Origin of the sequence: Shewanella maritima (assembly GCF_043643735.1) — a bacterium.
GTDB lineage: Bacteria > Pseudomonadota > Gammaproteobacteria > Enterobacterales > Shewanellaceae > Shewanella > Shewanella maritima_A.
Map to the genome: position 1 here is coordinate 1 of NZ_JBHZSM010000001.1, position 57671 is coordinate 57671.

The 57671-nt window shown below is 42.0% G+C and carries 51 protein-coding genes (1 of these 51 running past the window's edge); 15 read left to right on the forward strand and 36 right to left on the reverse strand.

The window, feature by feature from the left end:
* Nucleotides 1-159: 159 nt before the first annotated feature.
* Together ACHUGF_RS00005 and ACHUGF_RS00010 are read right to left on the reverse strand one after the other, a co-directional pair.
* Complete coding sequence (locus tag ACHUGF_RS00005; protein ID WP_105254733.1) at nt 160-591, reverse strand: WapI family immunity protein; 432 nt, start codon at nt 589-591, stop codon at nt 160-162.
* A 224-nt stretch (nt 592-815) separates the two neighbouring features.
* Nucleotides 816-2777: a monovalent cation:proton antiporter family protein gene (locus ACHUGF_RS00010; protein WP_394128715.1), complete on the reverse strand. Its 1962-nt coding sequence runs from the start codon at nt 2775-2777 to the stop codon at nt 816-818.
* Between the two features lie 158 nt (nt 2778-2935).
* On the opposite strand from ACHUGF_RS00010, the gene dgcS reads away from it, so the two are divergent.
* Nucleotides 2936-3811 (forward strand): diguanylate cyclase DgcS, encoded by an 876-nt coding sequence (gene dgcS, locus ACHUGF_RS00015; RefSeq protein ID WP_394128716.1) that lies wholly within the window; start codon nt 2936-2938, stop codon nt 3809-3811.
* A 163-nt stretch (nt 3812-3974) separates the two neighbouring features.
* Here dgcS and tilS read toward each other — a convergent pair whose 3' ends face one another.
* The 17 genes from tilS to rpsB form a co-directional block, all read right to left on the reverse strand.
* The gene (gene tilS / locus ACHUGF_RS00020; protein WP_394128717.1) at nt 3975-5471 is read right to left on the reverse strand and encodes a tRNA lysidine(34) synthetase TilS; all 1497 of its coding nucleotides are present in this window, start codon (nt 5469-5471) and stop codon (nt 3975-3977) included.
* Nucleotides 5472-5480: 9 nt separating this feature from the next.
* The gene (gene dnaE, locus ACHUGF_RS00025; RefSeq protein WP_394128718.1) at nt 5481-8957 is read right to left on the reverse strand and encodes a DNA polymerase III subunit alpha; all 3477 of its coding nucleotides are present in this window, start codon (nt 8955-8957) and stop codon (nt 5481-5483) included.
* 99 nt (nt 8958-9056) lie between these two features.
* A complete protein-coding gene (gene rnhB, locus ACHUGF_RS00030) occupies nt 9057-9680 on the reverse strand; it encodes a ribonuclease HII (protein ID WP_394128719.1) in 624 nt (207 codons plus the stop codon).
* A gap of 42 nt (nt 9681-9722) precedes the next feature.
* Complete coding sequence (lpxB, locus tag ACHUGF_RS00035; protein WP_394128720.1) at nt 9723-10874, reverse strand: lipid-A-disaccharide synthase; 1152 nt, start codon at nt 10872-10874, stop codon at nt 9723-9725.
* 13 nt (nt 10875-10887) lie between these two features.
* Nucleotides 10888-11658, reverse strand: a complete 771-nt coding sequence (gene lpxA / locus ACHUGF_RS00040; RefSeq protein WP_394128721.1) for an acyl-ACP--UDP-N-acetylglucosamine O-acyltransferase — start codon at nt 11656-11658, stop codon at nt 10888-10890.
* Complete coding sequence (fabZ, locus tag ACHUGF_RS00045; protein WP_394128722.1) at nt 11655-12116, reverse strand: 3-hydroxyacyl-ACP dehydratase FabZ; 462 nt, start codon at nt 12114-12116, stop codon at nt 11655-11657. The genes lpxA and fabZ overlap by 4 nt, the downstream gene beginning before the upstream one ends.
* Before the next feature lie 30 nt (nt 12117-12146).
* Complete coding sequence (lpxD, locus tag ACHUGF_RS00050) at nt 12147-13166, reverse strand: UDP-3-O-(3-hydroxymyristoyl)glucosamine N-acyltransferase (protein WP_394128723.1); 1020 nt, start codon at nt 13164-13166, stop codon at nt 12147-12149.
* 4 nt (nt 13167-13170) lie between these two features.
* A complete protein-coding gene (locus ACHUGF_RS00055; protein ID WP_394128724.1) occupies nt 13171-13677 on the reverse strand; it encodes an OmpH/Skp family outer membrane protein in 507 nt (168 codons plus the stop codon).
* A 61-nt stretch (nt 13678-13738) separates the two neighbouring features.
* Nucleotides 13739-16222: an outer membrane protein assembly factor BamA gene (bamA, locus tag ACHUGF_RS00060; RefSeq protein WP_394128725.1), complete on the reverse strand. Its 2484-nt coding sequence runs from the start codon at nt 16220-16222 to the stop codon at nt 13739-13741.
* Nucleotides 16223-16253: 31 nt separating this feature from the next.
* Nucleotides 16254-17615, reverse strand: a complete 1362-nt coding sequence (rseP, locus tag ACHUGF_RS00065) for a sigma E protease regulator RseP (protein ID WP_394128726.1) — start codon at nt 17613-17615, stop codon at nt 16254-16256.
* Nucleotides 17616-17628: 13 nt separating this feature from the next.
* Nucleotides 17629-18819, reverse strand: coding sequence for a 1-deoxy-D-xylulose-5-phosphate reductoisomerase (gene ispC / locus ACHUGF_RS00070; protein WP_394128727.1), 1191 nt, complete (start codon nt 18817-18819; stop codon nt 17629-17631).
* A gap of 2 nt (nt 18820-18821) precedes the next feature.
* Nucleotides 18822-19682 (reverse strand): phosphatidate cytidylyltransferase, encoded by an 861-nt coding sequence (locus tag ACHUGF_RS00075; protein ID WP_394128728.1) that lies wholly within the window; start codon nt 19680-19682, stop codon nt 18822-18824.
* 2 nt (nt 19683-19684) lie between these two features.
* Entirely contained in the window at nt 19685-20515 is an 831-nt protein-coding gene (locus tag ACHUGF_RS00080; RefSeq protein ID WP_394128729.1) for an isoprenyl transferase, read from the reverse strand.
* An 82-nt stretch (nt 20516-20597) separates the two neighbouring features.
* Entirely contained in the window at nt 20598-21155 is a 558-nt protein-coding gene (gene frr, locus ACHUGF_RS00085; RefSeq protein WP_394128730.1) for a ribosome recycling factor, read from the reverse strand.
* A 119-nt stretch (nt 21156-21274) separates the two neighbouring features.
* Entirely contained in the window at nt 21275-22012 is a 738-nt protein-coding gene (pyrH, locus tag ACHUGF_RS00090) for a UMP kinase (RefSeq protein WP_394128731.1), read from the reverse strand.
* A 67-nt stretch (nt 22013-22079) separates the two neighbouring features.
* Nucleotides 22080-22931 carry a translation elongation factor Ts gene (gene tsf, locus ACHUGF_RS00095; protein WP_394128732.1) on the reverse strand — a complete coding sequence of 284 codons (852 nt, stop codon included), beginning with the start codon at nt 22929-22931 and terminating at the stop codon, nt 22080-22082.
* Between the two features lie 123 nt (nt 22932-23054).
* Nucleotides 23055-23783: a 30S ribosomal protein S2 gene (gene rpsB / locus ACHUGF_RS00100; RefSeq protein ID WP_394128733.1), complete on the reverse strand. Its 729-nt coding sequence runs from the start codon at nt 23781-23783 to the stop codon at nt 23055-23057.
* A 386-nt stretch (nt 23784-24169) separates the two neighbouring features.
* Here rpsB and map point away from each other — a divergent pair, with 386 nt between their 5' ends.
* From map to dapD, 3 genes are all read left to right on the forward strand, one after another.
* Complete coding sequence (gene map, locus ACHUGF_RS00105; protein ID WP_394128734.1) at nt 24170-24982, forward strand: type I methionyl aminopeptidase; 813 nt, start codon at nt 24170-24172, stop codon at nt 24980-24982.
* Nucleotides 24983-25099: 117 nt separating this feature from the next.
* Nucleotides 25100-27670, forward strand: a complete 2571-nt coding sequence (glnD, locus tag ACHUGF_RS00110) for a bifunctional uridylyltransferase/uridylyl-removing protein GlnD (protein ID WP_394128735.1) — start codon at nt 25100-25102, stop codon at nt 27668-27670.
* A 20-nt stretch (nt 27671-27690) separates the two neighbouring features.
* Nucleotides 27691-28515 (forward strand): 2,3,4,5-tetrahydropyridine-2,6-dicarboxylate N-succinyltransferase, encoded by an 825-nt coding sequence (dapD, locus tag ACHUGF_RS00115; RefSeq protein WP_394128736.1) that lies wholly within the window; start codon nt 27691-27693, stop codon nt 28513-28515.
* Between the two features lie 151 nt (nt 28516-28666).
* On the opposite strand, the gene purU is transcribed toward dapD, so the two are convergent.
* The 3 genes from purU to ACHUGF_RS00130 all read right to left on the reverse strand — a co-directional run bounded on the left by purU (nt 28667) and on the right by ACHUGF_RS00130 (nt 31637).
* A complete protein-coding gene (gene purU, locus ACHUGF_RS00120) occupies nt 28667-29578 on the reverse strand; it encodes a formyltetrahydrofolate deformylase (protein ID WP_394128737.1) in 912 nt (303 codons plus the stop codon).
* A gap of 158 nt (nt 29579-29736) precedes the next feature.
* Nucleotides 29737-31221: a PTS transporter subunit EIIC gene (locus tag ACHUGF_RS00125; protein WP_394128738.1), complete on the reverse strand. Its 1485-nt coding sequence runs from the start codon at nt 31219-31221 to the stop codon at nt 29737-29739.
* The gene (locus ACHUGF_RS00130) at nt 31173-31637 is read right to left on the reverse strand and encodes a flavodoxin (protein ID WP_394128739.1); all 465 of its coding nucleotides are present in this window, start codon (nt 31635-31637) and stop codon (nt 31173-31175) included. Before ACHUGF_RS00130 ends, ACHUGF_RS00125 begins: the two co-directional genes overlap by 49 nt.
* Nucleotides 31638-31877: 240 nt before the next feature.
* Between ACHUGF_RS00130 and ACHUGF_RS00135 the strand changes: the two genes are divergently transcribed.
* On the forward strand, nt 31878-32048 hold the full coding sequence (locus ACHUGF_RS00135; RefSeq protein WP_394128740.1) for a hypothetical protein: 171 nt from the start codon (nt 31878-31880) through the stop codon (nt 32046-32048).
* Here ACHUGF_RS00135 and truC read toward each other — a convergent pair.
* Nucleotides 32039-32851 carry a tRNA pseudouridine(65) synthase TruC gene (gene truC, locus ACHUGF_RS00140; RefSeq protein ID WP_394129124.1) on the reverse strand — a complete coding sequence of 271 codons (813 nt, stop codon included), beginning with the start codon at nt 32849-32851 and terminating at the stop codon, nt 32039-32041. The two genes, ACHUGF_RS00135 and truC, sit on opposite strands and share 10 nt — an antisense overlap.
* Before the next feature lie 148 nt (nt 32852-32999).
* Nucleotides 33000-33365, reverse strand: a complete 366-nt coding sequence (locus ACHUGF_RS00145) for a YqcC family protein (protein WP_394128741.1) — start codon at nt 33363-33365, stop codon at nt 33000-33002.
* 49 nt (nt 33366-33414) lie between these two features.
* Between ACHUGF_RS00145 and ACHUGF_RS00150 the strand changes: the two genes are divergently transcribed.
* Nucleotides 33415-34428: a DUF3549 family protein gene (locus tag ACHUGF_RS00150; protein ID WP_394128742.1), complete on the forward strand. Its 1014-nt coding sequence runs from the start codon at nt 33415-33417 to the stop codon at nt 34426-34428.
* A complete protein-coding gene (locus ACHUGF_RS00155) occupies nt 34425-34811 on the forward strand; it encodes a DUF3301 domain-containing protein (protein ID WP_394128743.1) in 387 nt (128 codons plus the stop codon). The genes ACHUGF_RS00150 and ACHUGF_RS00155 overlap by 4 nt, the downstream gene beginning before the upstream one ends.
* Nucleotides 34812-34966: 155 nt before the next feature.
* On the opposite strand, the gene ACHUGF_RS00160 is transcribed toward ACHUGF_RS00155, so the two are convergent.
* Entirely contained in the window at nt 34967-36784 is a 1818-nt protein-coding gene (locus ACHUGF_RS00160; RefSeq protein WP_394128744.1) for a M61 family metallopeptidase, read from the reverse strand.
* Nucleotides 36785-36930: 146 nt separating this feature from the next.
* Between ACHUGF_RS00160 and ACHUGF_RS00165 the strand changes: the two genes are divergently transcribed.
* The 5 genes from ACHUGF_RS00165 (at nt 36931) to ACHUGF_RS00185 (ending at nt 43507) form a co-directional block, all read left to right on the forward strand.
* Nucleotides 36931-39102, forward strand: coding sequence for a tetratricopeptide repeat protein (locus ACHUGF_RS00165; RefSeq protein ID WP_394128745.1), 2172 nt, complete (start codon nt 36931-36933; stop codon nt 39100-39102).
* 186 nt (nt 39103-39288) lie between these two features.
* Nucleotides 39289-40845 (forward strand): diguanylate cyclase domain-containing protein, encoded by a 1557-nt coding sequence (locus ACHUGF_RS00170; RefSeq protein ID WP_394128746.1) that lies wholly within the window; start codon nt 39289-39291, stop codon nt 40843-40845.
* Nucleotides 40846-40895: 50 nt separating this feature from the next.
* Nucleotides 40896-42251 (forward strand): nucleotide 5'-monophosphate nucleosidase PpnN, encoded by a 1356-nt coding sequence (ppnN, locus tag ACHUGF_RS00175; RefSeq protein ID WP_394128747.1) that lies wholly within the window; start codon nt 40896-40898, stop codon nt 42249-42251.
* A complete protein-coding gene (xni, locus tag ACHUGF_RS00180) occupies nt 42251-43003 on the forward strand; it encodes a flap endonuclease Xni (protein WP_394128748.1) in 753 nt (250 codons plus the stop codon). Before ppnN ends, xni begins: the two co-directional genes overlap by 1 nt.
* Nucleotides 43004-43060: 57 nt before the next feature.
* The gene (locus ACHUGF_RS00185; protein WP_394128749.1) at nt 43061-43507 is read left to right on the forward strand and encodes a DUF3192 domain-containing protein; all 447 of its coding nucleotides are present in this window, start codon (nt 43061-43063) and stop codon (nt 43505-43507) included.
* Nucleotides 43508-43519: 12 nt separating this feature from the next.
* Here the strand turns inward: ACHUGF_RS00185 and fliJ are convergent, their stop codons facing one another.
* From fliJ to ACHUGF_RS00225, 8 genes are all read right to left on the reverse strand, one after another.
* On the reverse strand, nt 43520-43966 hold the full coding sequence (gene fliJ, locus ACHUGF_RS00190) for a flagellar export protein FliJ (protein ID WP_394128750.1): 447 nt from the start codon (nt 43964-43966) through the stop codon (nt 43520-43522).
* 68 nt (nt 43967-44034) lie between these two features.
* A complete protein-coding gene (fliI, locus tag ACHUGF_RS00195; RefSeq protein WP_394128751.1) occupies nt 44035-45369 on the reverse strand; it encodes a flagellar protein export ATPase FliI in 1335 nt (444 codons plus the stop codon).
* A complete protein-coding gene (gene fliH / locus ACHUGF_RS00200) occupies nt 45344-46516 on the reverse strand; it encodes a flagellar assembly protein FliH (protein ID WP_394128752.1) in 1173 nt (390 codons plus the stop codon). The genes fliI and fliH overlap by 26 nt, the downstream gene beginning before the upstream one ends.
* A gap of 50 nt (nt 46517-46566) precedes the next feature.
* The gene (gene fliG / locus ACHUGF_RS00205) at nt 46567-47613 is read right to left on the reverse strand and encodes a flagellar motor switch protein FliG (RefSeq protein ID WP_394128753.1); all 1047 of its coding nucleotides are present in this window, start codon (nt 47611-47613) and stop codon (nt 46567-46569) included.
* Complete coding sequence (fliF, locus tag ACHUGF_RS00210) at nt 47603-49282, reverse strand: flagellar basal-body MS-ring/collar protein FliF (RefSeq protein ID WP_394129125.1); 1680 nt, start codon at nt 49280-49282, stop codon at nt 47603-47605. The genes fliG and fliF overlap by 11 nt, the downstream gene beginning before the upstream one ends.
* Before the next feature lie 72 nt (nt 49283-49354).
* A complete protein-coding gene (fliE, locus tag ACHUGF_RS00215) occupies nt 49355-49684 on the reverse strand; it encodes a flagellar hook-basal body complex protein FliE (RefSeq protein WP_394128754.1) in 330 nt (109 codons plus the stop codon).
* A 172-nt stretch (nt 49685-49856) separates the two neighbouring features.
* Nucleotides 49857-51203 (reverse strand): sigma-54-dependent transcriptional regulator, encoded by a 1347-nt coding sequence (locus ACHUGF_RS00220; protein WP_394128755.1) that lies wholly within the window; start codon nt 51201-51203, stop codon nt 49857-49859.
* Nucleotides 51196-52290, reverse strand: coding sequence for a sensor histidine kinase (locus tag ACHUGF_RS00225; RefSeq protein ID WP_394129126.1), 1095 nt, complete (start codon nt 52288-52290; stop codon nt 51196-51198). Before ACHUGF_RS00225 ends, ACHUGF_RS00220 begins: the two co-directional genes overlap by 8 nt.
* Nucleotides 52291-52587: 297 nt before the next feature.
* Here ACHUGF_RS00225 and ACHUGF_RS00230 point away from each other — a divergent pair, with 297 nt between their 5' ends.
* Nucleotides 52588-53496, forward strand: coding sequence for an alpha/beta fold hydrolase (locus ACHUGF_RS00230; protein WP_394128756.1), 909 nt, complete (start codon nt 52588-52590; stop codon nt 53494-53496).
* 4 nt (nt 53497-53500) lie between these two features.
* Here the strand turns inward: ACHUGF_RS00230 and ACHUGF_RS00235 are convergent, their stop codons facing one another.
* Entirely contained in the window at nt 53501-54010 is a 510-nt protein-coding gene (locus tag ACHUGF_RS00235) for a TlpA disulfide reductase family protein (RefSeq protein ID WP_394128757.1), read from the reverse strand.
* 220 nt (nt 54011-54230) lie between these two features.
* Between ACHUGF_RS00235 and ACHUGF_RS00240 the strand changes: the two genes are divergently transcribed.
* Together ACHUGF_RS00240 and ACHUGF_RS00245 are read left to right on the forward strand one after the other, a co-directional pair.
* A complete protein-coding gene (locus ACHUGF_RS00240; protein ID WP_394128758.1) occupies nt 54231-54668 on the forward strand; it encodes a hypothetical protein in 438 nt (145 codons plus the stop codon).
* Between the two features lie 179 nt (nt 54669-54847).
* Nucleotides 54848-56635, forward strand: a complete 1788-nt coding sequence (locus tag ACHUGF_RS00245; protein ID WP_394128759.1) for an acyl-CoA dehydrogenase C-terminal domain-containing protein — start codon at nt 54848-54850, stop codon at nt 56633-56635.
* A 98-nt stretch (nt 56636-56733) separates the two neighbouring features.
* On the opposite strand, the gene ACHUGF_RS00250 is transcribed toward ACHUGF_RS00245, so the two are convergent.
* Together ACHUGF_RS00250 and ACHUGF_RS00255 are read right to left on the reverse strand one after the other, a co-directional pair.
* Complete coding sequence (locus tag ACHUGF_RS00250; protein WP_394128760.1) at nt 56734-57312, reverse strand: thymidine kinase; 579 nt, start codon at nt 57310-57312, stop codon at nt 56734-56736.
* Nucleotides 57313-57468: 156 nt separating this feature from the next.
* On the reverse strand, nt 57469-57671 hold the 3' portion of the coding sequence (locus ACHUGF_RS00255; RefSeq protein ID WP_394128761.1) for a Na+/H+ antiporter NhaC family protein. Its footprint extends 1375 nt past the window's final position; the window shows 203 of its 1578 coding nt (coding positions 1376-1578); the start codon falls outside the window, past its right edge — the gene reads right to left on this strand; its stop codon occupies nt 57469-57471.

Sequence of the window (57671 nt, forward strand, 5' to 3'; positions counted from 1 at the left end):
CGCCGAATGTAGAGCTTCTGTCAGATCCACTGTTGTTGTAGATTACTATTGCTTGACAAAGGGGAGTCCATGTAGCCCTAATAATGGGCAAAAAATTGTTGGCTAAAATGTTGAGGAACGAAAACAGCCAACTGTTTTTTGTCCTTATTAATTAGCTTGTTATAAAGCACGTACGGGAAAACCCTTTAAAATTTCATCTAGGTCTTCGATGATAGATTGGAGATAGGTTTGATCAAACCCACTAGAGAATTTAAGCTCATTTCCCACACCAACACTGTCCATGCAATTTCCCTCTAATTCTATTCCACCTCTTCCATTCCCAACTAATTTGATTTCAAGTTGCCCCTCAAGGCTGTCAAATGTAGCAGTACCTTTTAAGCAAGAATAGAGTTTTTGTATTTCTTTAGAGAATTTAACGAAATCATAGGTTTGGAAACTGGCAGAAAATTTACCACTAAAGCTTCCGAATGAAACACTAACAGAACAAAGAAGCCAGTTATCATCAAAAGACTCGCCACTGGGAGAGTGTTGGTACTTTTCGACAGTGATCTCTACTTGTTCATTTGGAGAACAACCGATGGATAAACTCATACGTTCCTTGTGCTTTATAACATTTGTATAGTGCGCATGCGCACATAATAGGATTAACGCGCATGCGCATTTATTTTGAAGACTTTGAAATATGCGCACGGTTAACTATTTGTATTTCATTAAGTTAACAAAGATTGAGCCAATACACCATCTGGTAAAATGCGCAAAGTGTGAAAACTTGGTGTATTCAAGTTTTTTATCAATGCACTTCGTGGGAGCGGCTGTTAATGACCTTGCAGTAAAAACTCTTCTGCTTTTTCAATATTGGGGGGCTTACCCACAATCATCAAAATATCATCACTTTTTAACACCCAATCATCTGGCGGCGAGTCTATTTCCGCTTCGTCTCGCCTGATTGAACGCAGCTCAACATCAAATTGCTTCCATGGTACGGACTCCAGAGAACGGCCAACAACATTGGCACCTGAAGTCAGCGGTACGGCATGCAGCAAGTCGAGCGTAAAATCGGTTTCTGCACCGGAAAAAAAACCATGCAAATACTGGTAATGATTACGCCTTTCTGACTCTAATCGTTTAATGATCTTTGCCAGTGGCACCCCACATCTAAATAACACCTGCGACACCAGCATCAAACTGCCTTCTAGTGATTCAGGGATAACTTGAGTCGCACCCGCTTCTTTTAACTCATCGAGGTTCTCATCATCTTTAGTACGCACTAATATTTTAGTGTTAGGAGCCAACTTACGACACACTGATAACGCTTCTTCCGACTGCCTCAATTCACAAAAGGTGACGACAACTAAACTGGCTCGGCGCACCCCCGCCTGCTTCAAAATACTGATACGACATGCATCACCAAAATAAACAGGTTCTCCTGCCGCTTTAGCTTCACTAACACGGGTCGGGTCAAGATCTAATACGATGTAAGGTACAGCTTCATTTTTCAAAAAGCGGCTAATAGTTTGCCCAACTCGGCCATAACCTAGAATAATAACAAAGTCGCGTTCATCAACACTTTGCGGTGGTAATTCAAGTTTGTCTGCTTCATAGGTTGCTAAACCGCCAGAACCAAGCAGACGTTTTGAAATCGTCAAACAATGACGCACCAACCAAGGCGCTAATGACATTGATAAAACTGCCACGGCAACTAAAATAGTGCTCACTTCGTCTGCTAAAAGCTGATAATTCACCGCCAATGCCAGCACAACAAAACTAAATTCGCCCACCTGCGCTAGGCTTAAACCCGTACTTAACGCAATCTTACTGTTTTCACCGGCCAAACGTAATAAACCAAACACCACGCCAATTTTAATAACCAATACCACCACTAAAACCAGTAGAATTTGCCACCAATATTGAAATACCAAATTAAAGTCGAGCATCATGCCAATCGAAATAAAGAACAAACCCATTAATAAATCACGAAACGGGCGAATGTCAGCTTCTAACTGACGGCGATATTGACTCTCTCCCAACAACATACCGGCAATAAATGCCCCCAGCGCCATGGATAAACCCAGCCACTGAGTGAATGCACCTGTGACTAACGCCACAACCAAAGTCGACAATACAAATAATTCATTAGTGCGAGAACGTGCGACTTCATCGAAAATCCGCGGCAAAACCCATTTACCGAATGACATCAAGCCAATGAAGGCCAAGATACCGGTTAATAAGCCCCAGGCTAAATCTAAGAAACTGGATTGCGTGCCATCACTGGCCAGCATAGGTAACAAGATAAGTAGCGGAATAACCGCTAAATCTTGAAATAACAGCACACTGATTGACAGTTCACCGTGTCGGCGACGTAACCAGCCTTGCTCATTTAATAGCTTTAAAACAATTGCAGTGGAAGAAAGCGCAACAGCAGAACCAATGACAATGGCTGCTACCATATCTTGCCCAAGTAATAGAGCAATGGCACCTGCAATCACTGCAGTGGCTGTCATCTGGCCTACACCTAAGCCAAATACGGTTCGCCTCATTGCCCACAATTTGGGGACGGAAAACTCTAAACCTAAGGTAAACATCAGTAATACAACCCCGAGTTCTGCGACGGAGTGCATTTGCTGTTGGGTAAACCAGTGAAAACCGCTCGGGCCACTGACAACACCGGTGAGTAGATATGCGAGGATGGGAGGTAAACCCACACGACGTAATAACGCAATAGCCACAATCGCTATGACTAACATCGCAAGGATATGAATAAGCATACTATGTTCCATCGTGCATATTTCTCCCTGTCAAAAATCTGTCTCATTACTCATTAGATATTTATCAGAATCACAACAAAATAACAAACTATTAAAAAACATAAGGATTTCTTTAATGGCATGTTAATTGCAAAACTGTGAGTGTATATAGAACCATTTGGAGCAATACTATGGATTTTGCCTTAGCATCAGAGCCGAAAACCGAAGCAATTTGGGCTCAGCCTCAAGCTTTTGCGCAAACTGAATTTGATGTAGACATATTAAATGTTGTGCAACGGCTACATGAAAGTTTAGATCCTCGGACAGTTTTTGCCTGCTTTGGTCAAATTATTGCTCAGCATATGCCGCTTAATGGCATTCAATTAACCACGACTGAGTACCATTTTAAATGGGGGGCTCAAGACGGTATTGAGTTACCACGCTATATGAATAACGCTGATGGTGAGTTTCATTTAGTGTATAACCTTAGAAAACCATTGAGCCCAAGAAAAGCGCTGTTACTCTCTAAGCTTGAGGATTTGATGATCAAGCCAATGAGTAATGCCCTGAGGTTTCACAACGTGTCTCGCCAAGCCATGTTTGATGAATTGACTCAGTTAGGCAATCGCCATTACTACCAACAAGTGCTGGACAAAGCGTTAGCTCGCAGCCAACGTAATCAAGGTCAATTATCGCTCATTGTGATTGATTTAGATAACTTTAAGCAAATAAATGACACTCATGGCCATCTTGTTGGAGATGAGGTACTAACTAGCTTTGCTAAGCTGCTTGCTAAAACCATTCGAAATACCGATCAGGCATTTAGAGTCGGTGGAGATGAGTTTATCGTTATCGCCCAAGGCAATGGCATAGCTGCTAGCCTAGTGTGCGAGCGCATTTTAACCAACCTTAATGAATCGGCACAGTTACAAGAACTGACAGTCAGATGCAGTTTGGGTATCACAACAGCTAAATTGGAAGATAGTAGCGACTCGCTTTATGCTCGCGCTGATAAAGCCATGTATCAAGCTAAAGCTTATGGCAAAAATCAATATCAACTGATTTAATTTCACGCTGAAATGATGTTTATTTAATGGGTTGTACTTAGCAGCCCATTTGTATTATATAAATGCCCTCAGCCCTCTCTTGAAGGTTACATCTAAATAAATAGGCAAGATTAATTATGGCTACGGCAAGTTAGAACAACAAAATCAATTCCGCAATTCAAATCTAATTGTAAATACTGCCCATTAAGGGAATAGCAAAGCCTACAGCATCGTCTTTTGCTAGATATCGCTTATCTACCCACAAGCCAATTGCCCCGACAAGTTGATCATTGTAAAAAATATAATTGATATCATTTCTCCGCCACGGTGGCACTTGGCACTCTTGTAGCAACTTTTTGAGCTCTCTGGGCATTGAACGAGCATGTTTAGCAAAAACGGGCTGGCATTTAATTCTGCCAGAGACACTTTGCTTAATTGTGACTATCTCATCGCTTGTGGCGCACCTTAAACGCACACCGTGATTAGCTTGGTGTATCGGCAAAATATGCTCACCAAAATATGCCATTGCAACGATTGAGGAGGATCCATCAAGCATATCATCTGATGACATGCTTGATGGCGTTTCAGATAATCGTGTTTCAGAAAGAGATTGCAGCAAGCTAGCAGTCACAATAGGTTTATGTGATTGTTGCTGTCTCGCTGGCTCTGCTTTAAGCAGATACGCCCCCTCTTGATAGCGTTTAATCACGTATTCACCGCAGTTAATTTCAACCTTGGCATCTTGTTTTGCATGACGAAGTTGCTCAAGGGTTTGATCTAGTTGCGCCATGCTTGGACTAGCAACTTGGTGTTTTTCGATAAAGCCGCGTAATAAATGAGATTGCCAAACCACAGGCTGTGACAATAGCTTAGTGATATTCAACCCCAGTCGCTCGGTCTGTGCTAAGCCTTGTTGATGGGTTAGCAGGATCTCAGGTAACTGCTTGACCACTTCAAAGTCAATCGCCGCTACAGTTTGGTGGCATATCTGAGCACTTCGGCTTGCCGTTTGTGCAATGCTTGGCCAACGTTGTTTTAATAAGGGGATAATTGTTTGTCTAATGAAATTTCTATCAAATCGTTGATCTTGATTACTCTCATCTTCTATATGGTTGAGAGAGCACTCACAAGCAATGGCTTCAATGCATTTTCGGCTTAAGCCTAACATTGGCCTGGCATGCCAAACACCAGAATAAACAGGATGTCTTAAGGGTTGTAAACTGCCCATAGACGCTAGGCCTTTAGGTCCCTGACCACGCTTAAGTGCAAGTAAGATTGTTTCGAGTTGGTCATCTTGATGGTGACCTGTCAGTAATACATCACCTTGGTTTAGGTGGCTGCATAAAGCCTGATACCTTGCATCACGGGCAACGGCTTCTAAACTCTGGCGAGGCAGCTGTAATAATTGCACTTTTTCAGTGACGATGGGTAAATTTAGCGCCTGAGCTGTGCGCTGACAATGTTGATCCCACACATCGGCATTGGCGCTTAAGCCATGATGGACATGGCACAATAACACTTCAACTTGATGCGATTGCTGAAACAAACTCAAGGCATAAGCTAAGACTTGTGAGTCGATACCACCACTGTAAGCCAGCACTAACTTATTGCTAGTGATGGATAATTGCTGGCACAGCTCAGTGAGCTGCCGCAATATCGCGTCCAATGCTGAGTTAGCCATACCTGCGCCTTAATTGAAGGTGATTTTTACGTTTTGAGAGCCCACTAACGACTCGAGCGCGAGCATCAAATCATCACTTGGATTAACACGCCATTCGTCACCTAAGCGCAGCTGACCTTGTGCATCATCCTGACTGTAAGTAATCACTACTGGTACTGCGCCCTGTTTCCAAGGCTGCAAGGCTTGTTCAAATGACTGTAGCCACTCCTGAGTGATATCACTCGCTTGTATTGAAATTTCAACGGCTTTGGCAAAATGGCTGCGCGCTTCACCAATCTCAATGATGTTACGACCATTCATCCGATTACCGCCAGAAAAATCATCAAAACTCACATCACCTTCGCAGATAAGAATTTTGTCTTTTTCAAGTAAGTGGCCAAATTTTTCAAAAGGTTCTGTAAATAGCATCACCTCTAATCGGGCGCTTTTATCATCGAGGGTAACTAACCCCATTTTAGCACCACGTTTAGTCATCATGACACGTGTAGCGACAACCAAACCTGCTGCTTTAACTGTTTTACCGCGCTCGGTTGGATGGATATCCTTTAATCGCCCAGAAGTATATTGCTTTAACTCTTTCAAATATTGGTTAATTGGATGGCCGGTTAGGTAAAGTCCTAGGGCTTCACGCTCACCTTCCAACCAAATTTTGTCTGGCCAAGGCGTACACTGCACAAACTGCTGTTTTGAATCTTCAGGCGTATCGTTCAACAAACCAAACATATCATGCTGACCAATCGCCTCTGCTTTAGCGTGCTGTGCGGCTGCACTAATCGCTTCAGGTAATGTCGCCACCATCGATGCTCGGTGAGGTCCAAGACTATCTAATGCACCGGCAGCGATGAGTTTTTCAATGACTCGTTTGTTCAGTTTTTTAAGGTCAATACGAGCACAGAAATCAAATAAATCTTTAAATGGACCATCTTTACGGGCTTCTAGAATTGACTCGACAGGGCCTTCACCTACCCCTTTAATGGCACCAATTCCGTAGACGATGTTCTGTTCATCATCCACAGTAAATTTAAATAATCCTTTGTTTACATCAGGCGGAATTAACGGCAAGCCCATCCGTTCACATTCGTCTACCAAGGTGACAATTTTATCAGTGTTATCCATATCGGCAGACATTACCGCTGCCATAAACTCTGATGGAAAGTGAGTTTTCAGCCATAAGGTTTGGTAAGAAACAAGTGCGTAAGCGGCTGAATGCGATTTGTTGAAACCGTATCCAGCAAATTTCTCTACCAAATCGAAGATCTTCATGGAAAGATCGCCATCAACGCCATTTTGAACCGCACCTTCTTTGAAGGTACCGCGCTGTTTTGCCATCTCTTCAGGCTTTTTCTTACCCATTGCACGGCGAAGCATATCTGCACCACCTAAGGTATATCCAGCCAAAACCTGCGCAATCTGCATCACCTGCTCTTGATACAAGATAATTCCGTACGTCGGTGATAACAGCTCTTTGAGCGATTCATGTTGGTATTGCGAATCTGGGTAAGATACTTCTTCACGGCCATGCTTACGCTCAATGAAGTTATCTACCATGCCCGACTGCAATGGACCTGGTCGAAACAGCGCCACCAATGCAATCATGTCTTCAAAGCAATCGGGTTGAAGGCGTTTAATCAAGTCTTTCATACCACGGGATTCCAGCTGGAACACTGCAGTGGTTTCATAACGCTGCAGTAACCTAAATGACGCTGGATCATCTAAGTCAATTGCCTCAATACGAATAGGCTCTTTACCGTCACGCTCTAGGCGCGGATTAATCATCTGTAGCGCCCAGTCGATAATGGTTAATGTACGCAGACCGAGGAAGTCAAACTTAACTAGTCCTGCAGTTTCAACGTCATTTTTATCAAACTGAGTAACAGGGTTTAAGCCTTCCGAGTCACAATACAATGGCGAGAAATCGGTAATTTTCGTGGGAGCGATCACCACACCACCGGCGTGTTTGCCCGCGTTACGGGTCACACCTTCAAGGCGGCGACACATATCAATCAGCTCGCGAACATCTTCATCGCCGTCATAGGCCTCTGGTAATGCAGGTTCGACTTCAAAGGCTTTTGCCAATGTCATGCCGGGTTCTGCAGGAATCAACTTGGTTAAACGGTCTACAAAGCCATACGGATGGCCTAATACTCTGCCGACATCTCGTACCACCGCTTTTGCAGCCATGGTACCAAAAGTAATAATCTGTGATACTGCTTCACGGCCATAAAGCTCAGCCACATGGTCAATAACCTCATCACGTCTATCCATACAAAAGTCGACGTCAAAGTCGGGCATGGATACACGTTCTGGGTTCAAGAAACGTTCGAAAAGTAAATCAAATTCTAGTGGGTCCAGATCGGTAATTTTTAACGCGTATGCCACCAATGAACCCGCACCAGAACCACGACCAGGCCCGATAGGGATATCATTGTCTTTACCCCACTGAATGAACTCCATTACGATAAGGAAGTAACCTGGGAACCCCATGTTATTAATAACTTTAAGCTCAATATCTAAGCGTTCATCATATTCAGGACGCTTAGCTGCACGTTCTTGCGCATCGGGAAATAGGAATTCTAATCGCTCTTCTAACCCTTTTTGTGACACATCAACAAGAAAGTCTTCAATTGACAAGTCACCCGTTGGAAAGTTTGGCAAGAAATATTCATGCAAACGTACAGTCACATTACAGCGCTTTGCAATCTCTACCGTATTAGTTATGGCTGATGGAATATCTGCAAATAACTCGCACATCTCATCTTCGGTGCGCAAATATTGTTGATTGCTATATTTTTTAGGTCGGCGAGGATCGGCCAGTGTAAAACCATCATGAATAGCAACGCGTATTTCATGTGATTCAAAATCATCGGGCTTCAAAAACACCACCTGATTAGTGGCAACAACTGGTAAGCTAACCTCAGATGCCAACTCAACAGCCATTTGAATATAGCGCTCTTCGTCAGGTCTGCCTGTCCGTAACAATTCTAGATAAAAACGATCAGCAAAATGTTGCTGATAAAAACCAACTAGTTCATGTACCTGAGCATGGTTACCTTTAATTAACGCTTTTCCTATGTCACCCTGTCGACCACCAGAGAGCAAAAGAATGCCTTTGTTGTGTTTGATTAACCATTCTTGGTCGATCACTACCTTGTTTTCAATATGACCACGCAGATAAGCATCGCTAATTAACTCAGTTAAACTTGCGTAACCATCATTATCCATGGCGATAATGGTCATGGCGCAAAAGTCATTATCAAAGCCTGGCACTTTGACCCAAAAATCGGCGCCAATGATGGGTTTAATCCCCGAGTTATGACAGCCACCATAGAACTTAACAAGACCACAAAGGTTATTCTGATCTGTTAATGCTATAGCAGCCATGCCCTGCTCTTCAGCAGCGCCTAAAATGGGTTTTACTTTTGCCACCCCATCAGACATGGAGAAGTCACTGTGGACACGCAGATGGACAAAACGAGGATCGGTCATAGATTTTTCTTAGAATGTGTGACTCATGGTCAACATGTTGTTTCAATACGAGTAGTTAGACTATATAAAGCCGTGCCAATATGCCACTATCAGCTGGCACTATTTGTTTAATCGCTCTGCGACAGGTTTAAAGCTTTTGCGGTGTTCAGCTAATACGCCATATTGCTCTAGTGCTTCAAAGTGTGCCTTGGTTGGATAACCTTTATGTTTAGCAAAACCATACTGAGGGAACTGCGCATCTAGAGTGAGCATTTCTTCATCGCGGGTCACTTTTGCAATAATTGATGCAGCACTAATGGCCGCAACCAAACCGTCACCTTTAACGATAGCATGGCTTTCGATACCAAAATCGGGGCTGCGATTACCATCTACCAATACACGTTCAGGTTTGATAGCAAGTCCGCTAACTGCGCGCTGCATAGCGAGCATAGTGGCATGTAAGATATTAAATTCATCGATTTCTGCTGGAGAACAACGACCCACACTGATGCTCAGTGCTTTTTCTGTAATTTCTTGAAACAATGCCTGGCGTTTTTTATCTGACAGTTTCTTGGAGTCATTCAACCCCAATATGGGCTTGGTAGGATCAAGTATCACAGCCGCAGTAACAACATCGCCAACTAAAGGGCCGCGCCCAACTTCATCAACGCCGGCAACGCATCCTAAACTTATTAACTCTGCTTGCTCGGGTGTTATCGCTTTAATCACGTGATCGAATGTCATTAAGGTCCCTGTGATACTGTCTAGTTTGTTTAGTCTATGCAATTAACTACGAGCTTCAATTACACCTATCACTGCCTCAGCTGCTTTCTCACTGGCATTTTGACGTAGCTGTTTATGTAGCCGCTCAAATTCACTGTGTAGTGGCGCAAAATCACTGTTCATTTGCTTAATCACCGCTTGGGCAATCAACTCTGGCTGACAATTATCTTGAATAAGCTCAGGAATAATGGTTTTACCAGCTAACAAGTTTGGCAATGAATAATTGGAAATCTGCATCATGCTTTTTGCTATTCGATAAGTCATAGCATTAACGCGATAAGCCACAACCATTGGGCGCTTAACCAACATGGCTTCTAACGTCGCCGTACCGGATGCTAATAAAATATAATCCGCAGCAGCCATTACCTCTCGAGATTGTCCATCAATCAAGGTAATTTCGAGATCGGGTGCAAATTGTGCCAACGCCTGTAAATATTGTTCTCGCCTTGCTTCATTGACAACCGGCGTAACAATTTTTAAGTCAGGGTATTGTGCTTTAACTAAAACAGCTGCTTTAACGAATGGTTCAGCCAATTGTTTTAACTCACCACCGCGAGAACCAGGCAATACAGCTAAATATTCAACGTCAGGATTTAACCCTAATGCTTCTCTGGCTGCAGCTTTGTCACTGTGTAAATCAATGTCATCTGCCAGTGTGTGGCCTACGAAAGTACACGGCACTTGATGCTTATCATAAAACGCTTTCTCAAAGGGAAGCAGAGATAACACCATATTTGTGGCTTTCGCTATTTTGAATATACGCTTTGGTCGCCAAGCCCAAACAGAAGGACTCACGTAATGCACTGTTTTGATACCCTGATTTTTAAGCTTAAGCTCTAAACCAATATTAAAATCTGGCGCGTCTATACCAATAAAACAATCAGGTTTGAGTTGGGTAATTCGGTCAATTAACACTGAACGGACTTTGAGCAATCTTGGTAAACGTGATAGCACTTCGACGATACCCATTACTGACAACTCATCCATCGCAAAAATAGACTCAAAGCCAAGGGCATTCATTCTTGGGCCGCCGATACCAACAAAACGCGCACCAGGGTAGCGTGACTGTAATGACTTAATTAAACCGGCACCTAAAATATCGCCGGAGACTTCTCCGGCGACCATGGCGAATATTTTTTGAGTGTCAGAAGACATAAACACCTATAAACTAACGAATAATCCCACGAGATGAACCTGTCACAAAATCAATCATACCTTGAATGTGTTCATCATTTTCCGCATCTTGCTTCATTTCAGCAATGGCTTCGTCAATCGTAAGATTCTTGCGATATAAGGCTTTATAAGCTCGGCGGATTGCATGTTGGGTTGCTTTACTAAAACCACGACGTTTCAGACCTTCAGCATTCAGTCCGCGTGGTACCGCTGGTGAACCTGCTGCCATCACAAAAGGTGGGACATCTTGGAAAATAGTTGAAGAACCGGCGGTGAATGCATGGGCACCGATGTGAACAAACTGGTGTACGCCTGTCATACCACCTAAAATAACCGAATCACCAACATGCACATGGCCTGCAATTGAAGCATTATTGGCCATGATTACGTTATTACCTACAACACAATCATGGGCTATGTGAACATATGCCATGAATAAGTTGTTGGAGCCGATACGTGTTTCACTGTTGTCTTGAATCGTGCCACGGTGAATAGTCACAGACTCACGGACAACGTTATTGTCACCCATAATTAAACGTGTTGGTTCACCATCGTATTTCAGGTCTTGGCATTCTTCACCTACTGAGGCGAACTGAAAAATCCGATTACCTTTACCAATAATACTTGGCCCTTTCACTACAACGTGTGAGCTAATCCAAGTATCATCTCCGATTTCTACGCCAGCGCCAATATAGCTCCAAGGGCCAATGGTGACATTGTTACCAATTTTGGCATCAGGGTGAACAAATGCGAGTTTATCTATCACTTTGTAATCTCTCTGCGGGCGCACATGATCTCGGCAGAACAAACTAGTTCACCATCAACCAATGCTTGACCTTCAAATACGCCAATCCCACGACGTTCCTTAATCATTTTAACTTTAAAATGAATCTGATCACCTGGCTCTACTACTCGCTTGAAACGCGCTTTGTCTATTCCAGCAAAGTAGTACAGCACATTTGGTGACGGCTCTGTACTCATAGTTTTGAAAGCAAGTAAACCTGTCGCTTGAGCCATAGCCTCAAGAATTAGTACGCCAGGCATAACCGGCTGGACAGGGAAATGACCTTGGAAAAAAGGCTCATTTATAGTGACATTTTTAATCGCATGTAAATCTTCACCTATAGTGAAATCTAAAACACGGTCGATTAATAAAAACGGGTATCGATGCGGTAGATATTTTAATATCTCATGGATATCCATTGTATTGAGTTCGTTAGACACGTTACTTCCTATTGAGCAGAGACGTTATATTTAATCTTTAAGTTGTTTCTCGATGTGTTTCACTCGAGTAAATAAATCATCTAGTTGACGCAGGCGGACTGTATTTCTGCGCCACAATTTGTTCGACGTTGCGACAGTGGCTGAGGAGTACACTCCTTTCTCACGGATATTATGGGTAATATTGGTGCTGCCAGTAATATGTACACCATCGGCGACAGATAAATGACCAGAGACACCGCTATTTCCACCGATAATGCAATATTTCCCGATAGTTGAACTGCCCGCAACGACTGATGCACCGGCAATAGCAGTATTTTGGCCAATTACCACATTATGGGCAATCTGCACCTGATTATCCAAAATCACGCCATCGTGGATTTCAGTATGGGATAAAGCACCACGATCGATACTTGTACAGGCACCAATCTCTACCCTATCGCCAATACGTACCCCACCTAACTGTGGAATTTTAATCCAGTTACCTTGCTCATTTGCATAACCAAAGCCATCAGAACCAATCACTGTACCCGACTGTACCAAACAGGATTGTCCCATGTGCACATCGTGATAAATGGTCACGTTGGCCCATAAACGACTATTTGAACCAACAATGCTATCCTGTCCGATAACACAACTAGCACCAATTTGGACATTTTCGCCAATAATGACATTGGCACCAATAACCGCATTAGCAGCAACCGATGCACCCTCACCTATTTTAGCACTTGGATGAATAACTGCACTTGGGTGTATACCTTGGTCTTCATTTGGTGTGGTATCAAAAAGCTGAGTTGCTTTAGCAAAGGCGACATAAGGGTCTTTAGCGATTAAGGCTACGCCCTGATAATTTTCGGCATCTTTCGACGACAAAAATACCGCACTCGCTCGAGAATCAAGCAACTGAGAACGGTATTTACTATTGGCTAGAAAAGAAACCTGCCCTGCACTGGCATCACTTAAAGTCGCGACAGCATTAACTACAATGCTGTCATCCCCTTTAACTGTCGCGCCTACTGCTGCAGCAAGTTCTTTTAAAGTCATTGAATGCATACAATTACAGGCCTTTACTTAGCGCTTCTACTACTTGGTGGCTAATGTCAGACTCAGGCTTAACAAAAACAACCGCACCACGTTGTAGAACGATATCAAAACCTTGCTTAGCGGCAATGTCATTGATCGCATTTTGAACGGTAGATAGCAACTTGTTTTGCTCTTCACCTTGGCGACGACGCATATCTTCATCTAGCGCTTTACCTTTAAGCTGCAGATCTGATTGAAGACCTTCGAGTTTACGTTGTAGCTCAGTTTTCTGTGCTTCACTCATGAGTGCACCATCACGTTGGCCTTTTTCAGCCAAACCACGCATCTCTTCCTGCATTTTCTGCACTTCGGCAACGCGGTCGCCAAATTCAGCTTGTAATGACTTAGAGATTTGCTCGCGCTGAGGCAGTTGCTCAAATACTTCTGCCATATCAACTACTGCAATTTTTTCTGCATGAGCCATCATAGGTGCGGCTAAAATTGCTAGGGTTACCATTGCGCGATTGACAAACTTTTTCAAAATAAACTCCTTCATTTTTCTTTTAGATCAACTAGCTAAGCTAGTTTGTAGTTTTTAGTTTCTAGAACGTTTTACCAATGTTGAATGAGAAGATCTCTGTTTCATCATCTTCGTATTCTTTAATAGGCCAAGCTAGGCTAAATACCATTGGGCCCATAGGTGATAACCACTGAATACTCATACCCCAAGAAGCACGAATTCTTTCTGGATCACTATAATCGCTTAATTGCTCAAATTCATCTGCTGGTAGGAAGCGGTAGCTATCATAATCAAATTCGGTATCCCACACGTTACCAGCATCCACGAAGAAACTGGTACGAACAGAGTTAGTGTACGCTTCATCTAGGAATGGTGTCGGTACAATTAACTCAGCACTTAACGTAGCAATAGCGTTACCACCAATTGAACGACCACTGTTTACCGTCACACGGTTTGGATCGCCTGGTAAGCTACAACCTGTTCCTGTCGGATCTGGCGAACAAGGTTCACTACCGCGGAATAAATAGAATGAGCGCGGACCAACCGAGTTAGACTTAAAGCCACGCAATGAGCTACTACCACCTGAGTAATAATTTTCCCAAAATGGCAGGATTTGGTCATTATCATTAAATTGACCGTAACCATTGCCGTAACCCAAACGCGCACGTGTGAGTAACACAAAGTTGTGGCTGCGAGTCAGTGGTAAATAGAAATCGGTATTAAAATCTGTTTTGAAGTACTGTAAATCTGAACCCGGTACGGTCATCTTACCGCTTAGACGTTGAGACGAACCAGCCGTTGGGAAAGTACCACGGTTAAGCGAGCTTCTTGACCAGCCAAGGTTCATTTCAAAATTGTCAAAACTCAAATCTTGGTTAGGGTCATCACTGCCACGATAAATATTATAAAAGCGTAAAGCTTGCTCGTAAGCTGAAATTTCAGAAATCGTGTTATGGCGATAACCGATACCACCATTGATTCGGTTATATTCATTAATTGGGAAACCAGAACTTAACGCTACACCATAAGACTTGTTTTTATAGCGTTCTAGGTTAGCTTCATTCGCGTCAAACTCGTTCCAATAAATACTGCCACCTAAACTTACACCGTCTTTGGTAAAATACGGGTCTGTGTATGAAATATTCATACTCTTAGAGTATTTATTGGTGTTGATGCTTACACCAGCTTGGTTACCTGTACCTAAGAAGTTACTTTGCTGTACACCAAACTGTAAGCTGATCCCTGATTCGGTACCATAACCAATACCCGCATTGAATGAGCCTGAAGGCTGCTCCTTAACGGTTACGGCAACATCAACTAAGTCATCACTACCTGGAACTTGAATTGTTTCTGTATCAACAGTTTCAAAATACCCTAAACGGTTTAATCGTGCTTTTGATTGCTCGATTTGTGCTGAGTTGAGCCAAGCCCCTTCCATTTGACGTAATTCACGACGCATCACTTCATCTTTCGTCACTGTGTTACCAGTGAAGTTGATGGTACGCACATATACACGTTTACCTGGGTTGACATTAATGTTCAACGCGACTTCTTTTGTTTCATCATTAATTTCAGGGAAGGTTTTTACCTCTGGGTATGCATAACCAAAGCGACCTAAGTACTTGCTGTACATTTCCTCGGTAAATGTTACATCACCGCCATCATATGTACTGCCAGGTTTAATTGGCAAAATTGCTTTAAGTAGCTCTTCACGTCCCATTAATTGGCCAGTGAGATTAACTTCTGACACAGTGTACTTTTCACCTTCATCAACATTGATGGTGATATAGAGACCTTTTCTATCAGGGGTCATCGCCACTTGTGTTGAAGTAACTTGGAAACGTATATAACCTTCATTTTGATAATGAGAAGTGATGGTTTCTAAATCTGCTTGTAGCATCTGTTTTTGGTAGCGACGTTCACCAAAAATATCCCACCATGCCACGTAATCTTTAAGCTCTAACATACTGATTAATTCAGAATCACTGAACACAGTATTGCCAACCACGTTTATTTGGCGAATTTCAGCTGCTAAACCTTCAGTAAAACTGAATCTTAACTCTACGCGGTTACGTGGTAAGTTAATCACTTGTGCTTCAACTTTAGCACCGTATTTACCTACACCGTAGTAAAAATCTTGTAAGCCTTTCTCAATGCCTGACAGCATTGTTCTGTCTAATGACTCTCCGACACGAACGCCAGAACCATCAAGACTTTCTTGTAGCTGTTCATCTTTAATATCTTTGTTGCCTTCAAAGGTAATCGAGCTAATTGTTGCTCGCTCTTTTACTGCAACATACAAGACACCATCTTCATGACTGACACTAATAGTATCGAAGTTAGTTGAACCGTACAGACTCTTAATTGCTTGCTGTAGCTTTGTCTGATCTAAAGTATCGCCAACCTTAATAGGGAAGTTTAACAATGCGGCACCGAGTGCAACGCGCTGTAATCCTTCAACTTGGATGTCAATGACTTCGAATGGCTGAAAGGTATCAGCCAACGCATTCCCTGTATAAGTGGCGCCGACGAGTAACATCGAGGCAAAAATCTTATTAAATCTCATAGAGCTCTTCTAATTATTTGTCTGTCCTTGCTCAGAGTCGGGTAAAGTCATTGAAGAGTGAAACACTCATCAACATTAGCAGTAACACTGCCCCAATCCTGAATCCTAATTCCTGAACCTTTTCAGGCACCGGCTTACCTGTGATTACCTCGAAAAAGTAATAAAGTAAGTGTCCACCGTCTAGCACGGGTAATGGCAATAAGTTAATAATGCCCAAGTTAACACTAATTAAGGCGATAAACCCTAAAAAATATACGATGCCATAGTCAGCGCTGGCACCAGCCCCTTGAGCAATCGAGATCGGACCGCTCAAGTTCTTAACAGATACATCACCGGTAAATAATTTGGCAATCATTTTCAATGTTACTACAGTCAGTTGCCAAGTTTTGTCTACTGCAGCTGAAACTGAATCAACTATGCCATACTCTAAATCAAACCGCATTGACTCAGGCCATTGAGCTGATTTTGGACTAATACCAATAACACCAATGGATTTACCAGATGCATCTTGTTGTGTTTGAGGGTAAACATCAAGTGTCAATTGCTGTTGATCACGTTTTACTGTCAATTCAACTTTGTCATTGACGCTATTTTGAACAATTTTAACGAACTCATCCCACTGTCCAAAAGCTTGACCATTAATTGCGATGATCTCATCCCCTAAAACTAAGCCAGCAGTTTCAGCAGCACTACCTTTGGCAATGTGGTCAAGGATTGGTTCAACTTGTGGGCGAAAAATATTTAAGCCAATAGCGGTTATCGGTGATTGTTTATCAGGATCGAACTGCCATTTTGAGATGTCTAACTGATAACTTTTTGTGATACCAGAGTCTTGTGTCAAGGGGGCTAACGTCAACTCGACGCTATCGTGTCCGATGTGGCTCACTAACGCAAGATTCACTTCTTCCCAATTACGCACTTTCTGGCCAGAAACAGCGATAATTTGAGTTGGTTGTTGAACTGAGATAACAGCTGCTGGTGTATTAATTTGAGTACTATCAATCACTGGTTTGACTGAAGGTACGCCCACTAAGTACATGACATATAAAGCCACAATAGCGAAAAGGAAGTTTGCAATAGGCCCTGCTGCGACAATGGCTATTCTCTGCCAAACGGTTTTTCGGTTAAACGCTTGTTCTTTTAGCGCTTCAGGCACATCGTCAACTCGTTCATCGAGCATTTTGACATAACCGCCTAATGGAATGGCAGCAACAACGTACTCGGTACCATCTGCACCCACTTTTCGCCACAACGCTTTACCAAAGCCAATAGAAAAACGCTCAACTTTGACACCGCAGCGTCTCGCCACCCAAAAATGACCGTATTCATGGGCTGTAATTAACACGCCTAATGCAATAATAAAGGAACCTAAATTCCAAAAAAAATCAAACATCATATTCCTTTATTTATAACGCTGTTGCGATAAAATCTTGGGCTAATTGTCGCGCTTGCTCATCTAGTGCCAAAATCGCATCAATGGTCGATAATGGGTTTGGTTTTACTTGCTCAAGACATGCACTGTTGACCTTAGCGATATCTGTAAAAGCAATTTGCTCATTCAAAAATGCCTCAACAGCAATCTCATTAGCAGCATTTAATACCGTCGTCGCCTCTTGGCCTTGTTCACAAGCTTGAATCGCGAGTTTTAGGCATGGAAATCGCTCAAAGTCTGGTTCACAGAAGGTTAATTGTCCGACTTTGAAAAAATCTAAAGGTTCAACACCAGAGGGGATTCTTTTAGGGTAACTCATGCAATGCGCAATCGGTGTACGCATGTCTGGGTTGCCTAATTCGGCAATCACCGAGCCATCATTGTATTGCACCATTGAATGGATAACACTTTGAGGGTGGATCACAACCTTTAGCTGCGAAGGACTGGTGTTAAACAACCACTTAGCTTCAATGTACTCTAACCCTTTATTCATCATGGTTGCAGAATCTACAGATATTTTACGTCCCATTGACCAATTAGGGTGTTTACACGCTTGTTGCGGGGTCATTTGCGAAAGAGAGGATAATGGTGCGGTTAAGAAAGGACCACCAGACCCCGTCAGCAGGACATGGTTAATCCCTTCTTGTTCAAGGTCACAAAAGCCCAACGCCGATTGTACATTTTCCGGCATAGACTGAAAAATTGCATTGTGTTCACTATCAACAGGTAAGATTGTCGCCCCGGACTGTTTTGCCGTATCCATGAATAGTTGACCAGACATAACTAAGGCTTCTTTATTAGCCAACAATATTTTCTTGCCTGCTTTAACAGCATCAAATGTGGGTACTAGACCTGCAGCCCCCACAATAGCAGCCATCACAGTATCGACGTGAGTGTCAGTCATAATTGCAGAAAGTGCAGCCTCCCCAGTTGTTACTTGGGTCACACAGTCTTTTGGCAATGAATCTTGTAGAGCTTTCGCAGCTTGGGAGTCAACCATATGTGCAAATTGTGGTTGGTGTTGCGCACATAGTTGCAACATTTTCTCATGACTACTGTTAGCCACCAACGCATAAACACTGTACAGATCAGGGTTGCGCGAGATTACATCTAAGGTACTAGTGCCTATTGAACCAGTTGCCCCTAAAACCACGTAATTTTCCATGCTTATGACATCCAGAAAGCAACGTAAATAAAGGTAAATACGGGCAGTGCTGCAGTTAAGCTATCAATACGGTCAAGCACGCCGCCATGTCCCGGCAAAATAGTGCCAGAATCTTTTATTTGAGCGATACGTTTAAACATACTTTCAGATAAATCACCAAAAGCAGATGCGATAGCGGTAATTAGCGTTACAGTAATCACTAACCCTAATTCTTGTTCAGGAGAAAAATGCATTACACCAGCCACAACCAGCATTGTGACGAGTAAGCCACCTAATAACCCTTCTATCGTTTTCTTTGGGCTAACATTTGGCATTAATTTATGCTTACCAAAGCTTTTACCAGCAAAATAAGCACCTGTGTCTGTCGCCCAAACCACTAACATGACAAGAAAAACCAAACTTGCACCAAAATAAGGGTCAACATTACTGTTCACTGATTTCAAAGCAATAAGTGATGTAAAACAAGGGATTAATGTTAACTGACCAAACATGGATTTAAACATTGGGCTGTCTTGCCAAAAGCTAGCACTTTTTGGAAAGCTGAACACTAAAGCACTACTTACCAACCACCAAAGTACGCCCATAGTGATAATGGCATAGATCATAGGGTGAAGTTGGCCTTTGAACCAATATGCATCGGACGGAACAACTAGATTCAAGGCAATAAGTAGCAGCGCAATTGTGGCAGTAAAAGTCCACTGGGTGATATTGCAGTCTTTATTAATTAGTTTGCCCCACTCTTTGGCGGCGATCATGAAAACACCTACCAGTGCCCATGAAAAGTACTGTACAGGGACTAAAAATATCCCACCTAAGACAATAGGCAATAACCACAGTACTGTTATAATTCTTTGTTTTAGCAAAACTAATCCTCTTTATTCACTGCGCGAATTTGTTCGATTTGACACCCTGTCAAACCAAACCTGCGCTGTCGACTTGCAAAAGTTGCAAGTGCATCTCTGAAAATGTGCTCATCGAAGTCAGGCCATAACGTCTCAGTAAAAACAAATTCTGCATAAGCCGCTTGCCACAAAATAAAATTACTAATGCGAAAATCACCACCAGTGCGAATTAACAAGTCCACTTCCGGTTGTTCATGCATACTTAAATGCTGATTAATGGCATTTTCATCGATGCTGTCTACGGCAATTTCACCATTAACAACTTGTTGAGCCAGAACACGTGCTGCATTTGCAATATCCCAACGACCGCCATAATTAGCCGCCACATTTAACACTAAGCCAGAGTTATCTTTGGTTTTGTCTTGCGCACGCTGTATTTGTTTTTGTAATCGTTCTGAAAAGCGACTGATGTCGCCAATAATATTCAAACGTACATCGTTTTTATCAAGCAGTTTTAACTCACGCTGAAGCACTGTAAAAAATAACTCCATCAGCAAGTTAACTTCTTTGTCTGGTCTACGCCAGTTTTCACTTGAAAAGGCAAACAAAGTTAATGATTCAACGCCTAATTTGCTGGCCGTACTGACTGTACGTCGCACAGCTTTAACACCTGCTTTATGCCCTGAAACTCTCGCTTTACCTTGAAGTTGCGCCCAACGGCCATTACCATCCATGATAATTGCCACATGCTTTGGCAGCGATTGTTGAACCACTGCTGATAACTCATTTGATAAAATTTCAGACTTGGCCTTTGCCATTATCGAATCTTTATCAAGCTGGGAAGATGATGACATCCAATTACAACCTTAAAATAAACAAACGCCGTGTAGTATACACTTACACGGCGTGCTAACTCTAGCTTTAGAATCTAACCGATTAGACTTCCATCAACTCTTTTTCTTTAGCGGCTAAAACTTGGTCAATATTCTTGATATTTGCATCGGTATACTTTTGGACTTCGTCTTCAGTGTAACGAACATCATCTTCAGTACACTCTTTTGCTTTTTCAAGTTTTTTCACTTCACTGATAGCATCACGACGAACGTTACGTACTGCAACACGACCATTCTCAGCTTCAGCACGTACCACTTTGATGAAGTCTTTACGACGCTCTTCAGTCAAAGCAGGCAAAGGAATACGCATAATGTTACCCGCTGTCATTGGGTTTAATCCCAAATCTGAGCTCATGATCGCTTTCTCAACAGCTTGCACCATAGATGGGTCAAATACTGATACCGTTAATGTGCGCGCATCTTCAATATTAATATTAGCAACTTGCTTTAATGGTGACATTGAGCCGTAGCAAGATACCTGAATTGAATCAAGCAAGCTTGGGTGTGCACGACCTGTACGAACCTTAGCCATTTGATTCTTAGTTGAATCAACACATTTTCCCATGCGCTCTTGCGCATCTAACATAATTTCATCAATCACAATAAATTCCTTGTTTCATAATATTAAGTGCTCGAGCATTCTGGTAAGAATGACATAAGGCGTAAATTAGCTCAAACACTTCATAAGATTCAGTGCGGGTAAAGCTTGAAAATCAGCGCTTAGTCCGCTTTCTTGTTACTAATAATAGTGCCTTCTTCTTCACCCATGATGACTTTACGTAATGCACCAGGCTTATTCATGTTAAATACTAATAAAGGCATTTCATGATCTCGTGCAAGTGTAAATGCAGCTAGATCCATTACTTTTAGTTCTGAATCAAGCACATCTGAATAGTTCAAGTGATCATACTTAACGGCATCCGGATCTTTCATTGGGTCAGCTGAGTATACACCGTCAACCTTGGTACCTTTAAGGACGACTTCAGCTTCAATCTCAATACCACGAAGACAAGCCGCGGAATCCGTTGTACAAAATGGGTTACCCGTACCCGCAGCAAAAATGACTACTCGGCCAGATTTTAGCAGGCTAATTGCTTCAGCCCAGTTATAATCATCACAAACACCCTTAAGTGGAATGGCGGACATCAGTCTAGCATTCACATAAGCACGGTGAAGAGCGTCACGCATGGCAAGGCCATTCATTACAGTTGCTAACATCCCCATGTGGTCACCCACAACGCGGTTCATACCAGCCTCTGCCAAGCCTTGTCCTCGGAATAAATTACCACCACCAATGACCACACCTACTTGAATGCCTAACTCAACGAGTTCTTTCACTTCTTGGGCCATGCGATCAAGCACTTTAGGGTCGATGCCAAAGCCTTCTTCACCCATTAATGCTTCACCACTTAATTTAAGCAGAATACGTCTAAATGCTGGTTTTGGATTGGTGCTCATAATTTTTTCCTGATTATAATAAAACCGCAGCGATGGCTGCGGTTTTAGGGTACTTAGAAACTAGTGATTAAGCGTTCTTAGTTGCTTCGATTTGAGCGGCAACTTCAGCTGCGAAATCTTCTTCTTTCTTCTCGATACCTTCACCAACTTCTAAACGAATGAAGTTAGCTACTGTTGCGCTTTTCTCTTTCAAGATGTCACCAACAGTTTTCTTTGGTTCCATGATGAACGCTTGACCAGTAAGAGAGATCTCACCAGTAAACTTCTTCATACGACCAGTAACCATTTTCTCAGCGATTTCAGCAGGCTTGCCTTCGTTCATCGCGATTTCGATTTGAAGTGCTTTTTCTCTTTCAACGACATCAGCTGGTACGTCAGATGGATTAACATACTCAGGCTTAGAAGCTGCAACGTGCATAGCAACGTGCTTAAGCGTTTCTGCATCACCTTCACCAGAAACAACAACACCGATACGGTCGCCATGACGGTAAGAAGATTGAGTAGCACCATCAATGTACTCAACGCGACGAACGTTGATGTTTTCACCGATTTTAGCAACTAGTGCAACACGCGTTTCTTCAAACTGTGCTTTAAGCTCTTCAATAGAAGCTTTACCTGCAACAGCAGCGTCAAGTACTTCATTAGCAAAACCTAGGAAGTTGCCATCTTTAGCAACGAAGTCAGTCTGACAGTTAACTTCTAATAGTGCAGAGAAACCTTCGCCAGCTTTAATAAGGATAGTACCTTCAGCAGCAATGTTACCTGCTTTTTTAGCAGCCTTAGCAGCACCACTTTTACGCATGTTATCGATTGCTAGCTCGATATCACCGTTAGTTTCAGTCAATGCTTTTTTACAATCCATCATGCCAGCGCCAGTGCGGTCACGAAGTTCTTTAACTTGGGCAGCAGTAATTGCCATTGTTAAATCCTCTATATTAAATTCTATTCATTTTGCATTTATAAAACAGGGGCCATAGTCGGCCCCTGTTTACCAATTTATATATTGGTAAATAAGGGCGATGGAAACCATCACACCTTATTATTAAACAGCTTCTACGAAACCGTCTTGCTCAGCTTGTACAGCTAAATCTTGACCGCGGCCTGAGTTGGCAGCAGCAGCAACAGAAGAAGTGTATAAACGGATAGCACGCATCGCGTCGTCGTTACCAGGAACGATGTAGTTAACACCGTCTGGAGCAGAGTTAGTATCAACAACTGCAACAACTGGGATACCTAGGTTGTTAGCTTCTTTAATAGCGATATGCTCATGGTCAGCACCGATTACGAATAACGCATCTGGTAAACCGCCCATGTTTTTGATACCACCTAGAGATTTCTCTAGCTTATCAAGCTCACGAGAGCGCATTAACGCTTCTTTCTTAGTTAGCTTGTCGAAAGTACCGTCTACAGACTGGCTTTCTAGCTCTTTAAGACGCTTGATAGATTGACGAACAGTTTTCCAGTTAGTCAACATACCGCCTAACCAGCGGTGATCAACGTAGTACTGGTCACAAGAAATAGCAGATTCTTTGATTGCTTCGCCAGCGGCACGCTTAGTACCAACGAATAAGATTTTGCCTTTCTTAGAAGCAACGTTGCTGATGAAAGCAAGCGCTTCATTGAACATTGGCACAGTATGCTCAAGGTTGATGATGTGAACACCGTTACGAGCACCAAAGATGAAAGGCTTCATTTTTGGATTCCAGTAACGAGTTTGGTGACCGAAGTGAACACCAGCTTGTAGCATATCGCGCATTGAAACAGTAGTCATTTTTATTACCTTATTAAGGGGTTAGACCTCCACGCATCCCATTTATTCGACCCTCTAAATTAGAAAGCACCCCGAAAAATGTGACGATACGTGTGTGATTTAGTATTTAAGTTAATTGCCATGTATAATGGCCGCCATATTTTACGCTTTAGCGTGACTATTGGGAAGCATTAAACGAACGCTATTGCCGTTTACTTCACATAATCGACCAGAACTCAATCGACGAACTTATACATAACGGCGCGCTTTATACCATAAAGAGCCTTTTATTACAAATTTGCTCGTGTAAAATTGCGCTCAATACTGCAAAATTGATGTGTGGTTGAAGTTTGCTAATCAACAATCAGAATTAATAACCTAATTTAAGTGAAAACAAAGAGATATTCATGAGTATTGTCATTAAGACCGCTGAAGAAATTGAAAAAATGCGCGCTGCTGGTAAATTAGCGGCACAAGTATTAGAAATGATTGCGCCTCACGTAAAAGAGGGCGTTACCACAGATGAACTTAATGACATTTGTGCAAAATATACCGAAGAACACGGCGCAATCTCAGCCCCTTTAAATTACCACGGTTTCCCTAAATCAATTTGCACCTCTATCAATGAAGTAATTTGTCATGGTATCCCTAGCCCACGCAAATTAGTCAGCGGCGATATCATCAATATTGACGTAACAGTCATTTTGGATGGCTACCACGGTGATACTTCAAAAATGTTTTACATAGGCGATGTTAGTGCAGCCGATAAGCATTTGTGTAGCATTACACAAGAAGCATTGTATGTTGCAATTAAGTCGGTAAAACCCGGCGTTAAAGTCTGTGACATTGGTGAAACTATTGAAAAGTTCATCAAAGTTAAAAATAAAAACCGTCCAAACAAATACAGTATTGTGACTGACTTTTGTGGCCATGGTATTGGCGCAGGCTTTCATGAAGAACCACAGGTAATGCACTATAAAGATAAATTTGGTCGACCTGATAAGCGTGTTTTACGTGCAGGCATGTGCTTTACCATTGAGCCAATGATTAATGCAGGAAAGAAACATTGTTATATCGATGCAGATGATAATTGGACGGCGTACACTAAAGATGGTAAAAATTCTGCTCAATGGGAACATACTTTACTGGTAACTGAAACTGGCGTTGAAGTATTAACATTGCGCAGTGAAGAAGATTTACCGCGTGTAATCAATGGTTAATAACCCCAATGTTATAGTATGCTCACATCATCATAATTTAAACCTGCTCACTGTTTGCGGTAATTCGCTTTCGTTTTACAGCTAACAGTGAGGTTTGCAACATAATAAAGGGCATCGATGAACAAAGCGCTGGCAGTGAAATCAAAACTTCAACAACTTAACCAACGCTTTATTGAGCAATACCAACAGATCGCCATTGCTGACATTGTGAAGCAACGTGCGAGTGAAATTGACGACATTCTCAGGCAAGCTTGGCAAGCTCACCAACTTGATCAACATAATCTTTGTCTCGTCGCTGTCGGTGGCTACGGCCGGGAAGAATTGCTGCCCTACTCTGATATTGATTTGCTGATCCTCAGTCAAGGTGATGTTATCAGCAAGCAAACACAGGAAGCCATTAGCCATTTTATTACTTTCCTTTGGGATGCCGGCCTTGAAATTGGTCATAGCGTTCGCTCTATCGCTCAAACGCTCGAGTTAAGTCTTAATGACATCACCATTGTGACTAATCTGATTGAAGCTCGCTACTTATCGGGTCAACCGCCGTTGTTTGACGCGCTATACCAAGCAATACGAGCAGATAATTTTTGGCCCACAAGTGACTTTTACCAAGCCAAAAAGTTAGAACAAGTCACTCGCCATGAAAAAGCTAATGCCTTTGACTTAGAGCCTAATTTAAAAAACTGCCCTGGTGGATTAAGAGATATCCAAACCATTGCTTGGGTGGCAATGCGCCATTTTGATGCCGCTAATCTTCAAGAGCTCGTTGAACATGAGTTTTTACAACCACAAGAATTGGCTGAATTAATAGAGTGTCGTAATTTTTTATGGGAAATTCGCTTCGCATTGCACATCAATGCACAACGTGATGAAAACCGTCTACTGTTTGACTTACAAAGACAAGTTGCAGACTTTTTAGGTTATCAAGACAAGACTCAACTTGCTGTAGAACAGCTGATGAAAAAGTACTATCGCACCGTTCGTCGGGTGATGGAACTCAATCAAATGTTACTGCAGTTATTTAAACGCGCAACATTGGGTCAAACTCAAGCTTTAGCAATACAAGACATCAATAAAGATTTTCAGCGCCGTGGTCGTTATATCGAATTATTAGACGACACTCTATTCCAGCAAGATAGTTCAGCCATTCTGACCTTATTTTTGCATGTTGCTAAAAATTCCAATATCCAACAAATCTATGCCCCAACGTTGCGACAACTCAGAATGGCTAGACGCCAGTTAAAAGGCCCTTTGCAACAAGACGAGAAGTGTCGCAAGGTGTTTATGGAAATATTAAAACACCCGAGAGGCATCATTGCGTTTTCATTAATGCATCAGCACGGTATTTTGTCATCCTATTTACCGGCATGGAGACAAATTGAAGGGCAAATGCAGTTCGATTTATTCCACGCTTATACGGTAGACGAACACACCCATAGGTTGTTACTTAACATCGAGCGTTTTGCTCAAGCAGATCATAAAGATGAGTTTCCCCTCGGCGCGGTCCTAATCAACCAACTACCCAAAAAGGGCTTACTTGTACTTGCTGCCATTTTCCATGATATAGCGAAAGGGCGTGGTGGCGATCATAGTAAACTAGGTGCGATAGATGCCATTGAGTTTTGCAAGCTACATGGATTAAATGATCATGATGGAAGGCTGGTAGCATGGCTGGTAGAACACCATTTAGTCATGTCAGTCACCGCACAGCGCCGTGACATTTCAGATCCTGAAGTGGTTGAAAAATTCGCGCATACCGTAAGAGACGCAGTTCACTTAAGTTACTTATACTGCTTAACTGTCGCCGACATTTGTGCCACTAATAATAAAGCGTGGAATAATTGGAAAGGCTCTTTACTTAGAGAATTGTATTTCTCGACTCAGCGAATGTTAGCTCGCGGCAAAGAAAAGCCCATTGATGAAGCTGCACGTGTTGATGAAACCAAAGCTAAAGCCAAAAAAGAGCTACTGAGACGAGCCATAAAAGAAAAAGATATTCTGCAATTATGGCAGCGGTTCAAAAATAGCTATTTTTTACATCATCAAGCTAACCAAGTTGCGTGGCATACCGAAGCCATCATCAAACATGGTGTTGATGATCCCTTAGTATTGATTTCCAAACACACCACACGTGGTGGCACTGAACTATTTGTATACAGCAAAGATAAACCACGCTTATTTGCGACTGTCATGACGGTACTAGACAATAAGAATATCAATGTTCATGATGCTAACATCATGACCTCAAAAGATGATTTTGCATTAGACACTTTTGTGATTTTAGAACAAGATGGCGAGCCAGTCAGTCAGCTTTCGCGAATTCAAAGTATTAAAAAGTCGTTAAACAAAGCGATAGTTTCAGAAAATGCAAAGTTACCAAAATTTAGAAAGTTATCGCGGATCATGAAACCTTTTAATGTTGCAACCCATGTGAGTTTCTTAAGCAGTGGTAAGCATGATACAAGTATGATGGAGTTGCAGGCATTAGACTCTCCAGGCTTACTAGCAAAAGTAGGAGATATATTCTTCCGCTGCGAGGTCAAACTGCTTTCCGCAAAAATTACCACCATAGGCGAACGAGCAGAAGACTTCTTTATCTTGCAAACATTGGATGGTGAAGCGTTAAATGAACAAAAAAAGCAGCAACTCGCAGAGGCGCTGCACTCTACCCTTAAACAAAAACAGTAATGAAGATCGGGAGTACCACAATGGAGGCATTACGCCAACGAATTGAAGCCGCTTTTGAAGCACGCCAAGACATCACACCAGCTAGCGTAGACCCAAGCATCCGTGCCGACGTTGAAAAAGCAATTGATATGCTAGACAAAGGTGAAGCGCGCGTTGCAGAAAAAATCGACGGCGAATGGCATGTTCACCAATGGTTGAAAAAAGCAGTGTTATTATCATTCCGCATTTTTGACAACGGCGTAATTGATGGTGGTGACACTAAGTACTTTGATAAAGTAGCGCAAAAATTTGCAGACTATGACGAAGCTAGATTTAAACAGGAAGCTATCCGCGTAGTACCACCAGCAACGGTACGTAAAGGTTCATTTATCGGTAAGAACACCGTATTGATGCCTTCATACGTTAACTTAGGTGCTTTTGTTGATGAAGGCACAATGGTTGATACATGGGCAACCGTTGGCTCATGTGCACAAATTGGTAAGAATGTTCACTTATCAGGTGGTGTTGGTATTGGTGGCGTTTTAGAGCCATTACAAGCAGGACCAACCATTATTGAAGATAACTGTTTCATTGGTGCGCGTAGTGAAATTGTAGAGGGCGTTGTTGTTGAAGAAGGCAGCGTAATTTCTATGGGCGTTTATATTGGCCAAAGTACACGTATTTTTGATCGTGAAACGGGTCAAGTTCACTATGGCCGTGTACCAGCAGGTTCAGTGGTTGTATCAGGTAACTTACCATCAGCATGTGGTACATACAGCCTATATGCAGCCATTATTGTTAAAAAAGTTGATGCGAAAACCCGTGGTAAAGTCGGTATCAACGAATTACTGCGAATCGTAGATTAATATATTCACTTAGTTAAAGGCTCTTCGGAGCCTTTTTTATCACTCATATTATCCCATATCACTTCCTCAAACTGCTATAGAAGCATGTTCAAACAGATTCAGCGACAATAAATACAGACTTTTGCTGTGAGTGACAGAGCGAAAAAGTAAGCTAAAAAACTACTGTTTTGTTACCATAAACCAACACCTTATCATTAGATACCAGTTGTAGTGCCTTACTTAAAACTCGTTTTTCAACGTCTCGTCCATTTAAAGCGAGATCTTGTGCGCTATAACTGTGATCTACGGCTATAACGCCTTGTTCAATAATCGGTCCCTCATCAAGACAATCATTAACAAAGTGGGCGGTAGCCCCGATAATTTTTACGCCCCTATCCCAAGCTTGCTGATAAGGTGATGCCCCAATAAATGCGGGTAAAAATGAGTGATGAATATTAAGGATCCGATTTTCATATTGGGATACAAACTTAGGCGTTAAGATCCGCATAAACTTGGCTAACACGAGATAATCAGCTTGGTGAGGGTTTATCACTTCTAACATAGCCTGTTCATGTTCTTCACGAGACAGCCCTTGGTGATCGACCCAATGAAATGGAATATCAAATTTTTCCACTAACTGAGCTAAATCTGGGTAATTACCCACGACTGCGGCAATATCAACATCGAGACCACCGTATGAAGCTTTCATCAAGATATCACCAAGACAATGGGCTTCTTTAGTCACCAATATAACAACCCGCTTTCTACCTGCAGTCACAAGCTTTATGTGATTATCATCTGGCAGTACTCGCTCTAGCGCTTCAAGTAATCTAGGTTGGTCAAGCTGCCCTTCTAACTCAGTACGCATGTAAAATCGGTTGTTTTGTCTATCAACAAATTCTTTGTTTTTGATGATATTGAGTTGGTGTTCAAAACAAACGCCAGTGATTTTTGCAATCAAACCTTTGGCATCTTCACAGTCGGTGATGAGTACTTTTCTCGGAAGTTCACTGTTTGCGTCATTTATAGACGCTGAAGTTAATGGTGTTGAATTGGAAGAAGTTGATTGTGCTTTTGAGGTCATGTATGCCACTCATATACTTAATATTCACATAAATTCAGTGTGTCAGTAAACCAGAAAATAAGCAGCTAATAAGCTCACTCGCTTACAATATGGCGCTTATTGTTGAACAATATTCAATATTGAGTCGTTAATTTTATTAATACTAGAATTTATAAACACTAGAATTGCGGACTGCGAGACTCTAGGTAACGCTGTAATAATTTTCTCAATGTTTCAGCTTTTGTACCATAAACCACTTGTACACCCTGCCCAACAATAACCACGCCTTTCGCACCTAATCTCATCAATCTCGCTTTATCTATAATATCTGATTGCTTAACACCAATCCGCAATCGAGTCAGACAAGCATTTAACTCGATGATATTTTCTTTGCCCCCTAAAGCCGCAATCATTGCCCGCAAACTTTCTTTTTGCTGAACATCGCTATTGACCGCTACACGTCCTGGGGTTTTTAAATCAAATATCATGATGGAATAACGGAAAATAGTGTAATACACCATGGCGGTGAGCGGACCTAACAGCCAAAACAGGTAAGTGTTACTTGACTGTGGAAAAAGCAAAGTAAAATCGAGCAGGCCATGGGAAAAGACAATACTGTGGTGGATCCCCAATATAATACATACGCTATAAGCTAAACCAGTGAGTATGGCATGCACTACAAATAACACTGGCGCGACAAACATAAAGGCGAATTCAATGGGTTCCGTCACACCTGTAAACCAACATGCAAAAGCCGCCGATAACATAATCCCAGCGACACGATTTCGCTCAAGATGGTCGGCACATCTCCAGATGGCAAAGCCCGCGGCAGGTAAGCCCCACATTTTTATCAAATAACCGCCGGCTAAATTACCTGCAGAACCATCGCCAGCTAAATACCGCCCTACTTCACCACGCACCAAGGTGCCATCACTCATATACTGACCAAATTCAAAGAAAATAGGTGCATTCCAGATATGATGTAAACCGAGTGGAATAAGTAAACGCTCTACCGCCCCGTAAAAACCAAAAGCTAAAGCGGGTACTTGATATACTGACCAATTAGATAATGCTTGGATGGCATCGAACATTGGCGGCCAGATTTTGGCTAATACTATCCCCAAAATCATACAAAGGGGAATGGTGACAATAGGCGCAAATCTTCGCCCTTCAAAAAATGAGAAAATGACTGGGAAACGAACTTTCTGGCTAATGGATACTGCTAAACAGGTCATCGCACCTACCAGCATACCACCAGCAATGCCTGTATCTATGGTATCTATCCCCCAAATCGAGCGAGAAGGTAGATCATATAATTGCGTGAGTGCGCCCATCGTGGCGGTAAACACGCCAAAGCCAAATACCGCAGAAAATGCCGCGATGCCTTTATCCTTACAAAAGCCTTTTGCTATGGAAACACTGAAAAGCAGCGGCATCATGGTAAATATTAAATGGCCAACTGCAGAGAAAATCGCATTGATTGACTCAGGTATAAATGGCAGTGGATTTTTACTTAAGCCAAGCATTACTCCCGCAGCTGGTAAAACAGCAACAGGCAGTAATAACGCTTGAGATAAACGCTGGGCAAATTTAAACCAACGTTGTGATATAAAATCTACGCTGCGTTTAGTGATTGAACTGCTTCGTGCCAGACTGATATCCATTTCGTCGCTTCTTGTTCAGGCTCCATGGTTTCGCATGCATCAATTTTTAATACTGGGGTGACAATTTTAGACCCTAGCTCGCTAAATAATTGTTCTAACTTCTGAGCTGCTCCGCAAAAAGTTGGGTAACTTGAATCGCCTAAGCCAATAATGGCAAAGCGTAAATGTGGTAAATAAGGCGCAGAAGATTGGATACGACTAAACCAAGGGATGATATCGTCAGGTAAATCACCTTGGCCTGTTGTAGAACAAACCATAATCAATAACTCATCTTCAGCAGGCGTAAACTCACCCAGTTGTGCACTTTGCAGCAAGTTAACTTCATAGCCTTTTGCCACTAATTCATCTGATATTGTCTCAGCGGTGAATTGTGCACCGCCATAGACAGTACCAAAAACAATATTGACCTTTTCCATGGGCTATCCTCCTTGCACCATTGTTATTATTTTTACAATCAGCATTTAAAGTCAGTGTCACACGTACATACCTTGTTAGAACTGGCCAAGGCAGCTATATTGAATAAATGCACTGATGCTGATTTAGTCTATTGATTAACCCGCTTGTTAATTAAGCATACTGTAGCGTACAAATTACTAGCATGCGATAGTGATAAACTAAATTATTGTCATAATCTGTGAAAATGATTGGGTTTCGTTATGCGCCAGCAAAACAGACAAAAGCACTTTAAAACTCAACAACGTAACGCCTTCATCAGGCGCAACTATTACTTCATTGTTGAGCAACAAAACCAGCAAAACCCATTACCTAAAATTGACGAGTTTGAAAATCTCAAGCAACTCCTTGAAGACAAGAAGTGTCAGTTTTGATCGCTGCTCACTAAAATAGGCTGCATTTCTTCAAGTTCATGCTGCCAACCTAATTTATCAAATACACTTAACCATTCACTTTCTAATTCACATTCAATATGAAGCCGTTCATTGGTTATCGGATGGGTAAAGTCGAGGCTTTTTGCAATTAACCATAAACGGTTCACTTGCATGTGGTCTCTAAAAAAGCGATTTTGCTTGCCATCACCATGAGTTGTATCACCAACGATAGGATGCCGCAGATGCGCCATATGTCGACGTAATTGATGCTTACGTCCTGTTTTGGGGGCTAATCGAACTAAAGCATATCGAGACGTTGGGTAACGCCCCGAGGCATAAGGAATTTCACAGTTTAATAATGGTTGATAATCGGTGACAGCATCTTGAGCGGCTTTATTTTTGTCTGAATACTTATCACCAATATCATCAAGCTCTAACTTTAAAGGGTAATCAAGCTCACCTGCTTGATGCATATTACCTCTGACTAAGGCTAGGTACTGCTTCACAATGGTGTGTTGCTCAAATTGCTCACAAAGGTTTCTCGCCACTTCCGCGCTTTTGGCAAACAACAATACACCAGAAGTCGGCCTATCTAATCGATGCACAGGAAACACATGGCAACCGACTAAGTCTCGGGTTAATTGCATTGCAAAAAAGCGCTCTTTACGGGCAAGGTAGCTTCGGTGAACGAGCAAACCTGCAGGTTTATGAATGGCAACTAAGTGTTCATCTTGATAAAGGAGCTCAATCTCTGGCGCCAGCTCTAGTTCTTCTTCGTCGGTGGTATTTTTGCTATTAGCCATCTCAAGCTCAATGTCACTCTCACAGCCGAGCTCACCAATCGCAGCAGCCGATAATTCTTCAGAGTTGATAACATCTTGTGCAGCCGTTTCAGGTGCAAACTCGTTCTTTTCACTGCCATTAGACTGACTGGATTTAGGTTGACAGGATTTAGATTGATTCATTAATTAACTCATCAAATTCTTTAAGTAGATTAATAATGGATTGATGTGGACCGTTATGCTGCCAAACGTGTTCTGCCATTGGCGCAATCGCCATCGCTGTAGGCATAGGTTGTCTTGCAGCCAATAGCTGATACATTTTTGGAATAAAAATAAATTGTAGCCATTGCTCAAAAGGTAATGTATCACAAGCAAAAGGGGCTGTGCTGGCTAATGCTTGTTCGCTCGGGGGCTCAGAAGACCAAATATGTTGATTCTTCATGAGCTCTTCAAGCTTCAATAACAACTTATTAAATAAGACATAGCGCATAAATTTATTGTCAAAGTCTAATACAGGTGTTGAATATGATATCATCTAGCCCCATTAATACCCACAGATGCCCACTGCAATTCAAGCGGATTTTATGACTGAATTAAATACACTAAGCCAGTTCCTAACCACAGCAAATACTCAATTCCAGGTGTACGATCTCGGTAGACGGGTGCAAAGCATTGATATGATGGCTTTTCACCAAATAGAAGAATTAGCCGCGCCTTATCCATACCCCATTCAAGGTCATGCGCAATTTGCTTTGGTATTTTGGCAAAATGAACAAGCCCCTTATATTTGGTTCTTAAAACTCCCCCTTGATGAACAGGGATTACTGTCCCCTGCACAACGTTCTCAATTCATAAAAATGGTATTAGAGGCTTTGGGCCGCGATCCGACTCAGCCATTGTCAGAGCAACAACAAGAATCACTTGCTAACCACCCTTTTAGCTTTAAACCAAGCCAAGAGAAACTGGCAGTATTTAATGCACTAGTTCGCCAGCAACTTGGTCAACAAGCTTCTGCCCAATATGAATTTGCAATGCAGTATTTATCTAAACAGGCAGACTTAGCCCAATGGCAACAAATTGGATTACAAGGTATTGCAGATATTTGTGTTCGTGCTGACAAGTTAGATCATACCGAGCAGTTAGTCCAAAGCTTTGACTTTGCTCCAACAGAAGTTCAGGCTGCAATTTGTCAATGCCTTGAGCATGTTTATATTGCCCCTGAGCTGGCTCAGCGTGTTCTACGTAGCTTTCACCTTGTACCAACCGATCACAAAAGTAGCTACCTTAGAGCCCTTGCCTCTCAACCTAGCGCCAGCCAAAGTGCGATTCATTATTTACATGAACACCAAAAGTTTGACCAGGGGTTACTCATTACCATTGCAGCCCGAAATTGGTCAGCATTAAAAGATGATGCGACTCGCAAAATTTATCTAGAAGCTTTGGCACAACAACCGCAACACTTTTTTAATCAAGTGTTTGCTGATATCGTGGCGATTCCAAGCCTACGCAATGCATTACTCGCTGATTTACGTAATCCAGATCGTAGCGCCCAACTTTCAGCCGCTATTGGCGGTTTATTTAAGGCCTTAAGCCAATGATGAGTGACTTTTTAATAATTGTTGCCTTAGTCGTAATCGGTGCATTTTTTTGGCAATTACGCCAAATGGCTGAGACTAGCCGTGTTTTTGCAGAACAAGCCTGTAATAAACAAAAAGTACAGTTACTATCCATCGCCATGATTAATGCGCGCCCTAGTATTGGTGGTCACACTGGCTTATGCTGGAAAGCTCAGTTCATGTTTGAGTTTAGTACTGATGGCTTAAACCAATATCAAGCCCATATAGGTATGCACGGTAAAAAAATCCAAAAAATTAATTGGCCTATTTTCCCAGAGCCTGAATGGCATGATGCGCCTATGGCAAAAGGCAAATTTGGTGGTTGTGGCTCTGGCGGCGGGTGCAATTCTGGCAAATGTCGATAACATTGACTGATTGATTAAATATACCCAAGCTTAATGACTGCTCAAAATAACCCATAAAAAACGCGATATAATATCGCGTTTTTTATTGGACTGAGATTATTAGACCTAGTTTATTAGACCTGGTTTATTTGATTAAACTTAATCGTTACATCAACTTATGGCTTAAGGTATTTTCCTTGTGTATCAAAAGGCCAATCAATGCCTAACCAAGCTTTCAAGAATTGCTTTTGCTGTTTGCTTGGTTTCTTAACCGCTTGGATTTTTAGTTTTCCTTTAGGCTTAGCAGTCAATTTGACCGTTTTTTGCATTAAACGATCATCTTTAAAAATCATTAGCGAAACTTCATCTCCTGCTTTAAAGTCTTCCAAGCGTTTAGTAAATCCACTGGCCGTCACTTTTAACCCATTAACCGCTACAACTTCATCACCCGCAGCGATTCCAGCTTGCCATGCTGGGCTATCACGTCGAACATGGGCAATAGTAAGGTCGCCATGTTTAGTGGATAAACTAATACCAGAGTCAACAGTTTGCTTGTCATCTTTATATCCCGCCTTTAATCCTGCGAAGTTAAGCAACTCATTAAAATCTAATGCCAAAGGCGAGTCTACATTGTGTTGCCACCAATCATCATAAGACTGACCAGCAAGGTCATGTAAGATCTGTTTAACATCTGCAACTGTATAGCCTTTCGGAATTTTAAAGTCTTGATAAAGCTTGCGATGAACATCTCGGTAGGAGTGAGCTAATTCCGTTTTATCAAGTAAGCTAAAGTCCAACGACATTGAAGCAAAATAGCCTTCAGAATAGATATTCACACTATGGTTAATAGCATAATCGCCACCCGTGCTAACCCACTGGTTCAAGCTTGCCTCTGCAACTGATTGGTTATAACGACCGGGTTTAGCAAGGTTTCTATCTACACGTTTAGCAAGGTCTTCAAAAAACTCTTCTGGTGTCATCACACCAGCACGTAACAATAACTGATTTTGGAAATAACTAGTTGACCCTTCAGCAATCCAAAACAGAGACGTCATATTTTCAGATTGATATTCATAAGGTACAAGCCCTTGCGGACGATATGCCTTAACATTCCAAGTATGAATAAATTCGTGAGAAGCTGTACTGATAAAGCGTAAATAATCTTTACGTTCTCTGAACATAAAGCGAGGCAATTGGATAACTGTTGAATTTAGATGTTCAGTTGCACCGCGTGCGCCACTGGTAGCATGAATCATGTATACGTAACGTTCAAAGGGGTAGTCGTCCCATATTGCGTTAGCTTGACCACTGATTTTAGTTAAGTCGGTGACCACTTGTTCAGCATCGTAATTTCCCTCGCCCCAGAATACGACCTCGTAATCCCGACCATCAGCAGTAAATTGATAATGGCTATTAATGCCCGTTTCAATCGGAGAGTCGACTAATATATCGTAATTACTGGCTATAAAAGAATGCGGCTTCGAGCCAGGGGTCATGCCAGAATGACTTGTCCAATCATCAGGTACAGCCATACTCACTTTAATACTTTCATCTCTAAAGCTTGGGCTATACATGAAAACGCCGCTGGCATCCAAATAAGCATGACTGTGATCAATATGGCGAAGCCTATCCCCAAGTTCATTGGCATGCAGCGTATAATTGACAGTTACTGATGTTGGTGTGTCGAGATCAATTAACCACTCTCCACTTGCACTACGCTGCCAAGATAATGGTTTGCCCTGGTTATCTGTGGCTGTAAATTGCCTTATTCCGTCAGCTGTTGGCAGCACTTCATATCTGCCAGTGCGCCATACTGGCAAATTAACAACCAACTGCTTAGCTTGAGTTTTAGGGAAGCTTGCTTCGACTTTTGCAAGGTGATGCTGACCTTGAGTTAAATCAATATGATAATTCACCTCAGCTTGAGCGTGGAGAGTATATAGTGACGTAAAAAGTGTGCTACTTACTAGAAATGCTAACGATGTGGGTTTCACTCAATTTTCCTTCTGGTATGATATTTTTATTCTTTTCCCGCAAAGCAGTATAACAACCATTAAAAACTGCTACAGCTATTATACAAAGTTGATTACAATTTTTTACTTTAGCGGGAGACAAACCAAACTAAGGAAGGTTGAACTCAATGTTGAGCTTCGTTTTACGTGCCCTTTTATTATTCATTTTCATTATTCCTCAGGCATTCACCCAGGAGTGGCAAGAGCAAGAAATTCAATTTCGAGAACAGCCTAATGCACTGTTTAAATCCTTATTAAAGCAAACTAACTATCCTTTGGATTTCAAATCTCAAGATGAGTTTGAAAAAGTAGCGAGTTCACTTTCTTATCAACCACAACGTTTACATAGGGATTTAGAGTTGCTGGCACGCTTAACACTTGAAGCGAATGTCAAAAGCAAAGATAAATACCAAATTGCCAACAACGTCATTAATCAACTTGAATTGATAGCCGTTACACCTTTTGACCATTCCATGGTCATCATGTTACAAGCTCGCTATATGGCCCGAAAAAACAAGACTTTTAACGATTCAATTGATGTATTTAATCAAGCCTTAGCCAGAGTGTCAGCAGATAACAGCCCTCAAGCTACCATGGTCAAATACATCATTCACGAGCAATTAAGCAGTATTTATCAAATGTTACTGAGGCCTATTCCAGCACTATCGCACCTCAACCAATACCGTGAAATAGCTTACCAACTACGTAATGACTATTTTATTTCATCAGTAGAGTCGGCACTTGGAAGCTATTACAATAAGAACAATGATTTAACACGTTCACTGCAACACTACAGTGAAGCTTTTAGAATCGCGAATAGATTAAAATATCCAGGTCTAAAAGCACGATCACAACATAACTTAGCTAAAACTTACCGAGATTTAGAACAATGGGATGATGCACTAAAGCATGCCCATAATGCCGTATCTAATTATCAAAAACTGGATCAACAGCCTCACATAGCTGAATCTCTTAACACCATCGCCATCATTTATAAAGGTCAATTACAGTGGCATAAAGCCATTGATTACTACTTAAATGCAGTGCAAGTCAATACGCAGATAGGCAATGAAATATCGCTTGCAATTAATTACCACAATCTCGCCGAATCATTTGCAGAGCTAAATGACACGCAAGCAGCCATCGACTATTTACAAAAAGCGAACGAGATATTTGCTGGAAAAAAGCTGAGGCACTATTTGGTTTATAACGAATTACTGTTTGCGAAAGTTACACTGAAAGAAAGAATGTGGAAAGTTACTATTGTGCACGCAGAAAAAGCACTCGAAATAGCTAAAGAGAAGTCGTTAGTCGAAGAGCAAATTGAAGCACTCAATTATTTAGCAAGTGCCTATCAGCAATCTGAGATGATGTCTGAAACCGTTGATGTATTAAAGCAAATGTTAGCGTTAAGAAAACAAAAACAACAACCAATTATTCACAATGACGGTCCTAATAAACTCACTGAACAAAAATTAAAATTTGAATTAGGCTTATTAAAAAATCGCTTAGATAACGAAGTTGAGATCAGCAACACTAATTATATGCGTTTCATAATGACGATGATTATTGCAGTCGTCTTGTTTCTCGTTTTACTTGCCATTAGTAAACAATATAAAATGGTGAAATATCGTTACAGCAAATCTCAAAAACGTAACCAGCTTGAACCAACAACATCCATGTTAGGTTTTCATGCCTTGATGGAAACGTTATCAAAACCTCAATTGATGTCTCCTGAACGCAGTCTTTCGCTTCTGTGTGTTGAAAACATCAAAGATGACGATATCAACCTCGGTTTGACCCAGTCAATTAAACGTACTCAGGTACTCATCGAAGGGTTAGAAAAGCATTTAGATTGTACCGCTTATCTAATTCGTCCTGGACTAGTAGCTTGCTATTTCAGCAAGCGAGTGCACCCTGAGCAGATTTTACAGTCAATCAAAACTGTATTCACGCTTATCCCGAAACAACAAGCAATTCCGCGTTTTCATGCCGAATCAGAAGTACGCTATTGCGCTAAGATTGGTCATATCAATCTTCCACTATTAGATAATCCAGACATACTTATCCCGCCTCAACTTCAATTTGAGACGGTTCAGTTTGCTTTAGCAGCCGCAAAATCTCTGCCACATAATAATACTTATGTTGCCTTGAAAACACTAAACTTTGCTCCAGCAGCATTATTTTCACATCCACTGTATTTAAATTTAAATCAAGCATTGAACCGAGGGATTTTGAGAGCAGAATCAAATTACTCAACAGAAGAAATACAATGGCCGACAATAAATATGGAGGATTAACGACCTTTTATGATCTACATTGCATTATTTTAAGCTGTTTAAACTTTAACTTTTACATTATAAGCAAATGGTCACTATAATAGTGATTACATGCCAATTTTGGCCAAGTTTAATCGCTGTTTTTTTAAGCATAAATTGTTTAATTTTTGATGACCAGACACTTAATGAGCGTGGTAACTTTAACGAATGAAAGATTCTAATATTGCTGTATCTCAAATTACATTGTTAAAGCAAAAACTGCATGCAGCAAAACACGCTTTAGAAGAAATGAGCAATGACAAGGATGACAAGCTCAAATCACTGGTTAATTTTATTGGCCATCTCAGCTTGGCATGTAAAGGTCAAAACTTAGAGCTCGATAACAAATTAGCCAAGTTACGTCATAATCTACAAAACTTTGATCTCATTGATGAAGCACTTCCAGAATTAGTTGAAGTTGAACGCGTATTAAAAAAACAGTACGGCCAAACCATGACACAACTGGAAGACAGTCGTATAGGGTTAAGCCGTGTCATCAGGCAAATTCAACGCATCAATTCAGCTCCTGAAAAAGTCAAAAAAGAAGTAAAATATTTCAAACAAGACTTAAATAAACCATTTCATACTGTATGGGATTATATTCCTAAAGTTGAAACGCTTATCGGCTTTTATGAGCAAATATTACAAGATGAGTTGGTAAAGTCTGATGACTATGAAATTTTACCGCAGCATGTACAACTTGCCCGTGAATTAGCAGTAAAGATTTCTGAAATTGAATTCAGAAAAGATCAACGCGACCAAGTTCTTGTTATGAAAGAAGTACTTCAAGGTGACATTACCTTAGACGTACTGCTGGACTCATATCAAACTATATTAGGCTTGTTACTTGATAATATCGCGAGAGAAAAGTCGGCTTCGCAAGACTTTCTTTATGCTTTAAACGATGCGCTGACTGTTGTACGTGATGTCGTCAATAGTTCGCACAATAACACTCAACGTAGTTATCAGTTAAAGCAACAACTAAATAAAGAAATTAATCTCAGAGTCGACAATGCTGATGGCATTATTGTTGATGTCGAGGACATGACCGATCTCAAAACGCAATTAACAGAGCAATTATCTTCACTTAGAGATGTGTTATCACGTAAAGAAGCACTCGAGCAGCGAGAGCAAGCCATTCTAAGAAAGTCGATAGAGTCAATGCGTAAAGAACTAAGCACTATCACCCAAGAAGCTAACAGCTACAAAGAGAAACTGTTTGAACACCAGAAACTCAACTTACTTGATCCTTTAACACAACTCGCTAACCGAACGGCTCTTGAAGACAGACTCGATCAGGAATATCGCAACCATGTGCGCTTTAAGACACCGCTATGGATTGCCATAACAGACATTGATCACTTCAAAGCTGTCAATGATAACTTTGGCCACACAACGGGTGATAAAACACTTCAAGTGATTGCTATGGCACTTAAGAATTCGCTGCGTGAAAGTGAATTTGTCGCCAGATACGGCGGTGAAGAGTTCGTATTGCTATTGCCTGAAGTCGATGAAGCACATATTTCATTGCTGTTGAACCGTGTTCGTGAAAAAATACGCAACATCCCATTTAAATTTAAAAATCAGCGCATTACTGTCACATTATCCATTGGTGCAGCACAAATCATGGAAAATGAAACAGTTGAAGAAGCGTTCGAACGTGCCGATGCCGCATTATATAAGGCTAAGAACCAAGGTCGCGATCGCGTTGTGATTGATATTTGATTTGGCTGCCTTGTCGCTTAAGGTCAGCCTTGAGCGACAAGGAGTTGCCCATGATAGTAAAAATTAGCCCTCGAGGCAGTTTAGACCAACTTTCCCAATTAGAAGTTGACCGTTTACAGCAAGGCGTCAAAAGTGATTTATACAAGCTGTATCGCAACTGTTCATTAGCCGTACTTGCCTCAGGCCTTGTCAGTGATGATGAAGAAGATCTCTTCAGTCAATACCATTCATTTGATATTAATATCCTGCAGCGTGAACGTGGCGTCCAAATTGAACTCATCAACCCACCAGAGCAAGCCTTTGTTGATGGCGAAATCATTGCTGGTATTCAAGAGCACTTATTTGCAGTGCTAAGAGATATCATATACACCAGCAGTAAGTACGATGTACTTAAACACATCAACCTAACCAACTCGACCCATATCACCAATGTGGTTTTTGACATCCTACGCCATGCTCAAGCGATCTCGCCCATGAAAGATCCAAATGTCGTAGTTTGTTGGGGCGGACACAGTATTTCTGATACAGAGTACAAGTACACTAAAGAAGTGGGATATCAACTGGGCTTACGTGAATTAGATATTTGTACTGGCTGTGGCCCTGGGGCGATGAAAGGCCCAATGAAAGGTGCAACCATTGGCCACGCTAAGCAACGAGTCAATAATGCACGATACATTGGTTTAACGGAGCCGAGCATTATTGCAGCTGAACCGCCAAATCAAATTGTCAATGAGCTTGTCATCTTACCTGACATTGAAAAACGTTTAGAAGCCTTTGTTCGTATAGGACATGGAATTGTGATATTCCCTGGAGGTGCAGGCACTGCAGAAGAGTTACTGTATCTTTTAGGCATTCTACTTCACGAACCTAATCACGCAATACCAATGCCGCTTGTGCTAACTGGCCCCAAGGAAAGTGCTGAGTATTTTCATCAAATAGACACCTTTATTGGTGCCACACTAGGTCCAATTGCGCAAAACAAATATCAAATCGTGATTGATGATCCAATTCAAGTCGCGCAAATTATGAAACAAGGCATGAGTGAGGTAAAACAGTACCGTAAGAATACCGGTGATGCTTATCAATATCAGTGGTTAATGAAAATTGAACCTGAATTTCAATTACCTTTTGATCCCACCCATGAAGTTATGGCAAATTTAAACCTGTATCTTGATAATACGCCAGGTGAACTAGCCGCTCATCTGCGTAAAGCGTTTTCAGGTATTGTTGCTGGAAATGTCAAAAGCAGTACGATTGATCTCATTAAGCACAAAGGCCCGTTTGAGATTAGTGGTGATCCAAAGTTAATGACGTTATTAGACCAGCTACTACAAAGCTTTGTAAAACAACAAAGAATGAAATTGCCTGGTAGTGAATATATCCCCTGCTATACATTAAAAAAATAATGAATAAACTACTGATTATTGATGGACTAAACCTTGTGCGCCGCTTCCATGCAGCATTACCCAGTGATGATGACATGGACACATTAGCAAACCAATGCTTAGGTGCACTCAGCAAAATGCGAAAACACCACCAGCCAACACATATCATTCTTGTTTGGGATGGCGATAAAGAGTCATGGCGGAAAAAGTTATATCCTGACTATAAAAAAGGACGCAAACCAATGCCAGAACCTCTGGCGAAGGGCTTAACCCAATTGAAAGCGCGTTTCAATGAGCAAGGGTTACAATCATTCGATGCGGAATCTGAAGCCGACGATGTCATTGCCACATTAGCCGTCAAAGTCGCTGAAAAGGGCCAAGTCATCATCGCATCTACCGATAAAGGTTTTAGCCAACTGCCACAACATAACCTCATTTTATGGGACCATTTTAAGCAAGCACCTTTTGATATCACTGCCTATGAGCAAAAGCTTGGAGTTCAGCAGAATCAGTTTTTAGATTTTTTAGCACTAGCTGGCGATAGTGGCAATAAAATCCCAGGCATAGCCGGTATCGGCCCCAAGTCAGCAGCAGATTTATTGAATAAGTTTCGTAATTTGGCCAACTTATATCGGTTACTCGACAAGCTAGGCGCCAAACAAGCACAAAAGCTTGCCGATGGTAAAGAAATGGCTAGACTCAGCTATAAACTGGCCCAATTACAATCGAATATGCCGCTGAATATTAATTTGAAACAATTTAGGGTTAAGTAATTTAGCCAGTATTTGTTAAATTAGCTACGCAATAACTAATGGAAGACAGGCCCAACAGTGAATAATAAAGTTTCCTACATAATTGGTGGCATATTTATCGCCTATTTGATTTTTGTAGCGGTTGTGATGGTGGTTTATGAGCCAAAACCTGAAGACAGATCATGGGAAGATAGACAAGCCTATAACCAGCAAAAAGTCACTGAGCTAAGTTTCGGCACCCCCGAAACGGACATCATTCAGATGCTTGGTCGTGCTGATTTTGTTGAGGCCAAAACGGCTCAAGATGGGCTGTATAAAGTACTTTTTTATCGTACACACCATGTTAAATCTGACGGTAAAACGACGAAAGATGAATGTACACCTTTACTCTTTAGGGATGGGTTACTTGTCGCTTGGGGGGAAAATACCTTTGAGCAATATTTATCATTACCTATAGCTGATAACGCTGTAGAGTTAGACATTGACGATTCAGAAAAAAGGCCAAGTACTAGCTCTGATCTTTAACGGGTAATCTTGTTAGCGATTTTTATTACGAAAGTATTGTTGCGTGGCAAATTCATCTGATGCTTTTTGCTCACGCTTATCTTCTGCGACTTGTGCTATATGACGTTTCTTATCTAATAGCATTTCTACTGCTTTTCGCTTTTGCTGCTTTTCTTGCCAATGTTTTTGGCGATATCCAACTTGCGTTTCAGCCTCTCGTACAGCACCGACTTGTTGACCAATCGCTTCATCAACCTGTTTAATAAATCGATGAAACTGATGATAGTGGTTTGCACTTAACGCTTGTCCAGTATGGCCATCCATTTGTTTCATGTAATCGAGCCGATATTCATTAAGCGCATTGAGCTGGGTTTGACGTTTTTGCGCTTCTAATTGAGCCGAGCGTAATTGCAAAGCCGCTTGTTCTTCAGCGTCTTTTTCAAGTTTCAGCACAGTCAGTAGCGGGTCTTTACGTTGCAATGGCTTTTCCTTGTCACCATCTCAGCAGTTTGAGATGCTTTGTCAGATTAAACTCTGTAAGTAAGGGGTTATTGGCATTGAGCAGCGATTTGACTCATCATCAACTCACTATTTTCAAAGCTTATGGCTTCTTTAAAACTCTGTTGTAAAAAAGCATTCATAGCAGGCTGCAGTCGAATGGCATTATCAATTTTAGGATCACTGCCCTGTGAATATGCACCGATAGAAATCAAGTCACGGTTTTGCTGATAAAGAGAGTACATCTGTTTCACTTTACGCATACCTAATAAGTGTTCATCAGTGATCACCATGGGAGCTACGCGGCTAATTGAGGCTTCTATATCAATCGCAGGGTAATGACCAGAGTCAGCGAGCTGGCGAGACAATACAATGTGCCCATCTAAAATAGCCCGCGATGCATCCGCAATGGGATCTTGTTGATCATCACCTTCAGTCAGTACGGTATAAAAAGCTGTAATCGAACCTTGCCCCGGTCCACCATTACCAGCTCTTTCAACTAGCCTTGGCAATTTGGCAAACACCGAAGGCGGATAACCTTTTGTTGCAGGAGGCTCACCGACTGCCAGCGCGACTTCACGCTGAGCTTGAGCGTAACGGGTTAAACTATCCATTAATAACAATACGTTATAACCTAAGTCACGAAAGTACTCAGCTATACGAGTTGATGTTTCACAGGCTCTTAATCGCATTAGAGGCGATGTATCAGCAGGGGCTGCTACCACCACCGAGCGTGCACGGCCTTCTTCGCCCAAAATTTCTTCAATAAACTCTTTTACTTCTCGCCCACGCTCACCGACTAAACCAACAACAATAATATCGGCGGTGGTCCCCCGCGTCATCATGCCTAACAGTACACTTTTACCCACACCTGAGCCGGCAAAGAGTCCCATGCGCTGTCCCTTACCCACAGTAAGCATCGAGTTGATCACTCGCACACCAACATCTAAGGGTTCAGTAATTGCCCGCCTTGCCAAAGGATTAATATAAGGGCCGTGACGAGAAGCTTTTTGATCTGTGTGTAATGGCCCTAGCCCGTCTAGTGGTTGTCCACTGCCATCCAATACTCTGCCTAATAAGGATAAGCCAACATCTAGACCCGATTGCTCACCTAGTGGTTTTACTTTTGCCCCAGGCAATACACCACGCAGTTCTTCAACTGGCATAAGGTAAAGTAGCTTATCGTCAAAACCAATAACCTCTGCCACCAATTCACCTGCAGTGGTTTCAATAGAGCAAAGACTGCCTACAGGTGCTCGACAACCAGTAGCTTCAAGGGTTAGTCCAACAACTCGCACTAATTGCCCACTGGCGACGGGGCGCAATGGCACGACTTTTTGCTGGTGCGCAATCAATTTATTAAGGAGTTGGTGTTGACGGCTCATCGATATCACCTTGTAGGTTATCGGATTCTGGTTGTAAACCTCGCTCACCAGCTGTTTGCCCAACCTGCTCATTATCTTGTGTTGTGTTTACTGGCTCTGCTGGCGTTTGTTCTCTGGTAGTTTGGGCATTGGTAGTTTGAGCATCAACAACTTGATCAGCCGAAGTATGCTCTGACGCAGTTTGAAGAGAAGAGTTTGATTCATTGCAGCTTGAATCGTCGGAAACTTGAGAGCGGTTTGATGATTGGGTGTCTTGTTCATCTTCAAGCGATATACTTGAGATAGCTTGCCACTGAGTTTTATTCGATGCTAAATCTTCAACCTCAGCACTTTGATAGTGAGAGCCTGATTTAGCTTCGTGTATTTGCTGCTTCATGTGCTGAGCATTGCTATCAAATTCACTCAACACTTGTTCCATACGTTGTGCTAAGGTCAAATCAATTGATGAGCGTAAACTCTCAATCATCAAGTCACCTTGGTTTAACCCAGGATCTACATCTAATTGCCACTGATGTTGTTGCAATTGTTCTGGCGTGTACATTTGCTTAATCAATTTTGCATCATCAGCAGTTACACGTATTTTAACCAGTTGGTCCTTGATGGGTAGTGCATCAATACCCAGACGAAGAGCGGTAAGAATTTGCTCAGGTTGGGTTTTCAGCTCATGACTGATGACAGATTTTGCTAAACTGCTAGCAAGTGTCAATATTTCGGCTTCCACTTCAGCATCAAGAATGGCGAGCGGCTGTTCAAATTGAGCCACTAATTGGTTCAGTTTGTCTAATACGACTAATGCCTGTTGCTTGCCTTCTTCAAATCCTTGGGCCACACCTTGTTCAAATCCTTCTTTATGGCCTTGTTCGAGCCCTTCTAATCTACCTTTTTCAAGCCCTTGTTGATGACCTTTCGCTTCGCCTTGCTCAAAGCCTTCTTGCTCGGCAGCAAGTTGCATTTGCTCAAGATCAGCCATCGTTAACGGGGCAACTGCTTCTTCCTCTTCAACTTGCGCTCGCTCATAGGGTTTAGCAACATGACCAAAAACATTAGAGGTTGTCGAATCTGGAGTTTCAGTTACATCAGGAAGCTGCCAATGACTAAATTCCTCATCGGCATTGCTTGTTGATTTACCTGTTTTATTTTCAGCCATGTTGATTACTTCTTATTTGCAAAGCCAGAGAAATGCTTCAAGTTTGACGGTTATAAGAACTCGTCTCCACCACCGCCACCTAGCATAATTTCACCACTGTCACTTAAGCGACGAGCAATTGCAAGGATCTCTTTTTGTGCCACTTCCACTTCACTGATCCGAATAGGCCCCATTGCTTCAAGGTCATCACTGAGCAGCTCTGCTGCACGCTTAGACATGTTGGATAGGATTTTCTCTTTCAATGCGTCATCAGCACCTTTAAGCGACTTCATCAGCACATCTTGCTGCACTTCACGCAGTAATGCCTGAATACCACGATCGTCCACATCCATTAAGTTATCAAACACGAACATAAGATCTTGAATTTGCTGTGCCATCTCTTCATCAGATTCACGCATGGTTTCCATAATCTGGCTTTCAACGCCTGTATCTAAGAAGTTCATGATATTCGCAGCAGCTTTCAAGCCACCCATTTTCGCGGCTTGTGCGCCCCCACGACCTGCGAATTGTTTCTCCATAATGTCGTTTAGCTCTTGCAACGCTGCAGGCTGAACTTCCTCTAGGTTGGCAATACGCATCATTAAATCAAGACGTGTATTTTCAGGGAATTGACTGAAAATTTCAGCCGCTTGATCGGGTTCAAGATATGATAAAACAATCGTCTGGATCTGAGGGTGCTCATTTTGAATAATGGTGGCCACCTGACGGGCGTCCATCCACTTCAACGAATCAAGGCCTTTCGCGCCGCTACCCATGATGATTTGTTCAATCAAGTTGCCCGCTTTGTCTTCACCGAGCGCCGCCGTTAATGCTTTTCGCACAAACTCTTCACTGTTGAAGCCAATTGATGAGAACTTTTGAATATCATCTAAAAACAGTTTATGAACACCTATGACTTTTTCTTGGCCGAATTCATCCATCGCCGCCATCGACATACCCACCTTTTGAACCTGCTTGGGTTCAAGGTGCTTTAAAATTGACGCAGCATCTGCTTCACTAAGACTCAATAATAAAATTGCTGTTTTTTCGATCCCAGTCAGCGAATCTGGGTCAAAGCCTTCTGCTTTGTTTACGTCGCCGTTTTCATCATTGCTCATCGTCTTGTAACCAGTTCTTCACTACTTGGGTGGATAATTCAGGTTCATTCGCCACCAATGCTCGGATGGCTTTAATCATATCATCATCTTTATGCAGATTTGGTATTTGAATCGAACCATCATCAGCATAACTGTATTCAGCTTCTTTGGTATTTAACATACCCAGTGTATCTGCCGCATATTGGTCTTCAATTTCAGCCAACTCTTGACCTAAGCGTGTTTCTTCAGGCATTTCGATGCCATCTGGATTCATCAATTTTCTCATCATTGGTCGAACCACAAAGATAATCAGCACCAAAATCACAATTAGGCCTGAAGCAAATTTCACTGCTCGCCAGAACCAAGGTTGTTCCCACATTTTCGGTGCTGGCATTTCTTCAATCAATTGATTCATAAATGGCACAGTGACGACTTCTAACATGTCACCACGTTGACTGCTAAAGCCAACTGCGCCTTCTAGTAAACGACGAATATTGCTTAATTCCTCTGGTGTTCTCGGTACGCGAGTCACTTGCCCATCTTCACCAACTGGACCTGTTTTAAAATCGACTGCGACTGAAACACTTACACGTCGCACATTGCCAATTTGCTGACGGGTGTGACTGATAGTGGTATCTAATTCAAAATTACGCGTGGCTTCACGGTGGCTGCTGCCATTTGAGTTATTGCTGACAGCTTCTTCAGCCGTTTGAGGAATATCAGACTCCATTGGTGGTTGATTGGTTAGCGCGCCTGGAATACCACCAATGCCTGAACCTGTAGTATTGCGCTCTACCGTCATCTCACTACGTACGGCAGGCAAGTCTGGAGAGAAACGTTTAGCCGTTTGCTCGACAGCGGTAAAGTCCATATTGACATCAACTTGAGAGGTGAAGTTTTCAGGACCTAAAATAGGCATCAAAATTGATTCAACTTTAGTGCGATATTCAGCCTCTTTCTGCTGCACGATTTCTAATTCACGGCGAGCACGAGCTGACGTCCCTTCTTGTGAACCAGAGTTAAGTAAACGGCCATTAGAGTCTGTTACGGTTACACGTGCAGGTTCTAGCCCTTGTACTGCAGAAGCAACAATATCAACCACAGAATCGACTTCTTCTTGACCTAAAGCGCCACGTCTAACACTTATCACCACTGTGGCACTGGGTTTAGAAGCGTTGCGGGCAAACACATTTTCTTTTGGCAGCGCTAAAATAACTTTAGCTCGGGTCACGCTACGCAGTTCTTCAATTGCTCTAGCAAGGTTTAACTCTTGGCTATGTTTAAGTCTTGCTTGCTCCATACGTTGACTGACACCAAAACCACTATCTTTCGTTAAAAAGTCATCAGCGCGAGTGCTGCTTTCAATACCTTCACGACTCAATAGCAGTTTTACATCTTGATATTTATCTTCTGGCACACTGACAACATCAACGCTGATATTGTAAGCAATTTTATTTTTATCAAGAACGTCCAGCACTTGGATCATTTCTGTGGTGTCCATCTTACCTAATGGACGATAATCTGGCTCCTGCGCCCACATCATAATAATGACAGCCACCGCCAAACATATTGCAAGACCAAGGACCATGATCACCTGACGCATGATGTCTGCACCGCCAAAGTTGCCTAGCAGTCCTGGTTTGTTTTCTTGTTGGACGCCAGTGCCTACTGCGGCGTCCGTTCCAACCATTACGTCTGTGCTCACAATCAATACCTACTTAAATTATTATTCTTACTAACACTCAGATTCACCAGACAGAAGTTACACTGGCATGCTCATGATTTCTTTGTACGCCTCAACCAACTTGTTTCTTACCTGTACCGTCGCTTCAAATGCAACACCCGCCTTTTCACGGGCAATGACAGTGTCAGATAAAGTAACCGTGGTATCACCCATATCTAAGCGTGTCGCAAGACTGGAAGAATGCTGTTGTAAACCAGACACACCACCAACAGCTTGTGACAACAACTGGCCGAAATCTGTTCCTTGAGTATTGTTAACTTGCTGGCTAATACCTGCCTCAGCAGAAGGACTAATACTACCGCTTAACGCTTGCATTTCTTGTAGTAATGGGTTGTTTGTAATCTGCATGATTGAGCTCCTTCGTCGAATAATTGACGGCGATATTTAGCGTATATACAGATAAAGCAAATTGGATGCCAAAAGTGGAGTGGAAGTGAGAAAAAATAAAAACTAGCCTCCCTTCTAATTGGTATGGCTAGTTATAACATTGATTAAATTAAAAAAATTATATAGGTTAGTTTTAAGCAGGGATTTGAATTCCCATGTCACGCATCTTAGCCATTTTATACCGTAAAGTTCTGGCACTTATACCAAGCTTTTCAGCAACTTTCTTACGACTGCCATTGCACTGAGTGAGCGTTTCAAGAATGATCACATGCTCTTGTGCTTTCAGTTCAGAACCGAGCGCTTCTACTTCTTGAACAGGCGTAGAAATCTGGCTTTCTGTAGCTAACTGAACATCTTCAGAATCAATAATGATGTCATTCACGTTTATCTCATTACCATTATGTAAAATAAGCGCCCGCTGAATGACATTGTCCAATTCACGCACATTACCAGGCCATCGGTGAGTTAACAGCCGACGCACCGCCGTTTCACCTAACTCAGGAACGGGGTTAATGTTAAGCTTTTGGGCATGTTTTGACAGTAAATGTTTTGACAAAGGCACAATATCAGCTGGGCGTTGGTATAGCGCTGGCCAAGTAAGTGGAAAAACATTGATTCGGTAGTACAAGTCCTCACGAAACTCGCCGCTAGTCGCCATGGCTTTTAAATCGCGATTGGAGGTGGCTAACACACGCACATCCAGTTTAATGGTTTTACGCCCACCTAAACGCTCGACTTCTCGCTCTTGCAGAACTCGCAGCAATTTAGCCTGTAAACCCAGCTCCATTTCTGATATTTCATCAAGTAGCAATGTGCCGCCCTGAGCTTGCTCAAACTTACCAGGACAGGCTTGATAAGCCCCTGTAAATGCGCCTTTTTCATAACCAAAAAGTGTGGCTTCAAGCATATTTTCAGGGATTGCTGCACAATTGATAGCAATAAAAGGCTGATCACTTCTCAGACTATTATCGTGAATATATCGTGCAAGCACTTCTTTACCTGAACCACTTGGTCCCATGATCATCACAGAGGCTTCAGACTGAGCAACACGTTGCGCTAATGCCAGTAATGCATGACTCTTGTCATCAGCCACCACTGGTTGCCCCTTGTTAGACTCTTGGGGTAAATAACGCGAAACTTGATTAAGTAATACTTCTGGCGCAAAAGGTTTTGATAAATAATCCACAGCACCTTGCTTGATGGCTTCAACAGCACTATCAATCGTGGCAAATGCAGTCATCAGCAGCATGGGTAATTTTGGATGATGTTGTTGTAAAAAATTCAGTAAACCAATACCACCGGTCCCTTCCATTTGCACATCACTAATAACCATATCAAAGCTATCTTGTTTTAGTGCTAAAATTGCGTCTTCTGCACTAGCAACATCAACACACTCATATTGTGCAAGCATAAGGGTATCGAGTAACGCCTCTCTTAAAGCCGCGTCATCTTCTACTAATAGTAATTTAGCTTCAGGCATCCTTTCCTCCTTGGGCAAACGACTCCATATGTTGCTCTGCTTCACTTAGTTTAGTAAATGATAGGCGAACGTGACACCCCTCACCCGGCGCACAACTTAGCTGTATTTTGCCACCATGGTTCAATACAACCGATTGCACAACCGCTAATCCAAGCCCCGTGCCTTGCTGCTTAGTGGTAAAAAAGGGTTCCAATACTTGTTGTTGTTGTGCTTTTGACAAGCCTTTACCGTTATCAACCACATCCAAAATGAGTTGTTCTTGGGTTTCATGCGCTTCAATTTTAATTGTAGATGCGCCAGCTTCTACCGAATTGATCACTAAGTTATTGATAGCAGAACTCAGTGCATTCAGATTAGCTTTTAATGGGTATTGTGATTTTAAATTCACTGACAATTGGCAATCATGCTTATCTGCAATGGGCTCACAGTTGGCCACAACCACATCAATGATATCGTCAAACTTAACCCACTCAGATAAATCATCTTGGCGACCCTTAGCCATCAACAGCATATCGTTAACTTGGCGCTCAAGTTCATTTAACCTATCGAGCAGTTTTGATTGAAAACGCTTTTTGGCTGGCTCATTCAATTTGGGACTTGAAAGGTTTGATGCATATAAAAGTGCAGCCGATAATGGCGTTCTGACTTGATGTGCAAGCGTTGCCACCATCTTACCTAGAGCAGACAATCGCTGCAGATGGGACAAGTTCTTTTGTAATAAACGGGTTTCGGTCAAATCGGTCAGCACGATAATTTGACCCGGTTCAGGTGTTAATGGGGTAATTGCCAGCTTCACTCTTCGACCATTTTTGAGTGACACTTCATGACCGTCATCTTTTTGAGGAGCAAAAGCACGATTAATAATGTCGAACCACCGTAAACCTTGTAGAGGCCTGCCAAGTAATTCTGTCGCTACTGGATTTGCCAATGTCACGACACCATCACCATCGATGATCACCACGCCAGAAGGCATGGCTTGAAGTATATGCGCCATTTGGTTAGACATATTGGCAGCCTCTTTGATTTCCGGTACAACTGCCGACTCAGTGCAAGCTTGATTAACAAGCAGGCCACAAGTCTCGCTCATGGTATTCGAGTCTTTCAGTTGGGCGATTGAACCGTCAACAGTTTCATCATCAGATAATGCGTATGCCGAATACATGGGAACTCCGTCAAAAGATTTACGTTTGCCATGTAGCTGCACTTTTCGTGCCAAATCCATTTATCAACCAAGCAATAGCCATTACTCTATTCATTTTTGCCAATGATTAAGATTATGGTCGAGTTGATATCTAGTACTCAACTTAATGATATTTTGATTAACTTATTGCACTCAACAAGTTAGCAATGCACATTAGTATTAACTTAAATAACTTTGGCGAGTATGATGAATACACTTTTACCCTGGCATCAAACAGGCGAACATATTTCATTTAACGCTGTGGCTATGGACGGTAGCAGTATTTCTAGCCAGAAAATATTTGTTAAACACCTTCTACAAGCTCACAAACCAGTCTTACTATTAATCCATGGTTTTCCAACGTCTAGTTATGACTGGCAGCCTTTATGGTCACAGTTGAGTGAACACTTTTCACTGATCACACTTGATATGTTGGGGTATGGTCTGTCAGATAAACCAACGAATGCGAGATATAGCTTGAGAGATCAAGCCGATTTAGTGGAGTTTGTACTAGCCAAATACAAAATTCAGCAATGCCATATACTGGCCCATGACTACGGTGACACTGTGGCTCAGGAGTTATTAGCAAGACACAACCAGCTGCAAATGACACTGAACATTAACAGCTGCATACTTCTCAACGGTGGTATTTTCCCAGAGGCAACACGACCAATACTTATCCAGAAGTTGCTTGCAACGCCTATTGGCGCAATCATTGCCAAATTCATGACGTTTAAGGATTTCAATCGAAGCTTTGACCGCATTTGTGGTATTCCATTGACGGAAATAGAATTAAAGCAACACTGGCAATTAATGCAATACAATCAAGGCAAGAAGGTATTTCATGTACTCATACGGTACATGAATGAACGAAAACAAAACCGACAACGATGGACTGAGGCATTACAACACTTTAGTCCGCCACTTAGGTTAATTAATGGTATTGAAGATCCCATTTCAGGCCAATCAATTGTTGATCGATTTGATCAGCTAATCAAAGATGCCGATACAGTCGAGTTACAGCAAATTGGTCATTATCCTCAAATTGAAGCGCCTGAGAAAGTATTACAACATGCTGTCAGTTTCTGGAAAAAGCATCACATTATCACCTAATGCATTACTGCAATATAAACTCTGCAGCTTTGGAAATATCAGGGTCAAAAGGATCTGATACTGATGTTTTCCACACAATCTCACCGTTACGATTAATAAATACAGTTGTGGGAGTGCCCTGCACTTCATACAACTGGGCAACCTTATCACCCTCAAGTAATGTCATGAAATTGATGTCATTTTGCTTTAGCACTGCAGCGGGTTCCGCACCTTCTTCCTCTAAAATGCTAATACCCAATATCACTAAATCTGAGTCTTGATGACGTAAGCGAAGTTGTTCCAAACCAGGTTGAAGCCTTTTGCAGTAAGGGCACCAAGTCGCCCAAAAATGCAAAATCACCGGCTTACCATGAAAATCTGCTAATGAAATGGCTTCATTTAAGTTATTTTCTAAAGTGAATTGCGGTGCTTTAATAGAATCTGACATTGCCGACGGTGCCTGATTAGCCATCAATACCAGCATCATAATCGCTGCGGTTGTTAGTGACAGCAATAATTTAGACATAGTTGTCATGGTAGTGTCCTTTTCAATTAATTTTCCATACCCAAAACGTTTATTTTGTTCTCTAATCAGACCGTGTAACTTGGGTTTATCATTCAAACACGGTGAAAAATTCAATAACAAACTGCTCACCACCGTGTGACTCCTCTAGCGAATCAGCCATATATTCTAACCCGCGCAACAATAAAGCTAATTGCTACAATGATAGTTCAACTATTAGCGGAGAGTATCTGTGAAAATCATCAGCACCATTTCTAAACACCAATTTTGGTTTCAACTCACAGCCATTTTTAGCATGGTATTTGCGTTAGTTGGATTTAGTTATAACGTTTGGCGAATGGAAGTGACTGAACACAATGCCAATATTCGCCAATCTAGCTTTGAAATGCTATTGCAGCTTTCTGAACTTGAGCACATTGTTTACGCAAATTATTATGATAATAATGATGTGTTAGGAAATCCTAGAAATGGCTGGGTAAAAGTCGGCCTTATACATGACTTAAGCCTCATTACCTCTAATGATCTTAATCAAGCGGCAGAATCATTAAAACAAGTCTGGCAACTGCACTGGGAAGATTACGCCACCAATCCTGACTCAGTTGATAAGATAGTCACGTCAATCGACCAAACTCGTGCAGCGGTGAGGAATAGATTGTCACATTTAAAATGAGCGTTTTAATATAACCGTAAGGTACTGAACTTTAACAGTTAAAATAGGCAACTATGTTCATCAAAAAGTTGCTGAGTTTTTGCTCCAAATTAGCTACAGTGGGTAAATAATAACAAGCTAGAAGCTCATTTACTGTCATTAAGACAGTAACACACATTCAGCAAGACTAAGGAAAGACTATGCCTGTATATCAAGCGCCATTGCGTGACTATCAATTTCTCCTGTCGGAATTACTTAATGTTTACCAACAGCCTTTAAGGGGCTTTGATGAGTTTGATGAGGATCTTGTCAGCGCCATTCTTGAAGGTGTTGCTGAATTTACAACAGAAGTGATGTTGCCTATCAATGCCAGTGGCGACCTAGAAGGCTGCCAATTAGAACAAGGTAAAGTAATTACCCCTAACGGTTTCAAGCAGGCATATGAGCAGTATGTTGACAATGGCTGGGCAACGTTAACTTGTGATCCTGACTTTGGTGGCCAAGGCTTACCTGAAGTTGTAGGGCTATTTGCCACTGAAATGAAAACCGCAACCAACATGGCCTTTGCTATGTATCCTGGGCTAACACATGGCGCTTACGCAGCCATTCATGCTCATGGGGATGACGCATTAAAGCAAAAATATCTGCCAAAACTGGTTAGCGGTGAATGGACTGGCACCATGAACCTAACAGAATCTCACGCAGGAACCGATTTGGCGTTGTTAAGAACCAAAGCAGTACCTCACACAGAGAATACTTTCGCCATCAGCGGCGAAAAAATCTTTATTTCGTCTGGCGATCATGATTTAGCTGAAAACATTGTCCATCTAGTGCTCGCTAGATTACCTGATGCTCCAGAAGGTGTGAAAGGCATCTCTTTGTTCGCGGTACCGAAAGTATTAATCAATGAAGATGGGAGTTTAGGTCAAGCAAATACGCTTTGTGCATCAGCGCTGGAGCATAAAATGGGGATCCATGGCAACTCAACCTGTGTAATGGTTTTTGACAATGCCGTTGGAGAGTTAATTGGTGAACCTCATCAAGGCTTACGTGCAATGTTCACTATGATGAATCAGGCTCGGCTTGGTGTCGGAATTCAAGGCCTAGGCGTATCAGACATTGCTTACCAAAACGCCTTAGCTTATGCCAAAGATCGTATTCAAGGCCGAGCGCTGAGCGGTGTAAAGCAACCCGATGACAAGGCCGACTCAATTCTAGTTCACGGTGATGTTCGACGAATGCTACTTTCGCAAAAGTCTTTCAATGAAGGTTCGCGAGCATTATTAGCACAACAAGCCTTATGGTTAGATCAAGCTGAGCGCAGTGATGATGCAGCTGTCGCTAAGCAAGCTGGCGCGTTAGCCGCGTTATTCACCCCTATTGTAAAAGGGTTTGTAACAGATCAAGGTTTCAAAGCCTGTGTCGATGCGCAGCAAATATTTGGTGGACACGGTTATATCAATGAATGGGGCATGGAGCAGTTTGTACGAGACATTCGCATCGCGATGATCTATGAAGGTACAAACGGGGTTCAAGCACTCGACTTAGTCGGGCGAAAATTACTCAGTGATAAGGGCGCTACACTGCAAGTGTGGTCAAAAATGGTCACTGAATTGGTGCAAGCACAATCAAGTAATACTGAGATGCAGCCTTATTTAGCGGGATTAACAGATGCTGCAGGCGACTTAGAGCGTGCTACAGGTTATTTAGTGAAGGCAGCGGGTATAAACCCTGACTTGTTAGGCGCAGCCTCTATGCCTTATATGCAGTTATTTGGCATCACGGCATTAGCTTGGATGTGGTGCCGCGTTGCTAGCGCTTCATTAGCGACGCTAGCCGCGGGCACTGATGAAACTGAGTATTATCAAAACAAACTTGCGACTGCGAAAGTATTCATGAGCTACTGGGCAACGCAAAGCAGAAGCCTACGTAAACAGATTGAATCAAGCAGTGAAGATATCGTCTTGTTTAATAATGCTGCATTCTAGCGCGGCATGATCCTCAAACTGACCAACTTCGGTAAAGGATATAGCTATCAACAAAAACAGCTTCATAAAGAAGCTGTTTTTTATGGTTCACAAATCAGTTAGTCCCACAGAAACTCTCTAAAATGTTTCCGACAAACTGACTCATAACTTTCATTACCACCAATAGCGACCTGCTCACCTTCTCTCATTGGTTTACCGTCACCATCAAGGCGTACAACCATATTGGCTTTACGTCCGCAGTGACAAATGGTTTTAAGTTCAACCAACTTGTCCGCCCATGCGAGCAAGTATTGAGAACCAGTGAATAGCTCCCCTTGAAAGTCAGTGCGAAGGCCATAACACAACACAGGAATATCAAATTCATCCACCACTTTAGTCAGCTGCTTGACTTGTTCTTTACTCAAGAATTGGCTTTCATCAACCAATACGCAGTGAATTGCCTGCTGAGCGTGTGCTGTGGCAATTAAGTCCACTAAATCATCTTTGCTACCAAACACTTGTGCATCCGTTTGAATACCGATGCGTGATGCCACTTTTCCTTTGCCATAACGGTCATCAATTGATGCTGTCATCACCAAGGTATGCATGCCGCGTTCACGGTAGTTATATGAAGATTGAAGTAAAGAGGTCGATTTACCTGCATTCATTGCTGAATAATAAAAATATAACTGCGCCACGCTGCACTTCCTTAAAATAATTTTGTAGCAATTATACTGATTATCGTCATTGATGCGAGTCAGTCATCCAATATAAAGGCATCGCACTGTCACGTTTATCAAACAAAAAAACCGCCTAGGTCCCTAGGCGGTTTTTTAACTAACGAAAATTAAGTATTAAGCAGCTTGCGCGTTAAGCTGATTAGACTTGATGCGCAGCAGCAAGACACAGATGATAAATACCACTGATGCCGCCGCAAAGCTTAACAATAATGACTGAGTAAAACCTAGCACCAAGTAACCAATAATACTGATAAATGCAGCAATCAGCGCATAAGGTAACTGAGTCATTACATGGTCAATATGATGACAACTTGCAC

Bases quoted from the DNA above. Each gene is read 5' to 3' on its own strand.
- lpxD (WP_394128723.1), bottom strand. From the start codon at position 13,166: ATGCATTCAATGACTTTAAAAGAACTTGCTGCAGCAGTAGGCGCGACA.
- ACHUGF_RS00150 (WP_394128742.1), top strand. From the start codon at position 33,415: ATGACTGAATTAAATACACTAAGCCAGTTCCTAACCACAGCAAATACT.
- tilS (WP_394128717.1), bottom strand. From the start codon at position 5,471: ATGGCTAACTCAGCATTGGACGCGATATTGCGGCAGCTCACTGAGCTG.
- xni (WP_394128748.1), top strand. From the start codon at position 42,251: ATGAATAAACTACTGATTATTGATGGACTAAACCTTGTGCGCCGCTTC.
- fliF (WP_394129125.1), bottom strand. From the start codon at position 49,282: ATGGTTGGAACGGACGCCGCAGTAGGCACTGGCGTCCAACAAGAAAAC.
- ispC (WP_394128727.1), bottom strand. From the start codon at position 18,819: ATGGAAAATTACGTGGTTTTAGGGGCAACTGGTTCAATAGGCACTAGT.
- dapD (WP_394128736.1), top strand. From the start codon at position 27,691: ATGGAGGCATTACGCCAACGAATTGAAGCCGCTTTTGAAGCACGCCAA.
- ACHUGF_RS00005 (WP_105254733.1), bottom strand. From the start codon at position 591: ATGAGTTTATCCATCGGTTGTTCTCCAAATGAACAAGTAGAGATCACT.
- tsf (WP_394128732.1), bottom strand. From the start codon at position 22,931: ATGGCAATTACTGCTGCCCAAGTTAAAGAACTTCGTGACCGCACTGGC.
- pyrH (WP_394128731.1), bottom strand. From the start codon at position 22,012: ATGAGCACCAATCCAAAACCAGCATTTAGACGTATTCTGCTTAAATTA.
- map (WP_394128734.1), top strand. From the start codon at position 24,170: ATGAGTATTGTCATTAAGACCGCTGAAGAAATTGAAAAAATGCGCGCT.
- lpxB (WP_394128720.1), bottom strand. From the start codon at position 10,874: ATGTCTTCTGACACTCAAAAAATATTCGCCATGGTCGCCGGAGAAGTC.
- fliH (WP_394128752.1), bottom strand. From the start codon at position 46,516: ATGGCTGAAAATAAAACAGGTAAATCAACAAGCAATGCCGATGAGGAA.
- ACHUGF_RS00145 (WP_394128741.1), bottom strand. From the start codon at position 33,365: ATGATATCATATTCAACACCTGTATTAGACTTTGACAATAAATTTATG.
- rnhB (WP_394128719.1), bottom strand. From the start codon at position 9,680: ATGACATTCGATCACGTGATTAAAGCGATAACACCCGAGCAAGCAGAG.
- rpsB (WP_394128733.1), bottom strand. From the start codon at position 23,783: ATGACTACTGTTTCAATGCGCGATATGCTACAAGCTGGTGTTCACTTC.
- ACHUGF_RS00245 (WP_394128759.1), top strand. From the start codon at position 54,848: ATGCCTGTATATCAAGCGCCATTGCGTGACTATCAATTTCTCCTGTCG.
- purU (WP_394128737.1), bottom strand. From the start codon at position 29,578: ATGACCTCAAAAGCACAATCAACTTCTTCCAATTCAACACCATTAACT.
- fliE (WP_394128754.1), bottom strand. From the start codon at position 49,684: ATGCAGATTACAAACAACCCATTACTACAAGAAATGCAAGCGTTAAGC.
- ppnN (WP_394128747.1), top strand. From the start codon at position 40,896: ATGATAGTAAAAATTAGCCCTCGAGGCAGTTTAGACCAACTTTCCCAA.
- dgcS (WP_394128716.1), top strand. From the start codon at position 2,936: ATGGATTTTGCCTTAGCATCAGAGCCGAAAACCGAAGCAATTTGGGCT.
- fliG (WP_394128753.1), bottom strand. From the start codon at position 47,613: ATGAGCAATGATGAAAACGGCGACGTAAACAAAGCAGAAGGCTTTGAC.
- ACHUGF_RS00155 (WP_394128743.1), top strand. From the start codon at position 34,425: ATGATGAGTGACTTTTTAATAATTGTTGCCTTAGTCGTAATCGGTGCA.
- ACHUGF_RS00130 (WP_394128739.1), bottom strand. From the start codon at position 31,637: ATGGAAAAGGTCAATATTGTTTTTGGTACTGTCTATGGCGGTGCACAA.
- ACHUGF_RS00230 (WP_394128756.1), top strand. From the start codon at position 52,588: ATGATGAATACACTTTTACCCTGGCATCAAACAGGCGAACATATTTCA.
- ACHUGF_RS00165 (WP_394128745.1), top strand. From the start codon at position 36,931: ATGTTGAGCTTCGTTTTACGTGCCCTTTTATTATTCATTTTCATTATT.
- ACHUGF_RS00010 (WP_394128715.1), bottom strand. From the start codon at position 2,777: ATGGAACATAGTATGCTTATTCATATCCTTGCGATGTTAGTCATAGCG.
- ACHUGF_RS00170 (WP_394128746.1), top strand. From the start codon at position 39,289: ATGAAAGATTCTAATATTGCTGTATCTCAAATTACATTGTTAAAGCAA.
- ACHUGF_RS00080 (WP_394128729.1), bottom strand. From the start codon at position 20,515: ATGTCATCATCTTCCCAGCTTGATAAAGATTCGATAATGGCAAAGGCC.
- glnD (WP_394128735.1), top strand. From the start codon at position 25,100: ATGAACAAAGCGCTGGCAGTGAAATCAAAACTTCAACAACTTAACCAA.
- rseP (WP_394128726.1), bottom strand. From the start codon at position 17,615: ATGTTTGATTTTTTTTGGAATTTAGGTTCCTTTATTATTGCATTAGGC.
- fliI (WP_394128751.1), bottom strand. From the start codon at position 45,369: ATGAGCCGTCAACACCAACTCCTTAATAAATTGATTGCGCACCAGCAA.
- ACHUGF_RS00125 (WP_394128738.1), bottom strand. From the start codon at position 31,221: ATGGATATCAGTCTGGCACGAAGCAGTTCAATCACTAAACGCAGCGTA.
- ACHUGF_RS00225 (WP_394129126.1), bottom strand. From the start codon at position 52,290: ATGAGCGAGACTTGTGGCCTGCTTGTTAATCAAGCTTGCACTGAGTCG.
- truC (WP_394129124.1), bottom strand. From the start codon at position 32,851: ATGGCTAATAGCAAAAATACCACCGACGAAGAAGAACTAGAGCTGGCG.
- ACHUGF_RS00235 (WP_394128757.1), bottom strand. From the start codon at position 54,010: ATGACAACTATGTCTAAATTATTGCTGTCACTAACAACCGCAGCGATT.
- bamA (WP_394128725.1), bottom strand. From the start codon at position 16,222: ATGAGATTTAATAAGATTTTTGCCTCGATGTTACTCGTCGGCGCCACT.
- dnaE (WP_394128718.1), bottom strand. From the start codon at position 8,957: ATGACCGATCCTCGTTTTGTCCATCTGCGTGTCCACAGTGACTTCTCC.
- ACHUGF_RS00220 (WP_394128755.1), bottom strand. From the start codon at position 51,203: ATGCCTGAAGCTAAATTACTATTAGTAGAAGATGACGCGGCTTTAAGA.
- ACHUGF_RS00135 (WP_394128740.1), top strand. From the start codon at position 31,878: ATGCGCCAGCAAAACAGACAAAAGCACTTTAAAACTCAACAACGTAAC.